Source organism: Selenomonas sp. ND2010, from assembly GCF_000702005.1.
Classification (GTDB): Bacteria; Bacillota; Negativicutes; order Selenomonadales; family Selenomonadaceae; genus Selenomonas_A.
Map to the genome: position 1 here is coordinate 1 of NZ_JNKI01000013.1, position 57,671 is coordinate 57,671.

At 49.9% G+C, this 57,671-nt stretch carries 45 protein-coding genes, 5 tRNA genes and 3 pseudogenes (1 of these 53 running past the window's edge); 7 read left to right on the top strand and 46 right to left on the bottom strand.

The genetic code is table 11. The features are described 5' to 3' along the window. Window positions 1–233 precede the first annotated feature (233 nt). From T504_RS0106165 to T504_RS0106185, 5 genes are all read right to left on the bottom strand, one after another. Window positions 234–665, bottom strand: coding sequence for a hypothetical protein (locus tag T504_RS0106165; RefSeq protein WP_033170199.1), 432 nt, complete (start codon window positions 663–665; stop codon window positions 234–236). A gap of 86 nt (window positions 666–751) precedes the next feature. Then, window positions 752–1,417, bottom strand: a complete 666-nt coding sequence (narI, locus tag T504_RS0106170; protein ID WP_033170200.1) for a respiratory nitrate reductase subunit gamma — start codon at window positions 1,415–1,417, stop codon at window positions 752–754. After that, window positions 1,414–1,944, bottom strand: a complete 531-nt coding sequence (narJ, locus tag T504_RS0106175) for a nitrate reductase molybdenum cofactor assembly chaperone (protein WP_033170201.1) — start codon at window positions 1,942–1,944, stop codon at window positions 1,414–1,416. The genes narI and narJ overlap by 4 nt, the downstream gene beginning before the upstream one ends. Window positions 1,945–1,946: 2 nt before the next feature. Further along, the gene (narH, locus tag T504_RS0106180; protein ID WP_033170202.1) at window positions 1,947–3,365 is read right to left on the bottom strand and encodes a nitrate reductase subunit beta; all 1,419 of its coding nucleotides are present in this window, start codon (window positions 3,363–3,365) and stop codon (window positions 1,947–1,949) included. Continuing rightward, the gene (locus tag T504_RS0106185; protein WP_033170203.1) at window positions 3,355–7,038 is read right to left on the bottom strand and encodes a nitrate reductase subunit alpha; all 3,684 of its coding nucleotides are present in this window, start codon (window positions 7,036–7,038) and stop codon (window positions 3,355–3,357) included. Before T504_RS0106185 ends, narH begins: the two co-directional genes overlap by 11 nt. A gap of 216 nt (window positions 7,039–7,254) precedes the next feature. Here T504_RS0106185 and T504_RS0106190 point away from each other — a divergent pair, with 216 nt between their 5' ends. The 3 genes from T504_RS0106190 to T504_RS0106200 all read left to right on the top strand — a co-directional run bounded on the left by T504_RS0106190 (window position 7,255) and on the right by T504_RS0106200 (window position 9,923). Beyond that, window positions 7,255–8,241, top strand: a complete 987-nt coding sequence (locus tag T504_RS0106190; RefSeq protein WP_033170204.1) for a GGDEF domain-containing protein — start codon at window positions 7,255–7,257, stop codon at window positions 8,239–8,241. Then, entirely contained in the window at window positions 8,226–8,528 is a 303-nt protein-coding gene (locus tag T504_RS0106195) for a hypothetical protein (RefSeq protein WP_033170205.1), read from the top strand. Before T504_RS0106190 ends, T504_RS0106195 begins: the two co-directional genes overlap by 16 nt. A 117-nt stretch (window positions 8,529–8,645) precedes the next feature. Then, window positions 8,646–9,923: an L-cysteine desulfidase family protein gene (locus tag T504_RS0106200; protein ID WP_033170261.1), complete on the top strand. Its 1,278-nt coding sequence runs from the start codon at window positions 8,646–8,648 to the stop codon at window positions 9,921–9,923. A 57-nt stretch (window positions 9,924–9,980) separates the two neighbouring features. Here T504_RS0106200 and T504_RS0106205 read toward each other — a convergent pair whose 3' ends face one another. From T504_RS0106205 to T504_RS0106225, 5 genes are all read right to left on the bottom strand, one after another. Beyond that, entirely contained in the window at window positions 9,981–10,856 is an 876-nt protein-coding gene (locus T504_RS0106205) for a serine hydrolase (RefSeq protein WP_072022712.1), read from the bottom strand. Window positions 10,857–10,871: 15 nt separating this feature from the next. After that, complete coding sequence (locus T504_RS0106210) at window positions 10,872–11,207, bottom strand: hypothetical protein (protein ID WP_033170206.1); 336 nt, start codon at window positions 11,205–11,207, stop codon at window positions 10,872–10,874. Window positions 11,208–11,363: 156 nt separating this feature from the next. Next, window positions 11,364–12,383, bottom strand: a complete 1,020-nt coding sequence (locus tag T504_RS0106215; RefSeq protein WP_033170207.1) for a substrate-binding domain-containing protein — start codon at window positions 12,381–12,383, stop codon at window positions 11,364–11,366. Between the two features lie 12 nt (window positions 12,384–12,395). Continuing rightward, window positions 12,396–14,093, bottom strand: a complete 1,698-nt coding sequence (locus tag T504_RS0106220) for a methyl-accepting chemotaxis protein (protein ID WP_051635234.1) — start codon at window positions 14,091–14,093, stop codon at window positions 12,396–12,398. A 307-nt stretch (window positions 14,094–14,400) separates the two neighbouring features. Then, window positions 14,401–15,075, bottom strand: coding sequence for a Crp/Fnr family transcriptional regulator (locus tag T504_RS0106225; protein ID WP_033170264.1), 675 nt, complete (start codon window positions 15,073–15,075; stop codon window positions 14,401–14,403). Window positions 15,076–15,270: 195 nt separating this feature from the next. On the opposite strand from T504_RS0106225, the gene T504_RS0106230 reads away from it, so the two are divergent. Together T504_RS0106230 and moaC are read left to right on the top strand one after the other, a co-directional pair. Further along, entirely contained in the window at window positions 15,271–16,614 is a 1,344-nt protein-coding gene (locus T504_RS0106230; protein WP_033170208.1) for an MFS transporter, read from the top strand. A gap of 92 nt (window positions 16,615–16,706) precedes the next feature. Next, the gene (moaC, locus tag T504_RS0106235; protein WP_033170209.1) at window positions 16,707–17,189 is read left to right on the top strand and encodes a cyclic pyranopterin monophosphate synthase MoaC; all 483 of its coding nucleotides are present in this window, start codon (window positions 16,707–16,709) and stop codon (window positions 17,187–17,189) included. A gap of 52 nt (window positions 17,190–17,241) precedes the next feature. On the opposite strand, the gene deoC is transcribed toward moaC, so the two are convergent. The 29 genes and pseudogenes from deoC to T504_RS0106370 form a co-directional block, all read right to left on the bottom strand. After that, window positions 17,242–17,895: a deoxyribose-phosphate aldolase gene (deoC, locus tag T504_RS0106240; RefSeq protein WP_033170210.1), complete on the bottom strand. Its 654-nt coding sequence runs from the start codon at window positions 17,893–17,895 to the stop codon at window positions 17,242–17,244. 90 nt (window positions 17,896–17,985) lie between these two features. Further along, on the bottom strand, window positions 17,986–18,918 hold the full coding sequence (locus T504_RS0106245; protein WP_033170211.1) for a sugar-binding transcriptional regulator: 933 nt from the start codon (window positions 18,916–18,918) through the stop codon (window positions 17,986–17,988). Window positions 18,919–18,962: 44 nt separating this feature from the next. Further along, window positions 18,963–19,673, bottom strand: a complete 711-nt coding sequence (locus tag T504_RS0106250; RefSeq protein WP_033170212.1) for an NlpC/P60 family protein — start codon at window positions 19,671–19,673, stop codon at window positions 18,963–18,965. A 212-nt stretch (window positions 19,674–19,885) separates the two neighbouring features. Beyond that, window positions 19,886–21,175, bottom strand: a complete 1,290-nt coding sequence (locus tag T504_RS0106255; protein WP_033170213.1) for an ammonia-forming cytochrome c nitrite reductase subunit c552 — start codon at window positions 21,173–21,175, stop codon at window positions 19,886–19,888. Beyond that, the gene (locus T504_RS0106260) at window positions 21,168–21,656 is read right to left on the bottom strand and encodes a cytochrome c3 family protein (RefSeq protein ID WP_033170214.1); all 489 of its coding nucleotides are present in this window, start codon (window positions 21,654–21,656) and stop codon (window positions 21,168–21,170) included. The genes T504_RS0106255 and T504_RS0106260 overlap by 8 nt, the downstream gene beginning before the upstream one ends. A gap of 146 nt (window positions 21,657–21,802) precedes the next feature. Beyond that, window positions 21,803–22,111 (bottom strand): annotated as a pseudogene (locus T504_RS14920) (flagellin); the annotation flags it as partial. A 2,289-nt stretch (window positions 22,112–24,400) separates the two neighbouring features. Then, window positions 24,401–24,811: pseudogene (locus T504_RS14925) on the bottom strand (flagellin); the annotation flags it as partial. A 562-nt stretch (window positions 24,812–25,373) separates the two neighbouring features. Then, window positions 25,374–25,721 (bottom strand): ATP-binding protein, encoded by a 348-nt coding sequence (locus tag T504_RS13840; RefSeq protein WP_051635235.1) that lies wholly within the window; start codon window positions 25,719–25,721, stop codon window positions 25,374–25,376. Window positions 25,722–25,739: 18 nt separating this feature from the next. Next, window positions 25,740–26,000, bottom strand: coding sequence for a hypothetical protein (locus T504_RS13845; protein ID WP_051635236.1), 261 nt, complete (start codon window positions 25,998–26,000; stop codon window positions 25,740–25,742). 224 nt (window positions 26,001–26,224) lie between these two features. Continuing rightward, window positions 26,225–28,324, bottom strand: a complete 2,100-nt coding sequence (gene ccsA, locus T504_RS0106280; protein WP_033170217.1) for a cytochrome c biogenesis protein CcsA — start codon at window positions 28,322–28,324, stop codon at window positions 26,225–26,227. A 17-nt stretch (window positions 28,325–28,341) separates the two neighbouring features. Further along, window positions 28,342–28,707, bottom strand: a complete 366-nt coding sequence (locus T504_RS0106285; protein WP_033170218.1) for a cytochrome c maturation protein CcmE domain-containing protein — start codon at window positions 28,705–28,707, stop codon at window positions 28,342–28,344. Next, entirely contained in the window at window positions 28,704–29,339 is a 636-nt protein-coding gene (locus T504_RS0106290) for a cytochrome c biogenesis protein (protein WP_033170265.1), read from the bottom strand. The genes T504_RS0106285 and T504_RS0106290 overlap by 4 nt, the downstream gene beginning before the upstream one ends. A 47-nt stretch (window positions 29,340–29,386) precedes the next feature. Beyond that, entirely contained in the window at window positions 29,387–30,058 is a 672-nt protein-coding gene (locus tag T504_RS0106295) for a heme exporter protein CcmB (protein ID WP_033170219.1), read from the bottom strand. Then, a complete protein-coding gene (locus T504_RS0106300; protein ID WP_033170220.1) occupies window positions 30,030–30,659 on the bottom strand; it encodes an ABC transporter ATP-binding protein in 630 nt (209 codons plus the stop codon). Before T504_RS0106300 ends, T504_RS0106295 begins: the two co-directional genes overlap by 29 nt. 3 nt (window positions 30,660–30,662) lie before the next feature. Beyond that, a complete protein-coding gene (locus T504_RS0106305; RefSeq protein ID WP_033170221.1) occupies window positions 30,663–31,343 on the bottom strand; it encodes a Crp/Fnr family transcriptional regulator in 681 nt (226 codons plus the stop codon). A 286-nt stretch (window positions 31,344–31,629) separates the two neighbouring features. Next, window positions 31,630–33,264: a hydroxylamine reductase gene (gene hcp, locus T504_RS0106310; RefSeq protein WP_033170222.1), complete on the bottom strand. Its 1,635-nt coding sequence runs from the start codon at window positions 33,262–33,264 to the stop codon at window positions 31,630–31,632. 185 nt (window positions 33,265–33,449) lie between these two features. Beyond that, window positions 33,450–33,971, bottom strand: a complete 522-nt coding sequence (locus T504_RS0106315) for a hypothetical protein (RefSeq protein WP_033170223.1) — start codon at window positions 33,969–33,971, stop codon at window positions 33,450–33,452. Window positions 33,972–34,165: 194 nt separating this feature from the next. After that, the gene (locus T504_RS0106320) at window positions 34,166–35,875 is read right to left on the bottom strand and encodes a methyl-accepting chemotaxis protein (RefSeq protein ID WP_033170224.1); all 1,710 of its coding nucleotides are present in this window, start codon (window positions 35,873–35,875) and stop codon (window positions 34,166–34,168) included. Window positions 35,876–36,134: 259 nt separating this feature from the next. Continuing rightward, the gene (locus tag T504_RS0106325; RefSeq protein WP_033170225.1) at window positions 36,135–37,844 is read right to left on the bottom strand and encodes a methyl-accepting chemotaxis protein; all 1,710 of its coding nucleotides are present in this window, start codon (window positions 37,842–37,844) and stop codon (window positions 36,135–36,137) included. A 284-nt stretch (window positions 37,845–38,128) separates the two neighbouring features. Then, the gene (locus T504_RS0106330) at window positions 38,129–41,521 is read right to left on the bottom strand and encodes an ATP-binding protein (RefSeq protein WP_033170226.1); all 3,393 of its coding nucleotides are present in this window, start codon (window positions 41,519–41,521) and stop codon (window positions 38,129–38,131) included. After that, complete coding sequence (locus T504_RS0106335) at window positions 41,496–42,164, bottom strand: DUF4194 domain-containing protein (RefSeq protein ID WP_051635238.1); 669 nt, start codon at window positions 42,162–42,164, stop codon at window positions 41,496–41,498. The genes T504_RS0106330 and T504_RS0106335 overlap by 26 nt, the downstream gene beginning before the upstream one ends. A 5-nt stretch (window positions 42,165–42,169) precedes the next feature. Continuing rightward, entirely contained in the window at window positions 42,170–43,609 is a 1,440-nt protein-coding gene (locus tag T504_RS0106340; RefSeq protein ID WP_033170267.1) for a DUF3375 domain-containing protein, read from the bottom strand. Window positions 43,610–43,642: 33 nt separating this feature from the next. Then, the gene (locus T504_RS0106345; protein ID WP_033170227.1) at window positions 43,643–44,407 is read right to left on the bottom strand and encodes a TSUP family transporter; all 765 of its coding nucleotides are present in this window, start codon (window positions 44,405–44,407) and stop codon (window positions 43,643–43,645) included. A 107-nt stretch (window positions 44,408–44,514) separates the two neighbouring features. After that, window positions 44,515–46,005, bottom strand: coding sequence for a flagellin (locus T504_RS0106350; protein WP_369793621.1), 1,491 nt, complete (start codon window positions 46,003–46,005; stop codon window positions 44,515–44,517). Between the two features lie 33 nt (window positions 46,006–46,038). Beyond that, window positions 46,039–46,476, bottom strand: a pseudogene (locus T504_RS15100) (flagellin); the annotation flags it as partial. A gap of 141 nt (window positions 46,477–46,617) precedes the next feature. Further along, window positions 46,618–47,436 (bottom strand): MetQ/NlpA family ABC transporter substrate-binding protein, encoded by an 819-nt coding sequence (locus T504_RS0106355; RefSeq protein WP_033170229.1) that lies wholly within the window; start codon window positions 47,434–47,436, stop codon window positions 46,618–46,620. Between the two features lie 28 nt (window positions 47,437–47,464). After that, entirely contained in the window at window positions 47,465–48,124 is a 660-nt protein-coding gene (locus T504_RS0106360) for a methionine ABC transporter permease (RefSeq protein ID WP_033170230.1), read from the bottom strand. Further along, window positions 48,121–49,143: a methionine ABC transporter ATP-binding protein gene (locus T504_RS0106365; RefSeq protein ID WP_033170231.1), complete on the bottom strand. Its 1,023-nt coding sequence runs from the start codon at window positions 49,141–49,143 to the stop codon at window positions 48,121–48,123. The genes T504_RS0106360 and T504_RS0106365 overlap by 4 nt, the downstream gene beginning before the upstream one ends. Beyond that, the gene (locus T504_RS0106370; RefSeq protein WP_033170232.1) at window positions 49,136–50,293 is read right to left on the bottom strand and encodes an amidohydrolase; all 1,158 of its coding nucleotides are present in this window, start codon (window positions 50,291–50,293) and stop codon (window positions 49,136–49,138) included. Before T504_RS0106370 ends, T504_RS0106365 begins: the two co-directional genes overlap by 8 nt. A 235-nt stretch (window positions 50,294–50,528) precedes the next feature. On the opposite strand from T504_RS0106370, the gene T504_RS0106375 reads away from it, so the two are divergent. Then, window positions 50,529–51,497 carry a bile acid:sodium symporter family protein gene (locus T504_RS0106375; RefSeq protein ID WP_033170233.1) on the top strand — a complete coding sequence of 323 codons (969 nt, stop codon included), beginning with the start codon at window positions 50,529–50,531 and terminating at the stop codon, window positions 51,495–51,497. An 80-nt stretch (window positions 51,498–51,577) separates the two neighbouring features. Here the strand turns inward: T504_RS0106375 and T504_RS0106380 are convergent, their stop codons facing one another. Beyond that, a complete protein-coding gene (locus T504_RS0106380) occupies window positions 51,578–53,077 on the bottom strand; it encodes an oligopeptide:H+ symporter (protein ID WP_033170234.1) in 1,500 nt (499 codons plus the stop codon). A gap of 438 nt (window positions 53,078–53,515) precedes the next feature. Here T504_RS0106380 and T504_RS0106385 point away from each other — a divergent pair, with 438 nt between their 5' ends. Further along, complete coding sequence (locus T504_RS0106385; RefSeq protein WP_033170235.1) at window positions 53,516–53,905, top strand: hypothetical protein; 390 nt, start codon at window positions 53,516–53,518, stop codon at window positions 53,903–53,905. A gap of 115 nt (window positions 53,906–54,020) precedes the next feature. Here T504_RS0106385 and T504_RS0106390 read toward each other — a convergent pair. From T504_RS0106390 to T504_RS0106415, 6 genes are all read right to left on the bottom strand, one after another. After that, window positions 54,021–54,106, bottom strand: a tRNA-Tyr gene (locus T504_RS0106390). A 4-nt stretch (window positions 54,107–54,110) separates the two neighbouring features. Next, window positions 54,111–54,188: transfer RNA gene (locus tag T504_RS0106395), tRNA-Arg, on the bottom strand. A 32-nt stretch (window positions 54,189–54,220) separates the two neighbouring features. Continuing rightward, window positions 54,221–54,297, bottom strand: a tRNA-Ile gene (locus tag T504_RS0106400). A gap of 37 nt (window positions 54,298–54,334) precedes the next feature. Continuing rightward, a tRNA-Gly gene (locus T504_RS0106405) sits at window positions 54,335–54,409 on the bottom strand. Between the two features lie 4 nt (window positions 54,410–54,413). Beyond that, a tRNA-Gly gene (locus tag T504_RS0106410) sits at window positions 54,414–54,488 on the bottom strand. A gap of 112 nt (window positions 54,489–54,600) precedes the next feature. Continuing rightward, a protein-coding gene (locus tag T504_RS0106415; protein ID WP_156033483.1) for an AAA domain-containing protein crosses the window boundary here: on the bottom strand, window positions 54,601–57,671 show its 3' portion. It continues 1,429 nt past the right edge of the window; the window shows 3,071 of its 4,500 coding nt (coding positions 1,430–4,500); its start codon lies beyond the right edge, outside the window; the stop codon is at window positions 54,601–54,603.

Genomic DNA, 57,671 nt, shown 5'->3' on the forward strand with positions numbered 1-57,671 from the left:
AGCCTTGACGTTCCGCGTGAAGCAAGAAATTTTTGCCTGCGTTCTCGTTGGAAAAGCAGTTTCGTCCAAGCGAAGCGCGTTTAACTGTTTTCCAACTCTTAATTAAAAGGCAAAAATTTCTTGTAGCGGGTTGTCACCGGTGGAGCGTTGGTACTGGGGCCCCCGCCGCCGGCGATTTGTCTCGAACACGAACTGGGTACTACTCCCCTGCAAACTGTAATTTCACAGTCCCTTTATTTGGCGGCTTTTTCCGCCGCCTTTAGACTCTTTTCCATATTGCTCAGAACTTCCGGCGTGACATTTCCCTGGCCCGCACGCTTTAGGATTTGGGCGTGGTGCATAATATCTTCAATGTTTTCGATATAATCCCGTTCCGCAGCGTAGAGCGTAGCAAAAATAGGCTCCTTTCCCTTTCCCAAGACTTTTTCAGCCAATTTCTTGAGCTCCTTCAACGTCTTTCGTTGCGTCAGGATAAATCCAACATTTTCACGCTCTACTCGAGCCAGGGTTCCATCAATCTTATCATGAAGCTGCTGGATTTCCCGCATATTGTCCTGCAGCATGCTGAGCTGCTCCTTCTTGCGTCTGAGTCCAGCCAGCTCTCCTGGGGTATGCTGATGCGCATGATCATGATGATGCCCGCAGGAACAATGTTCTTCACCCATTCTATCTCTCCTCAAAACTTCTCTGTTGTCATTCACTGCTACCTATTATACAAGAATACCACAAAAAAGTCTTGCGACCTTGCCGATCATTTGCGGCGATAGATGATATCCCGACGGAAAAGATATTCAACCGGAACGCTTAAGCAATGCACCAAGCGCGTAAAAGGAAACAGCATCGCCAACAGCATCCAGGATACCATGTGCAGCTGAAACACAGCTGGTACCCCCTCCATCAGCGAAATATCCGGCTGCAGCATCAATACGGAACGGAACCACGGCGAAATCGTCTCCCGATAGTCAAAGGTTCCAGGGATATTCGACAGCGTTGCCAACATGCCAGACATCAGCGCCAGGAGCAGCACGAGATAAAGCCACCGATCCATAACACTTGTATTGACCTTCAGGCGGGCACTGCCAGCAAAACGCCGTTTAAGCAGCAGCAAGAAGCCCCCCAAGAACAATATCCCTGCGGGGATGCCACCAGCCAGCGACATCAGATGATACGTATGCTCATCGGTCCCCCCCATTTCCGTCACGAATTTCGGCACGAGGACACCGACGAAGTGACCGCCGAACGCCATGAAAAGCCCCAAATGAAATAGTGGATTCCCCCATTGACTGTCACGCTTGGACAAAAACTCGCTGGACTTGGTCGTCCAATTCCGTTCGAAATAAACATAGCGGACAATCGTACCGCCAATAAATATCGTCAAAGCGATATAAGGCAGCACGCCATATAAAAACGCCTTCATGCAGTTTCACTCTCCAATTCCTCTGCCGTCATCAAAATGACATCCAGCAAAAACGTATGCGCTAGTTTGGCTTCGGTAAAACGACTGCGAAGCAGCTCCACTTTCGGAGCGGCCACCGCTAGAACGCTATGCGCCCGCTTCTGAGAAAGAGCCGCCGCAAGTTCTAGAATTGCCGGCAGATAATCCGGCAATTCCTTATCCGTATCGAAACCATTATCCAAAAACAGCCGTTTAAAGGTAAGCATTTCGCCTGACTGCTTGCCAAAATCCGTGCGATCATGCATCGTTAAATAAAGATTCGTATTGGACGAAAACTCGAAGATGCGGACATAGAATTCTTCGTATTCTTTCTGCCCCATATCCTCGATGTAATCAATAACCTCCAGCAGTTCTTCACGCTTCTGTTTAACCGTAATCTCAGCAGCAATACGGCGCACCTCGGTAAGGTGACTCCACCATTCTTCATCTGGATAGCCAAAAAGATACGCCACCAGTGATAAAGTATCTTTATATTCCTGCGCTGCCATTATCAGCACCCCCCCGGGCAGTTATACCCGCAGCTTCCCTGCAGCTCACGGAGTTTCTCGGCAGACTGTTCCTGCATGCCAGCTGGGATTTTAAAACGGTCTTTATATTTGGCAATCGCCAGCAAGCGATACATCTTTTGATAGGTGTCTTTTTCCGCCACCAGCCGCTCCGGAATTGCTTCACCTGTCTCCAAGCATCGCATCAAAAGACGCATGTCCAAGAGTTTCTGCAGGGACGCTTCCACAATCTGCGTATTACCAGCACCGAAAAGCTCTGCCAAATAAGCGATTGGGATGCGCATATCACTTACCTCCGGCAAATACACATCAGCTTCGACACGGCGCGTGATTGGCGAAAGAGGTGGTACATACCAAACCATCGGCAAGGTGCGATATTCCGCGTGAAGCGGCAGAGCGATTTGCCATTCTTTGACCAGCTGATAAACCGGCGAATCCTGGGCTGCCTTGATCCAGTTCTCCGGTATTCCTTCCTTGCGAGCGGCTTCCATGACCGCGGGGTCGTGCGGATCCAGCAGAATATCGAGAACGCTTTGATAAATGTCGCCTGTCTCTGGGGCAGAGGCTGCCTCTTTGACCTTATCCATATCGTAGAGCAGGACTCCCATATAACGAAGGCGGCCAACACAGCTATCCGCACAGACCGTTGGCAGTCCATTTTCCAGCCGGGGGAAACAGAATACACATTTTTCGGCCTTATTGGTCTTCCAGTTAAAGTAGACCTTCTTATAGGGGCAGGCCGGAATGCAGTGACGCCAGCCGCGGCAGCCATCCTGCGAAACAAGCACGACGCCATCCTCCTCGCGCTTGTAAATTGCCCCGGAAGGGCAGGCTGCTACGCAGGCCGGATTCAGGCAATGGTTGCAGACCCGCGGCAGATATTTCATGAACAAATCATGAAATTCCATGGTGATTTCGCCTGCCATATTTTTGAGATTGATATCCTGACGAACCGACTCGCCATCGGCCAAATCATCTTCCCAGTTCGGGCCCCATTTGATTTCCATGCGCTTTTGCGTTATCAGCGAACGCGGACGTGCCACCGGCTGATGTTTCTTGCGCTTTGACGTAATCAAGGATTCGTAGTCATAGGTCCACGGCTCATAGTAGTCATCCATTTCCGGTTGATCCGGATGATAAAAGAGCTTTAAGAGCCTCTCCGGTTTGGATCCCGAGCGAAGCTGCAGCTTGCCATTTTTAAGCTCCCAGCCACCTTTCCACTTCTGTTGATCCTCCCAATGCTTGGGATACCCAATTCCAGGTTTTGTCTCAACATTATTGAAATACATATATTCCGCCCCCTGGCGGTTGGTCCAGACATTCTTGCAGGTGATGGAGCACGTATGGCAGCCAATACACTTATCAAGATTCATGACCATGGAAATCTGCGCTTTAATCTTCAAGCCAATCTACCTCCCCCTGCATTTTGCGGGCTACCACATACATATCGCGCTGGTTGCCGGTCGGACCATAATAATTGAATCCATAGCTAAGCTGACCATAACCGCCAATCATATGCGTCGGCTTCATGTGCAGCCGCGTCGGCGTATTATGCGTTCCTCCACGCGTACCAGAAATCTTTGAGCCTGGGACATTGATGTGATTATCCTGGGCATGATGCATGTAGACTACGCCCTGCGGCAGCCGCGGTGTTACGACAGCTCTTGATACTACCACGCCATTATGGTTATAGAGCTCCACCCAATCGTTATCCTTGACGCCCAACTCTTTGGCATCCTTCTCGTTAAACCAAACCGACTGTCCCCCACGGAACAAGGTTAAGAGCTGCTGGCTATCAAAATACATCGAGTGCGTGCTCCATTTATTGTGCGGTGTCAGATATTTGAGCGTTAATTCCTTGCAGCCGCCAAGTTTCTGCTTGATAGGCGCATAGTCAAGGATTGGCCGATAGGTCGCCATGGCTTCGCCGGCTTCACGCATCAGTTCATGATCGAGATAGAAATGCTGACGGCCCGTATTCGTGCGGAAGGGCAGCAGCTCTTCAATGTTGGTCGTAAAGGGCGTATACCGGCGATTCTGATTGGACCCCGTAAAAGTCGGCGACGTAATGGACTCCTTCGGCTGTACCGTCAGTTGTTCAAAGGTAAAGCGCTCACTTTCACGGTCTTTGGCCAGCCGCGTGAGATTGCTAAGGCCGGATTCCTTTTCGCAGGCTTCCCATGCCTTAACGGCCACCTTGCCATTGGTCGTCGAGGAAAGTCCCAAGACCGCATCAGCGGCCTGCTTGGCCGAATAGATGGACGGACAGCCATAGGAAATGTATGCTTTGTTATCTACGAGACCGTTGCGCTTGCCGATTTCCTGATACTCATCCGCTGAGCTCCAGGTCATAGCCTCCGCGCCCATCGTCTCGGCCACTCCTGGTCCCAGGGCAATCCATTTTTCATAGAGCTTCGTATAATCAAGTTCCGTCTCAATGAGATTGGGCATCGTCTTCCCGGGAATCGGTTCACACTCGCCTTTGCTCCAGTCGCGAATTTTGCCATAAGGCTGAGCAATCTCGCCTTTAGTATCATGCTGGATGGGCATCGCCACCACATCTTTGAGCGGTTTGAGATCAGCTTCTTTGGCTACCTCTGAAACCTTCTTGGCCAGCGTGCGGAAGATATCCCAGTCCGTACGCGACTCCCACATCGGGTCAATTGCCGCCTGGAACGGATGCACAAACGGATGCATATCGGTAGAGGAAAGATCATCCTTCTCATACCAAGTAGCCGTCGGCAAAACCACATCAGCGTACAAAGCCGACGATGCCATGCGAAAATCGATGTCCACCAAAAGATCCAATTTCCCGTCGGCTGCGCCACCGGATTGTTCGAGCTCGGCCGCCTCGCGCCATTTGATTTCTGTAGGACGGGTGGCACACTCTTCCTCCGCAAACAGACTATTTTTCGTCCCCAACAGGTATTTGAGATAGAACTCATGCCCCTTAGAGGAGGAACCAATGAGATTGTTGCGCCACATAAAGAGATTGCGCGGGAAATTCTCCGGCGCATCCGGATCTTCGATGGCAAACTGCAGGCTCTTATCTTTGAGACTGTCGACGATATACTGCTTGACATTCTTGCCAGCGGCAGCTGCTTCCTCATGGAGCTGCTGGCCGCTCTTGTTAAACGTCGGATAGGACGGCAGCCAACCGAGCCTTGCCGCCATGACATTATAGTCCCCGGCATGGCGGTAACGCGGTGTTTCCGTCGGTGCGGTGATGTCTGCGACATCTATCTCATCGCTTCGCCATTGGTCCGTGGCAAAATAATAGAACGACGTCGAGTTCTGAAGTCTTGGTGGTTTTTTCCAATCGAGGCCCGTCATGATGCGCTGCCAGCCCTCGGCGGGGCGGAGTTTTTCCTGCCCGACATAATGGGCCCAACCGCCGCCATTGCGGCCCTCAGCCGCCACGAATAACAGGTTGTTAAGAATCGCACGATAGACGATATCCGCATGGAACCAATGGTTGATACCACCACCCATGATGACCATCGTGCGGCCCTTGGTCTTGATGGAATTATCCGCAAACTCGCGCGCCGTATGAATAACCGTATCCATCGAAACACCCGTATATTTTTCCTGCCATTTCGGCGTATAGGGAATATCTTCCTCATAGGAAGCAGCAGCATCGCCGCCCAACCCACGGTCAATGGAATAGTTGGCCAAAGTCAAGTCATAAACCGTGGTTACGAGTATTTCTCCGTCCTTCGTCTTGACCCGCTTGACCGGAACAGCCCGGGTAAGCGTACGCGATTCCCGCTCATTGCCAAAATAGGGCAGTTCCAACTCAGCCACCTCATCCATGCAACCGAGTATCGAAAGCTGTGGCAGAATCTTCTCGCCTGTATCGGCATTTTCCTCACGGAGGTTCCACTTCTCCTGACGATCCCAACGATCCCCAATCGTGCCATTCGGTATGACCAGCTTGCCGGTTTTCTCATCAATGACATAATACTTAAATTCCGAATTCGCATCTTCACGCCCCAAATCAGCGGCGACCAGATAGCGATCGGTATGAAATTTGCCATTTTCTTTTTTTACCAAACGCACGAGGAACGGGAAATCCGTATACTTGCGCGTGTAATCCAAAAAGAACTTGCAAGGTTCCCCCCAATAATACTCGTTTAGGATGACATGCCCCATCGCCATAGCAAAGGCCGAGTCACTCCCCACCTTGAGCGGGATCCAGGTATCCGCCACCGCCGTCGACTCCGCATAGTCCGGCGATACCGAGACCACCTTCGTCCCCTTATAACGCGCTTCCGTCAAAAAATGCGCATCCGGCGTGCGAGTCTGCGGTACATTCGAGCCCCAGGTCATAATATAACCGGCATTATACCAATCCGAGGATTCCGGTACATCCGTCTGATCCCCCCAAACCTGCGGACTAGCTGGTGGCAAATCGGCATACCAATCATAAAACGAAAGGCCGGCACCTCCCAGCATCTGAACGAAGCGAATCCCAGCAGCATAGGACAGCATGGACTTCGCTGGAATAACCGAAAAACCAAAGATGCGGTCTGGACCGTACTTCATCGCCGTATACAGCACCGATGCAGCCACGATTTCCGCCGCTTCCTCCCAGTTCGAGCGCACAAAACCACCCATACCACGCGCTTCTTTATACCGCTTCATCTTGGCTGGGTCGCTGGCGATACTCTTCCAAGCATCAAAAGCCGTCTTATGCGTCTTTTTCGCCGCACGCCAAAGTTCCGCCAGCTCACTGCGCAGATACGGATATTTAATGCGATGCGGGCTGTAAAGATACCACGAAAACGACGCCCCGCGCGGACAACCGCGCGGCTCAAATTCCGGCATATCCGGCCCGGTCTCCGGGTAATCGTGAATTTGGTTCTCCCAGGCCACCAAGCCATTTTTGACATAGATATTCCAACTGCAGGACCCCGTACAATTGACGCCATGCGTAGAATGTACACACTTGTCAAAAGACCAGCGGTCACGATACAGGTTTTCCCAATCACGCCCGCCTTCATGGAGCTCTTGATGACCACTTTCCGATTGCTCTTTCGGAACAAGGTACTTGAACTTCTTAAAGATATTGCTCACGTTAATCTCCTTCCCAAAACATAACATCATTTTTTTCTTATTTTATTCGACTTCGTTGATTTTTCATGTGACAAACATCACTCGCTATTGATAAAGCTGCCAAAATAACGGACTGCCTTTGTAACAAAAAGCATCGACAGTTTCAACGCCGATTATTACACTACGATAGAGCATATCCCATGAATTGATTTTGTATGCATTTTAGGAGGAACTACCATGGCACTGGATAAGGAACTAGCAAATTATCTAAACAAGGAAGGTATCTTCCAGCAGATGTTTGATGTTATTCGTCTGGTCGAGCAGGACGGTCATTATATTTGCAAGTGCAATCACGACGGTTCCTGCACCATCACCAACGAAACGTGTTTTTCCGTCTGGGGAAAACCCCATCGCTGCAGCAATTGTGTCTCGCGGCAAGCCTATAACGAGGAGCGCCAACACGTAAAATTCGAATACGCCCATAACCGGTACTACTTTGTCATAGCCCGCCCCATCTGGCTCCAAGGGAAAAAATATGCCTTGGAATTTGTGATGGATGTTACCAACCAGTTCACCCAAAACAGTCCCACCGAGGGGAATTTTGTCATGAATCTAATCCATGAACTCGAACGGGTCTCTTCCCGAGACCCATTTACCGGCTTATTCAACAAAAACTATCTGCAAAAGGAATTGACACAAGCCTTGCAGCAGCGTCATACGCAATCTCAGTCAGAAGCCCCACTATACCTTGCCATCTGGGATATCGACAATTTCAAACAAGTCAACGATACCTACGGCCACGATATGGGCGACAAAATCCTGCTAAGTGTTGCTCAGGCATTGCAGCATGGCATCACCGCCGAAGATGGCATCACTGCCCGCTTTGGCGGCGATGAATTCATGATCCTATTCCGCCGGACCGACCGAGCCTATTGCGAGAAATTGCTACGAGCCATCAAAAATGACATCGACCACCAGACGCACAGCAGCCTGCTCTGCAACGAATCGACCTGTTTTCGCGTTTCGATAAGCTACGGATTAGCTGACGTTCACGCCTATGAAACCGCCGCCGCAGCCCTCCACGCCGCCGACCAGCAGCTTTATGACCGCAAGCGAAAAATACATAAAAAGGATGCGATCCAGAAGAAGGATTTTCTCCTTTCATCACGAAATAATAAAATACCTAAAATGCTGAAGGAGGGATTCCTATGGAAAAGCAAATAGCCGTCTGGCTTTTACAGCGCGGCTATGCCGATGACCTTGAGCAGGGCATCCGCTTTGCCCAAGCCTTGGCCAATAAAGAATGCACCGAGGAAATGTTGGACGCCCTCGGTCATAATATCGATGTATTTATGTCTGTGGGCGGACCGGTAACCGCGGACAATCTTCTGCCCTTTTTGCTCGACAAATACAATATGGCCCAAAAACTCATTCATTTTTGGAATGAAAATCCCAAAGACACCAATGCGATTTTCTTTTTCAACGAATGCCGCAAACTGGGCATCAGTTAAGAATCGGCAACGAAGCCTTCCCACGTTTGGGAGGGCTTTTTTTCTTTGGCAAAACTCGAACAACCGCGTTATAATAAACTTATTCGCTGTATATATGGAAAAGAATGGAGCGTCCACGTGAAAAAAACGTCGAAAATCTATCAAGACTATGTAGAAATCCTCCGGCGGGAACTCGTACCAGCCATGGGCTGCACCGAACCGATTGCCATCGCTTACTGTGCCTCTAAAGCCCGCGAAGCTCTAGGCGAACTGCCCGACCAATTGGAAATTACCGCCAGCGGCAACATCATCAAAAACGTAAAAAGCGTCATCGTACCGAACACCAATGGGCGCAAAGGCATTGAAGCTGCCGCCGCCATCGGCGTCGTAGCGGGTGATGAAACAGCCGAACTTGAAGTCATCGCCCATGCCCAGGAAAAAGACAAAGCAAAGCTTGCCGACTATATGGAAAATACCACCATCACCGTCGTATCGGCTGACTCCGATCACGTCCTCGACATCCTCGTGACTGCCAGCAAAGGCAGTAATACGGCCTGCGTCCATATCGTCAACGAACACACCAACATCGTGGAAATCACCCGCAATGGAAAAATCCTCTTCCAAAAAGAAATCATCGATACCCCCGAAACGAACAAACCCGATTATGAGAGCATGACCATCGAGGATATTTACGACTTTGCCACGACCTGCGACTTGGATGATGTCCGCAATATCCTCACGCGTCAAATCCAATACAACACCGCCATTTCCGACGAAGGCCTCAAAAACAATTATGGTGCTAACATCGGCTCGACTCTGCTCAAGGCCTATGGGAATGACATACGCATCCGCGCCCGGGCAAAAGCGGCTGCCGGCAGCGACGCCCGCATGAACGGCTGCGAACTACCGGTCATCATCAATTCCGGCAGTGGCAATCAGGGCATGACCGTCTCACTGCCTGTCATCGAATACGCCAAGGAACTCGGTGCCAGCGAAGAACGACTGCTGCGCGCCCTGCTTCTTTCCAACCTCGTTACCCTTCACGAAAAAGAAGGCATCGGCCGGCTTTCCGCCTACTGCGGTGCGGTCAGTGCCGGAGCCGGTGCCGGCGCTGGTATCGCCTGGCTCTGTGGTGGCGACTATAAAGCCGTCATCCACACCATCGTCAATGCCCTGGCCATCACCTCCGGCATTGTCTGCGACGGCGCCAAAGCCTCCTGCGCCGCCAAAATATCCGCAGCTGTCGACGCCGGCATCCTCGGCTTTGAGATGTATCGCAACGGCCAACAGTTCTACGGTGGTGACGGACTCGTATTAAAAGGCGTGGAAAACACCATCCGCAACATCAGCCGTTTAGGACGCATCGGCATGAAAGAAACCGATAAAGAAATCATCAACATGATGATCGGCAAATAAAAAGTGGATTGACTTGTCCTTTTCGTTTGACATGTCAATCCACTTTTCTTTTGGAACTCAATGGTTAGCGGCCGCTATTGCCATTTGACGAAGAATGGCTATCGCCCGCCCACGGCTGGAATAATTCTCTGTCATCCCTACGATAATAAAATGCCTGCCAGGCTGATAAACGATGCCACCATCATCATAAAGGCCATAAAGCTCCCCCGTCTTATGACAAATCATAACGCCGGGAAGTGCCGCTGGAAAACATTCGGTGTCGGTCTGCCCTTCCAAATAGCCGAGCATCACATCATCCAGCTCAGGACTTACGCAATTCCTATGATACAGCTTCACGAAAAAATCGCCCAAATCATTTACAGAGGTATAATTCTCGCGTCCCGCTGCCACCGCCTGACTATCCATCATCTTGCGTTGCAATATGGTATCCTTATACCCCTGCCGCTTGATATAAGCATTTATCTCATCCATCCCCAGCAAATCAATCATCATATTCGTGGCCGTATTATCGCTCTCGGTAATCATCAGCCGCATAATCGTATCCAACGTAAACTCTGTGCCGCTGGCATAACCAGCCAATACGCCGGCCCCTCCCACTTTATCGTAACTATGCAATATCAGATTTTGATAAAGGGATAGCTTGCCATCGCGAATCTTCTCCATCGCTGTACCTAGAATAAACACCTTGATCATGCTTGCCGACCGCATCTGCGTGGAATGGTAGCTGTACACCGCGCGATTTTCTCCCGGATAGGCCACAAACAATGCATATTGCGTACTATCCGAATTCGACAGGGCCTCCACCGCCTGTGCCAACGACTCATTACCGCTGCCTGGCACCACCTTCGCAGCTGCCCAAGCACTGCGCAAAGGCAATAGCATCGCCAGCATCAGCCCAATTAAACAACACCCGAATACTATTAAACGCCGCATCTGCCAGCCCCCACATCAGTAATTATTGACCACAAAACGATAAATATTTGCCGCTACCGGGGAAGCACCACCAAATACATAGCCATGATAACCTTCGGAATTGCGATAATACGGACTGCCATTCGACGGATAGAAGGAATAATAGAGGTAATTGCCCGCATTTTTCACCGTACACTGGAATGTGTACGGGCTACGGCTGGAAATACTAACCGACTGCGTAATAAGATACGCATGCGTTCCATCGCTATACGTTCCCATGTAATAATCGCTGGCCTCAGCGGGAACTGCCGGTGCTGCCATAAAAAGCAGTGCTGCCATTAACACAACCGAAGAAAATAAACGTTTCATCATAATACATACCTCCTTATCATCTACCAACATTACTTTATTCTTTACTTCGTCACCAGCATTACATTTCCTGCTCTAACCTTCCATGAATCCCCAACAAAATAGAGCCCGTACATCTCCTAGACGTACAGGCTCTATCCCCAACCATAATTCTTACTATTATTTTACTTCACTAAGATTATCTTTATCAATAATCAAGGGCGTGCAAAGATAAGCGGGAACAACGATTACCCCATTATTATACGACTTGACGTCGTTAATATCCGGCTGAGTGCCTTCGACCACCGCCTTAATCATGCGGACGGTTTTGGCCACCAGCAGCGATGGAGATTTGTAAATCGTAATGGCCTGCTTGCCATTCCGAATCGCATCGAGAGCCTGGCTCTCGGCATCCTGACCAGTTAATAGCGGCATTTCACTATAACCGCCTTTCGACAGCGCCTCGCGAATACCACCAGCCAAACCATCATTAGGAGAAAGGATCACATCAAGCTTAACGCCTGCATCCGGTCCCTGCAAAAGCTTTGTCATGCGTTCCGTTGCCCCTTCTGCCTTCCAGCCCTTGACGGCTACCTGGTCAAAGCTCGTTTCCTTTGAGGGAATTACGAGCTGCCCTTTATCGATGTACGGCTTTAACACTTCCATAGCGCCGTCATAAAATACATGCGCATTATTATCGGCAGGGTCCCCAGCAAATACTTCCATATTGAATGGACCGGCACCAGTCTTGAGCTGAAGTTTGGCCTCGATGTATTCGCCCATAGCCTGCCCTACGGCCAGGTTGTCAAAGGATGCATAATACGATACCGCATCGGTATTCATAATCAGACGGTCATAGGCAATAACAGCCACTTTTTTCTCTTTGGCTTCGGTCAACACGTCTTTTAATGCGGTACTGTCCACCGCCCCGATAACCAGGCATTTCGGACTATCCGCCAACTGTTTCTTGATTTGCTCAATCTGCTGCTCGGGCGTATCGGCAAACTGCAGGTCTACCGTATAGCCCTCTTTTTCGAGCTTTTCCTTGATGGTCTGACCATTCGTCTGCCAACTGCTCGAAGAATTGGCAAAGGCTACTGCTACTTTTTTGCTATTGTTATCACTGCCGCCACAGCCTCCGAGCACCAAAGTGCTGACAGCTAGCAACGCTAGGCAGAGAATTGTAATATATTTCTTCATGGAAAGGCCTCCTTAAATCTTGAACTTCGCCGCATGTTCGGAAAGCTCTTCGGCCAGGCTGGCGAGATTGCGGCTGGCATTCGCTACTTCATCCATAGCTGCAGACTGTTCTTCCGTTGCCGCCGACACCGACTGTGTTTCCGAAGCTACATCGAGACCGGATTTATTAATCCCTTCCATCACATCGACAAGCTCTTCTGCCTTAGCCGTAGATTTACGTGCTTCCATCAGGATGTCATCCGCATGCTTGGTAAGATTAGAAACCGCTGCTGAAATCGTCTCAAAGGCACTGCCGGCTTTTGAAACGACTTCACGGCCGCTCTTGACATCTTCAGTCCCCTTCTGCATGCGCATAACCGCCTGCTCCGTATCCCTCTGGATTGTCGTGATGAGTTCCGAAATTTTCTGGGCAGCCGTATTGGATTCCTCGGCCAGCTTACGAACCTCATCGGCAACAACCGCAAACCCTCGACCGGCATCGCCAGCCCGAGCCGCCTCGATAGCGGCATTGAGCGACAACAGATTGGTCTGTTCCGCGATTCCCGAAATCGTAACCGAAATCTGCCCAATCTCTTCGGAGCGTTCTGCCAATTTCTTGATAACCTCTGCGGAATCGGTTACCGAATCGGCAATTTCAGCCATCTGATCTACCGCACCAGCAATGGCATTCTTACCATCGGCGGCAATCCCTTCCACATTGCGGGCCGCATCGGCCGAGGATGACGCTTTATCCTGAAAACCATGGAGGCTCTCCGACATTTCCTGAATATCTTCTAGCGACTTGCTGACAGACTCTCCCTGAACGCTGGTATTGCCAGCTACATTCGTGATGGATACTGCCACCTGCTGGGTAGCCTGAGCCGATTGGCTGGCGTTTTCCGTCAGCTGCGTAGCAAACGTCGATACTTCATCTGCCGTCTGCTGAATATTTTTAATCAGCGCCCGCAAATTCTTAATCGTATCCCCATAAGCAGTCGTAAGCTGTCCTAACTCATCCTGCGTCTTGGCCACCGCCTCAACCGTAAGATTACCGGCTGCCACTTCCTTGGAAACCACCATGAGATACTGAATCGATTTCATAATGGAAGCACTCAGATAAAATGCCATAAAGCCAGCGAGCAGAACGACGAACAAAATGCAGACAATCAGCGTCCACTTGGTATGCTCATATTGTTCCGAGGCTTCCGCACTCTCTTTGTGGATGAAATCCTTGCTGCTATCGACTACACGATTTAGCTTACTAGTCATATCCGCATATTGGCCGTTTGACTTATCCAGCAGTTTGATAGCCTCTTCCTTCTTGCCATCCTTCGACAGCTTGATGATTTCCTTGGTATTTTGTTTATATTTTTCCCAAGTCCCACGCATATCGTTGAAATCATCGCGCGCATCTGGTGCTACTGCCGGTTCGATGGTATCAAAGGCAATATCCAGCTGATCAGCTTTCTTCATCGTCTCCTGAGCTGCATGAATGCGATTCGGAAGCGTTGTTGCCGTCACCACCGCATATTCTCCCTGACGATAATCTGCCAATGTACGGCTACTTTCCACACCAGCCAGCACACTAGAAAGATGTTCCGTTGCAATGCGCAACGCACCACTATTAATGCTGTTCAAACTATACCCCGTATAAAGCCCATTGGCCAAAAAGATTGCAATGAGCACACCAAAAACCAAAAACAATTTCTGGCGAATCGTCAACTTATCCACATTACCCACTCCTTACTTGTTGATAATCTCTTCTAATTATATCATAATTAATGCACATTTTCCTTAAAATCAATAAAAAATCTCCGAGATATTGGAAGTATTTTCACATTTTTATTCTTCTTTTTTATATCTCTATTCTTTTTATCTCTCACTTCCTATTTTTTATTCTGCTCAATCCGTTAAGCGTTTTTCCGCACAATATAAAAAAGCTATAAGCTAACGATACCTGATTGCCTTATCACAATCAATCCCCTTGCCTATAGCTTGTAACGCAATTTCGTTTCTCTCAACGTTTTCGTTCAAATGCTCATTCGATATTGCAGACTTCCCGGCCACAATTCTCACATTGGATTGCCTCTTTCAAATACTCCAAATCCTTGATAAAAATCAAATGACCACGGTATTCAATAATTCCTGCTTTGCGCAATTCACTGAGCATACGGTTGAGACTCTCGCGAGCAGTTCCCGAGTAATTGGCCAATTCTTGATTCGTCAGCGGCACAGAGATCAGAATTCCTCCATCCACCGCTTTGCCGTAGCTGTTTGACAGGCGAATCAAAGTCGAATACAAGGCACCTTTCTTCCCATACAAAACCAGATCCCGGAATTTTGAATGCTGTTTCCGCATATGCGCGCTGATAAGTTTTAGCAAATTCACTGCCAGCTGCGGCTTTTTCTCCAGATACGCCTGCAATACAGGAAACTCAATGGCATAGACCTCGGCTGCACTCTGCGCCACCGCATTGAAGATGTAAACGGGGCTGCTCTCGTACAGTGGCAATTCACCAATTATACTGCTGCGCGTTGCCAACCGCAAGCTGAGTACCCGTCCCGACGATGCGTATTTCGTGATAAAAATCTGTCCCGTCCGCACAATATAAAAATACTTGGCAGGATTCCCTTCATGAAACAGGTACTCTCCATCATGAAGCATGACAACCTTGCCGGGGATTTCATAAAGCTGACGAACTAACGATTCCATAGATTCCATGGCAATTACCTCATTTCCTATTTCTAAGAATAGTTTACTAGAAAAATGCATTTTCACCTGTAACATTTATCACAGCACTCGTGAGATTTGTTACTTACAGCTTGATGTTTTTTAATTATACTTGATGTAAATCATAAACTGATTTACACGTATTCATTATTCTTTTCATCGAATAGGAGTATTACTATGGCAGAAAACAATGTATTGCAACTGCTTGGCGATAGACCAAGCCGCAAGGAAATCCTGGCCCACTGGGAACCAGAAAACGAAGCCTTCTGGAACGCCTTTGGCAAAAAGATTGCCAACCAGAATCTCTATACCTCCACCTGGGCTCTGACCTTGTCCTTTGTCGTCTGGACGCTCTGGGCAACGATTGCCGCCAAGCTGAATAGTGTCGGCTTTCACTTTACCGACGAGCAGATTTTCACCCTGGCCGCCCTGCCCGGACTCGTTGGTGCTACAGGCAGACTCCTCTATACTTATCTACCCGGACTTATCGGCGGCAGAAATTCCACCTTTATCACCACAGCCCTGCTCTTGCTGCCCATCATCGGCCTGGGCAACGCCCTGCAGGATACTGCCACCTCTTACGATACCTTTGTATTGCTTGTTTCCTTCATCGGGATCGCCGGAGCAAACTTCTCGGCCTCGATGGCTAACATCGGCTTCTTCTTCCCCAAGGCCCATAAAGGTCTTGCCCTCGGCATCAATGCTGGTGTCGGCAATCTTGGCGTCTCACTCATCTACCTGACGGCCCCACTTCTTTTGGGCTGGAATCTTTCCTCATTTTTCGGCCCTGGTCTCATAACCAATAGTGGCACAACGATTTTCCTGCAGAATGTCTGCTATTTCTGGGCCATTCCCACGATTATTACCCTGGTACTGATTTGGCTGTTCATGGATAACCTGCCGCTGCCCAAGCAAAGTCCCAAATCCATCCTTTCGATTTTCGGCAACAAACACACCTGGCTCATGTGCTGGATTTACACCTGCGGCTTTGGTTCCTTCATCGGCTTTTCTGCGGCGTTGGGACTTCTCGTCACCAAAGAATTTCCGGAAGTCTCCTTCTCCATGGCCGCCTTCCTCGGCCCTTTTATCGGTGCCAGTGTCCGCCCCCTTGGGGGCTGGCTGGCCGATAAAATCAACAGCGGCTCCCGCGTTACCCTGCTGTCCCTTTTCGTCATGCTGGCAGCCAGCCTGGTTGTACTCGCGGGAATCCAGGCCCATAATTTCGCCATGTTCTTCGCAGCCTTCCTGCTGCTGTTTTTGACTACTGGTTTTGTCAACGGCGCCTCCTTCCGCATGATTCCCTATATCTTCAACAATCCCTTTCATTCCTCGCTGGTCACCGGTTTCACCGCAGCCATTGCTGCCTATGGTGCTTTCCTGATTCCGAAGATTTTCGGTTGGTCCTACGCCAATTTCCAAAGCGTAACCCCAGCCTTTTACCTGCTCATCGCCTTCACGGCCAGCACCATCCTGATTACCTGGTGGTTCTACGACCGCAAAGGCTCCGGAATGAACTGCTAAAACAAAAGCCTTCCCGAATACGGAGAAGGCTTTTGTTTCGCGATAAATCCTGTTACAATATTGCTAGCTACAAAAAAAGGAGACGATATTGTATGGACCCACGCACAGGTCTCACTCATTTTGACGAAGAAGGCCAGGCCATCATGGTCGACGTCAGCGGAAAACAAGAAACGAGCCGCACGGCCATCGCTACCGGCCGCATAAAAGTCAATCAAGCGGTCTACGATGCCATAGAGCAGGGAACCGCAAAAAAAGGTGACGTTCTCGGCGTCGCGCGCGTTGCCGGCATTATGGCCGCTAAGTCCACCAGCTCGGTCATCCCCCTCTGCCATCCGCTGCCCATTGCCAAATGCAGCGTCGATTTCACGATGCTGCCCACGGAATGCGCCGTTGAAGCCAAAGCTACTGTCAAGGTAACCGGCCAGACCGGGGTCGAAATGGAAGCACTTCATTCCGTCAGCGTTGCTCTGCTGACGATTTACGATATGTGCAAGGCTATCGACAAACGCATGGAAATCCAATATATCCACCTCGATAAAAAGACCGGGGGGAAAAGCGGCGAATTCATCCGCTGATAAAAAAATTCCGTTGACTCTCCTTAGAGAGACCAACGGAATTTTTTATTTCTTACAGTTCGTCTTTCAGAACTTTAACCGCTGCGCTTGCGCCCAGACGGCAGCAGCCAGCATTGATATAAGCTTCCATCTCTTCACGCGTATGGATGCCGCCAGCAGCCTTCATGCCAACATTTTCGTTGATATGCTTCTTGAAGAGGGCGATATCCTCCAACGTTGCACCAGCCGTGCCGAAGCCCGTGGACGTCTTGATGATGTCAGCACCGCTCTCATTGACACATTTGCAAGCAGCGATTTTCTCTTCTTCCGTGAGGAAGCAAGTCTCAACGATGACCTTGAGCACGCGGTCACCGCAAACGCGTTTCAGAGCACGGATCTCTTCCGTAACATAGTCCGTCTCACCAGCTTTGAGCATGCCGATGTTGATGACCATATCGATTTCTACCGCACCATCGGCCAAAGCCTGTGCCGTTTCAGCAATCTTGGCAGCCGTATTGCAGTTACCATTCGGGAACCCCACAACCGTTGCAATCTTCAGGGCATCACCATATTTTTCTTTGATGCGCGGAATAAAGCAGGACGGAATCATAACAGTAGCTGCCTGATATTTTACCGCCTCATCACAGATAGCCTGGATATCCTCCCAGGTAGCCGTCTGTTTCAGCAACGTGTGGTCAACACGAGACATAATTTCCTTTGCGTTCATTTAAAAATCCCCTTTCTCGGTAGTGCATTCTTTACGGTTCTTATTATAATCCTGTTGTGAAATTTTGTAAATATATTTTTGAACTTTTTTTCAAACCAAAGATTTTGCCGTATATTGATCCGTGATAAAGGCCGTGGCGAAACCACCTTTAAGTGCTGCCCGGATTGCTGGCAGACGGTGTTTCCCCCCAGCCAGCATAAGCCGCTGCGGCTTAGCCTTCAAATCCTCCAGGGAAATTCCCACCGTACGCTCATCAACATGCGGCGCACAAATTTCCCCCTGCTCATTATAAAAACGTGAGCATACGTCCCCTACCGCATGTTTCTGAATGAATTTGCATTCTTCATCGTTGATATAATACCCCAGGTGGAATATCGTTGACTCTTTGCTGGCTGACCCCACCGTAAACACCGCAATATTGGCATCACGCCCCAACTGCAGGATATTCCGAATGAATTTATCCTGCGACACGATATTCTTCACCTCAACCGTATCAAACATCACTGGCAAAGGCAGATAATACCCCTGCGCCGAATATGCCTGGGTGAACAAATCAAGAATTTCCTGCGCATAGGTTCGATTGTTGTTGAGACTGATACCGCCTTTGAGCTCAACAATCTTCGCATGCGGCATATTCTTGTGCGGCAGTCGTTTGGCCATCTCATAGAGAACTTCTCCCCAGCCTACGCCCACAATGTCATCCTCCTTGATGACATCGCTGAGATATTCGGCCGCCATCGCACCAATCGCCTTTTTTTGCTCGCTTTCCGTCTCCATGGGCGCTGCTGCAATTTTGACATAGTCCAGTCGATATTTTTCCCGCAACCGGTCTTCCAAAGCAGTCATGCTTTCCGTCGGGTCGATAATCTTGATTTCCACATACCCCTGTTCCTTGGCATAGCGAAGCAGGCGGGAAACCGTCGGCCGTGATAACTGCATGGTTTCGGCAATCTTCTGCTGGCTCATATCGGATTCATAGTATAACTTGGCTACTGCAATACTCTGTCCGTCTTTACTCTCCATCCGTTACTCCTCTCAAGCTATACTAGTTTCCTGTTCCTGTAGATTTATTTTCCCGTATAACGGTACACTTCGGTCCAATTGCGACCATAGGCGCTGTAATAATCGATTTCTCCCCCCTGGTCACCAGTGCGCCAGCTGCCTCCCCGTGGATTATTCACCCCACGAGCTTCCACGGTCTTGCCGTTCCCGATATAGATAGCCACATGCGCATCCGGTTTGCAAAGGATATCTCCTCGTTTGAGATTGTCTTTTACTGACGCCCACGAATAGCGCGTAAAGCCGCCAATTCGCTGCATGTCCGGCCAAATCGTATCGGCATCACCGGTTTCCTGTTTGCCGTTATACAAACGGTAAAAATCCGGATTCTGCTGCCAAGCAGCAATAATGGGGAAGCCCGCATGATCCAGCGCATGATAAACCAGCGATGAGCAATCATAATCCGGACCCTCCCGCGACCCCGTATAGGGGCAGCTTGCCGTAGCATTTTCTGCCCCTTGCGAGTATCCATGACGCGGATCATCGGCAATCGCCATTGCCCATTGGACCGCTGTTTCCATATCCGGCTGCTGGCTGGCTGCCTCCGCTTTCGGAGCCTTTATCATATTCTTGCCAGCTTCTGCTTCCGCCTGCATAATCTTGACGCTTTCCTGCACTACCTGATTAGCCGTCTGCTCCTGTGCAGCAAAACTTCCCGTTGCCAGGATGCCCACTGCACCTAAAACCAACGCGCCCAGTCCATACCATCTCTTTTTCATATCTATCCCTCGCTTTCAGCTGAAATCGTTATATTCATTCTTATATTATATCATATTTTTCTGAAACCTTGTCCAAAACAAAAGCTGCGAAGCATTAGTTTTCATGCCTCACAGCTTTCGTCTCATCGTATTATAACGCCGTTATTCTGTTTTTTCCACAGGCAAAACTTCCGCTTGGCGTTTCACCAAGGTGGGAGACACCTTCTTCCGCGTTATAAACTTCCCTTTACTACTGCATTTACCTGCGCAATGGCGGTATGTGCCTTATCAATCGAAAGGCCTAGGACACGCAGCTGTTTGTCTGGGTTGTGGAATCCCATACTGCTCTCGGCAGCTACAAAATCCCAATACCACTGAGCTTCACGCAACGTCTGACGTGCTGCAGCGAGCTGTTCATCGGTCGCCCCAGCATCCATAGCAGCTTTGATTGTCTGATGAGCTTTTGCTACGGTCTGTCCAGCAATCCGCTGCAGTCTGAAGGTATTATCCCCAATTGTCTTGACGCGCTTCGTCAGCGTTTCCGCACTTTCCTGATGGCATTTCTGGCAAGACTCCTGTGCCGTCAGCAGCGGATTCGTCATCCAATGGGACGTGTATTTCTGCCCATCTTTGCGCATATACGGCATATGGCAGTCAACACAAGTAACCCCATTCATCGCGTGAATGGAATCCTGCCAAGTTTCATAATCCGGATGCTGAGCCTTGAGCATCGGCGTCTTGGAATCGGCATGAATCCAGTCCTGCGTGAAACCACCCGCATGTCCATCCTGATAATACTGATAGATCTGCTCGGCATCGAAGCCATTATCCCATGGCTCAACTACCCGGCCATCTTCCTTGGAGAAATAATACTCGTTATGGCACTGGCCACAAACATAGGCACGCATCTCATTATGGGATGCCTGGCTGATATCAACGCCACGGCGAGCCATAGCCTCGACAAAGCCCTGCTGATAAACGCGCAGTTCCATCGTCTCAGGATCATGGCAGCTTGAGCAGCCAAACCACTCATCGTCTTTTATTGGCGCAGCAATTTCATCAAATGGCTTTGTAGCAAAGTCCCAGCCACTCTCTTTGAAGTAAACATCATACATATAAGAACCCTTGCAGACGATACACGATCCCTTTTGCCCCGGACGGCGTTTCGACTCCAGGATATCGATTCCAGCATAAGTATGCCCTCGGTCATCATCATATTGAATGGCAAACTTATAGCCCTTAAAGTTCTGAACCGCCTCCGGCTGCTCCTTCAGATGATCCACCTTATCCGAACCACCATACCCCGTTGGCGATGGATGCATCTCATTGTTCTTCATAAAAGACTCGTACTCCAGCGGGTAAGCATCCTTATACCCATCCTTTGTCAATTGCTGATCCTTAGGAATCTTAGCCAGTTTTACGCTGTCATCATTGGGCGCCGCACCAATGCGAACCACCACAAAGCCAAAGAATACAAGGCAGACAGCTGCGATTCCCGCTAATATTTTCTGTAGCTTACTCAACTTTTATCCCCCCTTCGAGATGGTTCGCGCCATGAGCGATACTGCTATGGCATTTCAGGCAGTCAGCACCAGTGTCGAGGTCAACACCAACCTGAGCATGAACATTCTTCATGGTATTCTCGTGACAGCGCAAGCAATTCGCATTGACCGTCTTCTTAGCATCGGCCGACAACTTGATGTGAGCCGGATAATCCCGCATTACCTCATGATAGGTATCCACCATGCCGGTTCTTCCCTTTTCCATTAGGTAGATCGCCATGTTATCATGGGGCAGATGACAATCCGTACATTCCAGTTTACTGTGGGTTGACTCAGCAAACGTCCACGCTTCCGTTTTCATTGCATGACAAGTACCGCAAAATTCCGGGCTGCCCGAAAACGACATCATTGCCGCGCTAAATCCGCAAACTGCAATACCAAGGACGAATCCCCCCGCCAGACATGCTAATGTATGCTTCTGAATAAGCTGTTTGAAATCCACTTCCGCTCCCCTCCTCTCACTTCTACGCCCATTATAGCATTTGTCAAAACGATGTGATGTTGCTCACGCAACCATTTTCAGAATTTTTTACACAAAAAAAAACCACGTTCATCTGCTGTTCTCCAGCGATAAACGTGGTTTTCTCCTTATTGCAGCAAAGATAGAACGCTGCTGCTATTTTGGTTTGCCTGCGCCAGCATGGACTGAGCAGACTGGGTAAGGACATTATACTTCGTGTATTCTGTCATTTCCTTGGCCATATTCGCATCCCTTATGGTAGATTCCGAAGCGGTTGTCCCCTCCTGCTGCGCGATGATGTTATCATACGTCATTCCCAGACGGCTGGTCTGTGCCCCCACCAGCGTGCTGGCATCCAGCAAATACTCGATTGCCCGGTCCAAAAGCCCCGGCTCATCGTTCTTCACCATACGCGTCCCATCCAGTGACATCCGCCCGCCTTGATTGCCTAAAAGCTTCTCCCGGCTGGCCTGCGTTAAGACGTTATAGTCTTTGTAGGATGCTACCCCAGGTATATAGTTGAAAAGATGATCCATTGAGGTCTGCGGAATCTGAACATGAATGTTCATACTGGCTTTATCGGTATGATGGATAACCAAATCCCGGACATAGATTCCCCGCGTAGCCTTCTGCACATCATCTAAAACACCATCCGCCAGCTTAGCTCCTTTCTCTTGCAAATATGGATACTGGCTGGAATAATTCCGCAAATCAAATTTGCGGTCATCATAAACGGTTAAAGTTCCCGCCTCAGGATCCGCCGCAAAATGCAGCATATGCGAGTGCCCATTTATGATGTGTTCCATAGCATTGCCACCCTGATCATAAAGAGCCTGTACCAGAGATTTTACATCCGTTACCCCAGAAATATCTATGATGGTAGTCTTGATATCCGCTCCAGATTGTCCACTGGCCGGCCGATCTGCATCCGAGGGATCATCCTTTGACTTGAACTGGAAATTAAACCACTGATCTGCGCAGGTAGCACAGTATACCCGAAAGCCCTTACCATCCAAATCATCCGGCAATGACAAACTGTTGCTCGAGGCATATGCCTTGAAGTCTATCGTATAAGCGCTCATATTGCCCTGCGACAAACTGATGACCTGGCTGTTACCAGCAGATTCTCTAGCATACGCAGTTACTTTCAATCCTTTAGTTCCTGCCACTGCATCGCTGCCATCACTAAGATACGCGCTCTGTGCTGACATAAGCGAAATAAATGCATCAGCCACGGTCTTCGTATTGTCATTCGCCATATATGACCTGAGGGAATTCAAATCGAAAGTTATCCCGCTCGGCAAGTGCTTCAAAGCTTCAAAAGATGTTGGCACCTTGCTGTCAATGAATTCAATCGTTCCTACACCGCTAGTACTCAGAGCCTTGCCTTGAAGTGCCTCAATAAACGCTTCTAGCTTATCACTGTCCGTGGTATCATAAGCCGTGAGGTCCATCGTGTAGCTCGCACGCGGCCCCTCATGGTAAGCACCTCTATCAACACCACCATTAGCTACCGTCACATTACCATTATAAGCCGTTACCGTTTCAAAATTCACAGTCGTCGTTGTCGGCGCTATCGCATCAGCCCCGGCCACTGACGAAAAACCATCCGTAGTTGTTATTGTAGCACCCGAATAAACAGACGTAAGTGTCATCTGACCATTAGCCATAGACAGTCTGACATAACTATCCACGGCATTGTCTGGCTTATAGGTATCCCAAGTACATAATTTGTAATCGGAAAGATTGGCATCCCTGCCTACCTCATAAACGCCCGTAGAATCACGCGTTATCGAACCGCCATCCACAATACGTACATAAGCGGTCCCGCTTGTTCCAGAACAATTAATCGCTATTCCAGAACCTGTAGGCGCTCCACCCACATTCAACGCCAGGCTAGCCGGGCTGCCACCGCTGCCGCCTACGTAATGAGCTGGTACATCCACTACCTGCGTGGTAATATCGGTAGCAGGATCATGATACTCCTTATAAGTTGCTGGTACATAGGTGCCCGCCGAAGCCGGCACACCCTTAGCACTTTTATTCCCTAAACCTGTAGACGTAGCACTGCTGCGCCCATACTTCTTGCTCTCACCGCCACCTATAGTTTTCTCAGCTGAACCTGCGGATTGGCTCCATCCCTTCACCGTGGCATTATTAGCTGCTGAACCAGAATAAGCTGTAGTGACACTGACAACATTGCCACTACTAGTCGCACTGCCTACTACACCTTTACCGCTGATAGCTGATGCCACCGCACTCGCTATACCAGCAGAATCCAAACCGTTGATATTTATCTCCACTACATTTTCACTGGAACCTGCACCATGGCGATAATTCTTGCCCGTAGGATTATTCGTCAGTACATAATAAGTAGCACTTGAACCTGAACTATTGCTGGCCGTATAAAAGCCCACGCCTTCCGCATTCGACGAATCATAACCAGAAAAATCAACAGTAAAGGAAGCTGGGGACGCTGTCGTAGGTGGATCATAGTAGCCATCCGCACCACCTTCAAGATTCTTACTGGTCAGATTCCCTAACAGCGGCTCTATCGTTACCGCTGTCGTACTATAAAACGGCAATACCGCAAACGGCCCTGTCTGACCATCCAGCGTATCATACTGATCAGCAATCAGATTCAAGGTACCGCTTTCCGGCACCGGCTCTGGCTTGTCCAGGATTCGCCAGGTGTAGATTTCATCCACCTTTTTGTCGCCCACCAAGAGCAGCTTACCGTTGTAGTTCGTTTCGTACGCAATATCATGTACCTGATCAAACCCCTGCGAAATCTCCTTTTGTATCGTAAGCCGATCCAAGTCCGTATTCGTATCATTATTCGCATCAAGAACTTTGGCCTTGATTGTCCTCATAATCTCCAGCTGTTCCTGAATGGCTCCTGCCGCCACATTCAACATAGTCTTGCCATTCTGCACATTCGTAGCATCCTGCTCAAGTGCTCTTAGCCGTACCCGCATACGCTCAGAAATCGAATACTCTGATGCACCATCACCTGCGCCAGTTATTTTGGTTCCCGTCGCCACTTTCTTGAGCTTCTTTCCCAAAGAGGAAACATTCTTGTTCAACTCTCCCAATGAAAGCATAGCCGATGGGTTATTCATTACCGTCATAGTCATAGCCAATCCCTCACGTCCCTATGAAATAGAATTCTATCCTTATCCTCAAAGACAAAACCTGCTATTTATTATATCGTTCTTACGCATTTTTTCTTAAATCAAATTGTAACTGTCGATGACAGTATTTAAAATCATGCTTGCAGCAAAGACAAAACGCTACTGTTATTTTGGTTTGCCTGTGCCAGCATAGACTGCGCAGACTGGGTAGCGTGCTGGCATCCAGCAAATACTCGATTGCCCGGTCCAAAAGCCCCGGCTCATCGTTCTTCACCATACGCGTCCCATCCAGTGACATCCGCCCGCCTTGATTGCCTAAAAGCTTCTCCCGGCTGGCCTGCGTTAAGACGTTATAGTCTTTGTAGGATGCTATCCCAGGTATATAGTTGAAAAGATGATCCATTGAGGTCTGCGGAATCTGGACATGAATGTTCATACTGGCTTTGTCGGTATGATGGATAACCAAATCCCGGACATAGAATCACGCGTTATCGAACTGCCATCCACGATGCGTACATAGGCAGTCCCGCTTGACCCGGAAAAATCAATAGTTCATCTCTATTTCTTACCATTCTAGGCTATTAGCATTCTGTAGAAAATCAAAGAGCCCCATGGTCAATATGCCGTCCTCATCCTGGAACGGCTTGATTACCTCCTTTACGATGATAATCTTTTTAAAGGAATCTCTCATCGCCAATAAGGAAGCCTTTTCCTGCTTGACCTTCTCCGCATCCGGCAATTGAAATGCAGATTGGATATAGTAGCGCTTACTGCCCAGATTGGCTACAAAGTCAATTTCCAAATGCCTGGTCAGTTTGCTCCCTGTATTTTTATCAATATAACGCTGGTTTACGGTGCCCACATCGACATTATAACCGCGCATCCGAAGCTCGTTGTAAAGGATATTTTCCATCAGATGGGTTTCCTCAACCTAGCGAAAATCCAAGCGGGCATTGCACAAACCAACATCCTCAAAATAATATTTCAAGGGACTGCCGATATACTTGCTGATAGTATTGTTGCTTATCGATGAGTACAGCCGGCTCTTGAAAGTAGCTTCTATCTTCGTAGGATTAGTCAGTGCCCCAATAGATGATGCCAGGACATTCAGCAAATCCTCCAACTCCTGCTGTTTTTCGATATTATTCCTCTCGACGATATCTTTGATGTACGTTTCCCGGAACAAGCGCATAAGATACTGAACCTTCTATGACCTTATTTAAATAAGTATTACGCTTTACCTCCATCGGCTCCTCCATTTCAATTAAGTTGTCCATGGACATGTTTATATAAGCATTATGCTACAGGAGCTATTGGAACGCATTAAAATAATAGAAAAGTTGTCCATGAACTGATGATGAAAAAAGCTATGACATTCCCGCGCCTACATTGTACGCATAATGCCATAGCCCTTTTTTACTTTCTTAGTGCCACTAAAGTACCCACACAAACCAGCACACTGCCAAGCCACAGTACCCATATATACGGCTTGGTGCTGACACTTGTTGTAATTGCCTGTTGTGTTTCCGTTTCGATTGATGGCAGGATTTCCAGGCGCACTTGTTTCTGGTCAGCTGATACGCCAGTCAGGCGCACGCGTTTCTCGCCACCAAATACATCGACAGGCTTTGAAGTGCCGCCCTCAAGGGTTGCCTGTATCGTCGGTTCGACACGTTCGATCGTATCGCCATCAGTCACGGCGATAACCGCTTTGACAAGCATCTTGCCACCGCCCTGTTCCTCGAGCGTCACACCTTCAAACCGATAGGCAAAGAGATCATCCATATCCATACGGCCATATTTCAAGATAAGTTCCTGCCTGCCACTATCCTTCGGTGGCGTCGGCGCGATGTAGATATCGCCGCCAATCGTCTTGTCGATGGCTGGCTCGCGGGCCGCATCTTCGCCGTTGGCATGAAGTTTCGTCAAAGCGCGCACCTCACGGCCATCAACGGTATAGATGTAGTATTTCGCCCGCATATCACCAGCAAACTCTTGCCCCTTGAAGACAATTTCATGACCATAAAGGGTAACTGGCTCACCAACTGCCAGCTCTTGCGAAGTCGTCTTACTGCCGCTGCCAGACAAGACAATGGCCAGCAGCGCCAGCCCCAAGCCAGCATGCGCAATCATGCCGCCCAAACCGATTGCCTGCTTGCGCCAGCTCCAAACGGATGCAGCAACGCCCATAAGGGCTGCGCCGGCCAGCAAAAGCGGCATAATCTGCTGGATTCCCATCAGCCAGGCCAGTGCAGCGCCCAAAAGGAAAAATACGCCCAACGGTTTCAGCGGTGCCGCTTTTTGACCGACTCCATAGCGCTGCAGGCTTGCACCAGCGAGGCAAAGCATCAGGACAATCGCCAGCGGCAGCGTCGTGCGCACGTAAAAATCCGTATCCACAGCAGCCGGCTTGCCCCAAAGCTGTGTAAGAAGTGGCATCGACATGCCAAGAAAGATGACGGCCGCGATAAAGACCAGCAGCAAGGCCCCCAGCAGCACCAGAAATTCACGGCTGTCATAGGCAGGATACATCTCCCCCTGTGGCAGTTTGCCTGCCCGGACGGTCAACAGCAGCAAACCGCCGACAAGGACCAGCGCATTGACGACCGCAATCGTCATGCCGATGCTCGTGCCGCTGAATGAATGTACCGAAAAATCCCCTAGAATGCCGCTGCGCGTCAAAAACGTGCCATAAAGAACCAGCGAAAAGGCAAAAATCGCCGCCAGATGCACCATCGACAGTGCCGCAGCCCGCACGCGGGCCACGCGCAGCACATGGATGAAGATACCAGCCACCAGCCAGGGAACGAGCGACGAATTCTCAACGGGATCCCAGCCCCAAAAGCCGCCCCATCCCAGGACCTTATAGGCCCAATAACCGCCAATGAAGATCCCGGCACCGAGGAAAGCCCATGCTGCCAGCGCCCATCGGCGCGCCGTCTCCAGCCATGCTTTTGCCGGCTGCCCTTCGATAAGAGCCGCTGCCGAGCAGGCAAATGGCACCGCCAAAAGCGCGTAGCCAAGGAAGATAATCGGCGGATGGATAGCCATCCATGGGTCCTGCAGCAGCGGATTCAGTCCGACGCCATTTTCGACCGCAACCTCCTGCAGCAAAAACGGACTCTTGGCCAGCACGAGAATAGTCAAAAGCGTCTGCAAGATCATATACACGCACATGCCGACAGCGGACAAACGCCGACGATGACTCAGGACAACACCAGCCGCCGCATGGAACAGCAGCCAGAGCAAAAACGAGCCCTGCTGACCAGCCCAAAAGGCCGAGAACTTATACATCACCGGCAATTCCACCGACGAATAGCTTGCCACATAGGCGATTTCAAAGTGATTGCCAAAAATCAAAACCAGCAAATAAATACTGGCGCAAAGCGTACCGGCAAACGACAAAATCGTTAGCCAGCGGCCATAATGCTCCATGTGCTCCGTACGCACTGCATAACAAAGAAGGGCACATAAGGCCAACGCCAGCGTAATCGCTAAAAATATCGTACCAACCAAAAGAAGAAGCCTCCTTTTTATTTCTGCTGCTCGTATTTCGACGGGCACTTGATGAGCAGTTTATCGGACTGGAACGCACCATCCCGATACTTGCCCACGGCGACAATATGATGGGCTTCATCAAATTGATCCGGCTTTGTCCCATGATAACGCACGAGCATATTTTCCCCCGTGTCCTCATCGAGCAACGTGAACACAAAGTATTCGCCTTCCATATGCGGAGCCTCAGCTTTTTTGTCCAACAGCCCCTTGACCTGGACACTGCTCGTTGCCGTCCGCGCCTCAGCAATGCCGACATACGGCGTGACCGAATCGACGAAGCTATACCCCGCATAGCCGATAAACGCCAGAATCAGTATTCCCAGCAATATTTTCCGGTTCATGATAACGCCTCCTTATCCCCACGGCCAACGCTCCGCCATACCAGCCAAACATAGAGCAGTGTTGCATCGATAAGCCCTGCCAGCAGCGTCCCCAGCATTACCGGGTCCATATCGAGCGAACCACTGCCGTTGATGACTGGCGATGGATGCAGCGAAAAATACAGCCGTGGAATGATGAACACCAGGAATGGTACCGTCAGAAACGAAAACAACGCATAAACTGCTGTCACCCGCGCCCGCCGCCGTGGCTCAGGCATTGCAGCCCGCAGCGTCAAGTAGGCCCCGTAAATCAGCAGCAATACGAAAATTGTCGTCTGCCGTGGATCCCAGTTCCAATAAGCGCCCCATGTCAGCTTGGAAAAGATAGCACCACTGAGCGTTGCCAGCACGACAAATACCAAGCCCAGCTTGGCTGACGCCGCACTCAGACGATCCGCTTCCATCTCCTGCCGCCGTAGATACCTTGCGCCCCACCAGGCACTCATAAGGAATGCCAGCACCGATACCCACGCCATGGGAATGTGGAAAAATGCGATGCGCACATAGTCTCCCAGCCCCTGCGCCGGTGGTACCACAAAGAAAACCAGATATATCAGCACTGCCGTAAGCACGCCAATCAGCCACGGCAGGATTCTAGCCTGTATCACTTTTATCCTCCCCATATCATACAATCCGCTAGTTAATCCTCATACCAAAGATAATCAAATAAAATCGACGCCCCGACGAGCAGAATAAAATCGTAAAGTGCCATGCCACCAAGATACGAAACCGTAACTGCACCCCCACCGAAGGCCCCTGCCGTAAGCGATATCGCCGGCAAAAACACGGGCAGGATAATTGGCAGCATCAATATCGAAAACAAGCCGCTATGGACACTAGCCCCGGTAGTCAGCGCCGCAATCAGCGTTCCCGCCGCCGCTATGCCAAAACAGCCCAGCAGCACAGTTCCCAGCAATACCAGCGGTGCGGCCACCGCCACATCCATCAATACCAGGAACAACGGGGTTATAAACAAAGCCAGCAGTACTAGCAGGAATAAGGTATAGAGCATCTTTCCCAAGAGCACCGCCTGCGCAGGGCCAAAAATATGTAAAGTAAGCAACGTTCCTGCGGTATCCTCATCGGCAAACACGCGATCAGCGCCAGCCATCGCTGCAAAAAACAAGCTGACCCACAAAAGGGCCGCCAGCAGGCGCGGCTCTACCGCGCCCCCCTGCATCGCCATGCTGACACAGGCCAGCGTCGTGAGCGCGAACATGAACATCGCCGCCCATGCCGCTTTGAACCGCATTCCTATGGTAAGTTCCTTGCAGAATACGAGCTTAATGCCCCGCCAGATGGATTGCTGCATCGGCTGCCGCCTCCTCTCGTTCGTCATTGGTCGCCCATAGCACCAGACGTCCCTCGTCGGCCGCCTGCCGAGCCTCACGCAGCACCAATTCTCGGCCAGCTGCATCAAGATTCGCCCCGGGTTCATCGAGCAGCCAGATATCCGCCTCTGCGGCCAAAAGTGCCGCCAACTTCAGACGCTGGCGCATGCCGGTCGAAAACTCTCCCGTAACGGTTGTCGCCACGGCCTGATCCCGCAAACCTACGCGTGCCAGCAACGCCTGAAACTTTGTCTCCGTCAGCTCTATGCCCCGAAGCCCCAGCAGGAAAGCGAGATTCTCCCGCGCCGTCAGTCGTGGATAGAATCTTAGCTCGGGCGTTACCATCGCCAGACGGTTGCGCAGCTCTTCCCGCCGCAGCTCCCGCGCATCCTCCACAACGCTTACGCGGCCAGCCGCTGGCAGCATAAAATGCGCCGCCAGCTTCAGCAGCGTTGACTTGCCGCTGCCATTCTGGCCGGTCACAGCCGTAATCGTCCCGCTTCGCAGCTTGGCGTTGATGTCCTGAAAGATTGTTCGGCCGTAAAACGACTGGGTAACCGCTTCAAACTTTATCGTTATCATGATTCAACACCCAATCTTATCTTTATTGAGCTGCAACCAGTCCTCACCGACCGTCAGCATGCCCTCAGTCTTCATCGCCGCAATCTCGCGCGTCAAGGCACTGCGGTTGCACTCTATTTCCTTGGCCAATTGTACGCGCCCCGGCACTTTGACCTGTTCACTCTGATAGCGCCCCTCACGCTGCAAGAGATAGAGAATCAGTCGTTCACGCAAGGTTTTCTGCGATAAGAGTTCAATTTTTTCCATCATCATGACATTCTTGCGGCAAAACGCTTCTAATAGATTACGCATGACCATGCCGTGCGTATGTCCCAGCTTAGGGCCTGCTACCAAAAGCGACCGATACGACACCCAAAGCACGAGCACATCAGTCAACGCCTCAATCGACGTATTGTTATTGGACTGGAATCGCGGCAGAATTGCTGACGCACTGCCCATCATCGCACCACGTTCCAATATGTGGCCAATCGATTCATTGCCAAAGCGATCCTCAGCAATAACCTGAGCCTTTCCCTCAACCATAACCCCTATATTGGCATTGGGCTCATAGGCTTTAAGAATCCGCGTTCCTTTTTCATAACGCTTGACCGCCGCCCCCGTACTCATAATAAAGCGATCTACTTCCTCAGCGGAAACATCTCGAAACAAGGGCAGTTCCTGTAAATCCAAATGATAGATCTGCATCCAATCCCCTCCAGAAAATCTTCCATTTTTAACTGGCTTCATTATATCATCGAAAGTCACATACATACGTTGCACAAGCAACCTATGTCAGGAATATTCGCTTCCCTCCCCCCAACCTCCTGCATATATATTCATCAATAGCGCCAGTTGCTACAAACATTTTTTCATCCCCTCCCCATGAGGCTCATCCATTCAGGCAAAAAAAAGCTCATCGGCACTTTCCTTTTAGCCAATGAGCTTTCTCTTTATTTTTTTATCGCGAATTTATCGCTAATGAAGCTGGGAATCAGCCAATCATTTTCTTGATGTCTTCTTCTACCGTCGTGATACCACCAATACCGAAGTTCTCAATCAGGACTTTCGCTACATTCGGGGACAGGAAGGCCGGCAGCGTTGGGCCGAGGTGGATGTTCTTGACGCCAAGGTGCAAGAGTGCCAACAGGACGATTACAGCTTTCTGCTCATACCAAGCAATGTTGTAGGCAATCGGCAGTTCGTTGACATCATCAAGGCCGAATACTTCCTTGAGCTTGAGCGCGATGAGGGCCAGGCTATAGGAATCGTTGCACTGTCCAGCATCGAGAACACGCGGGATACCACCGATATCGCCGAGATTCATCTTGATGTATTTATACTTCGCACAACCAGCCGTCAGGATAACCGTATCCTGCGGCAGCGCTTTGGCAAACTCCGCATAATAGTCGCGGGACTTCATGCGGCCATCGCAGCCAGCCATGACGACAAATTTCTTGATGGCACCGGACTTAACAGCCTCGACGACTTTATCAGCTACGGCAAACACCTGCTCATGCGCAAAACCGCCAACAATCTGCCCCTGCTCGAGTTCCGTCGGCGCCTCGCATTTCTTCGCAAGCTCAATGATCGGCGAAAAGTCCTTCGTGCCATCTTCCTTCATGGCAATATGCGAACAGCCCGGTACCCCCGTAGCCCCCGTCGTGAACAGACGATCCTGATACGAAGCCTTCGGCGGTACGACACAGTTCGTCGTCATGAGGATAGGGCCATGGAATGCCTCAAACTCCTCTTTCTGTTTCCACCAGGCATTGCCGTAGTTGCCAGCAAAATTCTCGTACTTTTTGAATTTTGGATAGTAATGAGCCGGCAGCATCTCGCCATGCGTGTAAACATCAACGCCTGTCCCCTGCGTCTGCTCCAAGAGCATCTCGAGATCCTTGAGATCATGGCCCGAAATCAGGATACCTGGGTTCTTACGTACGCCAAGGTCTACTTTCGTAAGTTCCGGATTGCCATAAGTTTCCGTATTCGCTTTGTCGAGAAGCGCCATACCGTCAACGCCCCACTTGCCGGTTTCCAGCGTAAGCGCCGTAAGGTCATCGCCCGTCAGGCTGTCATCGAGGAGCTTGGCCAATGCCGACTGCGCGAATGCGTCGATTGCCTCATTCTCGTAGCCCAGTACATTCGCATGTTTCTGATATGCTGCCAAGCCCTTGAGACCATAAGTGATGAGCTCGCGCAGGCTGCGGATATCCTCATTTTCCGTTGCCAGGATTCCGACTTTAGCAGCTTTTGCATCGAACCCATCTTCCGTATCATTCCAAAGAGCCGCATCCGGCAAATTTTCACGATTCGTAAGGCCCGCTAACAGTTCTGTTTTCACTTCTAAAGTATTTTTGATGCGTTCTACAATTGCTTCACGGTCAAAATTCGCATTGGTGATCGTCACGAACAGGTTAAGCGTAATCTGATGATTGACCTCTGCCGCTACTTTCTTGCCCTCGGCACGCAAGCGCGTCGTCACAGCCGAAAGTCCCTTCGTCACATAAATCAAAAGGTCCTGCATCGCTGCCACTTCCGGCTTCTTGCCACAGACACCAACCTGCGTGCAGCCCTTGCAGCCTGCCGTCTCCTGGCACTGATAGCAAAACATCTTGTTCTCCATAAAATATCTCTCCTTTTCCTCCGTTTACCTTCGGAACCATAATACCCAAACGAAGCTTGTCTCTTCTTGACAAATTTCATTATAGCGGAGCTATTCTCTCCAAGCTGTAACATTCGCTACACAGCCTTTTTTCCCAGTACAAAAAAAGACCCTCTCCCGAAGAAGAAGGTCTTAACTATTTTGTTTTACGCACCAATGTCGACTCTGCTGCCAGCTTGTTTCTGGAAATCCGCAAACTGCGTATAGGCTTTTTGGCGGGCCTGCATGATTTGCGCATTTACCTGCTGGAAGCCACTCTTGCCAAGTTTCGTCTCCGTACCAAAATTTGATACACGCGTGATGTCTGCTGTCGCTTTCATTCCCTTGGACAGGTTTTGAGCACCTTGTTCCGCATCGGCTTTGATTTGCTGCTGGAATTTACTGGAACCGAGCTTAGTTTCGTTGCCAAAATTCGAAACTTCGTAATATGACTTGCTCCGATCCATGAGCATTGATGTTTTTTGCTCGCCAATATTAACGATCGTCCGATTCGCCTGCTGAAAAGCACTGCTGCCAATTTTCGTCTCATTTCCAAAATTAGAAACCTTCGTATACGAAGCCGCAGCCTCACTGTGCTCCTTCGCTACCTGTTGTCCCCTCGCGGTTACCTCGCGATTCATTTGAGGGAAACTGGTCAGCGTCGTGATGCTAACCGCCGATATACCCATGATTATCCCTCTCTTTCCTTGTACATTTCCTTAATCCATTATTCAATAGGTATATTTTTCAATTTATATTATAATATTACTTTCATCGTTTTTCAATAGGATTATCCGATATTTAAAATTGTTTTAATTTGTTTACATTTTAAAAAAAAGGGCTTTCTCCTGGCATTGCCAGGAAGAAAGCCCTGAGTAATCGATTAGAATTTGAATTTTGCCAGAGCTTCCTGCTGTTTCTGGGCAAGAACGGCTAACGAATCACTAGCCGAAGCGATTTCCTGCGCCGAAGCCGACTGTTCCTCCGTTGCCGCCGACACCGCCTGCATCTCCGATGCAACCTGATTGCTGTATTCACTGATGTTAGACACCTCAGTCGTGATAGCTGCCGACTCTGCAGCCATTGCCTCAACGGCTTCATCAACGGTCTGAATCTGCTGCGATACGCCATTAATCAAACCATTGATTTCTTCAAACATCGAGCGCAGGCCTTCCACCGAACGCGCACCAGCAACAACTGCTTCGCGGCCATTCCGCATCGAATCAACAGCATCCTCCGTATCACGCTGGATGTCCTTGATCAGCCGAGCAATCTTTTCTGCAGACTCCTGCGACTCATGCGCCAATTTGCTGACTTCTTCTGCCACTACCGTAAATCCACGGCCATGCTCACCGGCACGGGCAGCCTCGATAGCGGCATTAAGGGCCAAGAGATTCGTCTGCTCGGCAATACCAGCCATCGTGTCAACGATTTCGCCGATTTCTTTTGAACGCTCACCAAGGCGGTCAACAACTTCTGCTGAACCATTTACCGTTTTTTCTACACTGCGAATCTGTTCCACCGATTCCCCGATAGCTACTGAACCATCCGCAGCCCGACGAGCTGCAGACGCCGAATTATTGGCAACTTTTGCCGACTGGGATTTCACATGACTTACAGCCTGCTGAACACGCTCGACAGACTCGTTGCTCTTAACCACAGCTTTCTGCTGATCCTCAACCGAATTCACGACATCGGAAGCCGACTGAGCCACCTGCGTAGACGCCTGAGCTGCCTGGTTCGAGCTAGCCGTGAGTTCCTCAGACGATGCAGCAAGCTGCTCGGAAGACTCGCTGACATTGCACATAAGCTTCGTGAGTTCCCCACGCATCTGCGCCAGTGCTGTAAGCATCTGTCCCAATTCATCGCCACGATCTACAATGCTCTGGCCAGCCGTACGGAAGTCCCCATCACGCATCTTATTGCAGGCAGCTACTGCTCTTCCCAAGGATTCCGTAATATCACGGATGATGATAACCGAGAGGCCGCCCAAAATGGCAAACGCCACCAATACGAGAATCGTAGAGAATGCAATCTGCTGACTGTTTCTAGCCTTGATATCATTGTTCAGGTTCTCTGCGTTTTCATCGGCCACCTGGCGCAAGCCCTGCAAGCTCTTGAGCAGATCTTTTACCGTCGTATCCTCAATCTTTTTGTACGCTTTCCAAGCCTCATCCTGCTTGCCTTCAGCCACCAGATTTTTGACGTTCTGGACTTCCTTCATATACTTCGCCCACAAAGCCTCGGTATTGGGGATTTCCGCAGCTGCACGCTCAGACTGCATACCGATGACTTTATACTTGGCCCAGTTCTCTTCGTATTTGTTGATACGCTCTGCCAAGGCATCTTCAATAGCCTTATCTTTCGGATCCAGGATATGTTTGACGACGTTCATCTGAACACCACGCATCAAGCTCATCTCCGAACCCATCCAACGCGTAGCTTTCAATTTGTTGCTATACATATCTTCAATATCATCGCTGGCCTTGCTCATTCCCCTATAGCTCGAAATGCCCAAAGCAGCCATGCCGATAATTCCTACCAGTACCAAGACGAGAATCTTGTACCCCATCTTAATGTCTTTCAATCTCATTTTCTCACACGCCTTTCTGCAGTAGTCCGTACATCCCAACTCGTCCTCTGCCCCCTGTTAGTCCTGTTTTTTCCCAAAACAGTTGTATTGCCAATTTTAAGGGAAAACAAAAACTATTACAAGCGTAAACCTGTACAAAAGTCCTATTTTACCTATACGAAAAAGTTATGCTAATTATTACATATTACTCTAACGATAAAAAGCTGCCGTCTCATAAACGCATGAGACGACAGCTTTTCTACTATCGTATATCGTATTTTTAGAATTTGAAGTGAGACAGCGTTTCCTGCTGTTTCTGAGCCAGCACTGCCAGTGAATCACTAGCCGAGGCAATTTCCTCAGCCGAAGCGGACTGCTCTTCCGTTGCCGCCGATACAGCCTGCATCTCCGAAGATACCTTATTGCTGTAACCGCTGATGTTATTTACCTCACCCATGATGGAGTTGGCTTCCTGCGTCATTGCATCGACCGCTTCATCAACCGTCTGGATCTGATTCGATACGCCCTGGACAAGGTTGCTGATCTCATCGAACATCGACCGCAGTTCCTCAACGGAACGAGCTCCTGATACTACCGCTTCACGGCCATTCTGCATTGATTTGACCGCCGCATCGGTATCCTGCTGAATTCCCTTGATGAGCTGAGCAATCTTTTCTGCCGATTCCTGCGATTCATGAGCGAGTTTGCCCACTTCCTCCGCTACTACCGTAAAGCCACGGCCGTGCTCGCCGGCACGAGCAGCCTCGATAGCGGCATTGAGTGCCAAAAGATTCGTCTGCTCAGCGATACCTGCCATCGTATCAACGATTTCACCGATTTCTCGCGAACGCTCACCCAAACGATCGACTACCTCAGCCGAATCTTTTACCGTCGACTCTGCACTTTTAATCTGCTCAACCGAATTGTCAATCGACACCGAACCAGCAGCAGCCTGCTCAGCAGCTGAAGCAGAATTGCCTGCTACCATGCGCGACTGTTCCTTGACATGAGCCACTGCACTCTGAACTCGTGCCACCGACTCATTACTATTGGCTACGGCCTTTTGCTGATTCTCGATCGTATTGACAACATCGCCCGCCGACTGAGCCACCTGAGTCGATGCCTGAGCGGCCTGATTCGAGCTGGCCGTAAGCTCCTCCGACGACGCAGCAAGCTGTTCGGACGACTCGCTGACACTGCGCATGAGATCATTGAGTTCCTTGCGCATAGCAAAGAGTGCATTAGCCATTGCCCCGAGCTCATCGCCACGGTCAACACGATTTACCCCATCAGTGCGGAAATCACCTTTTTTCATCGCTTCACAAATGGCAACGCCACGATGAAGCGAGCTCGTGATATCGCGGATAATAACGACGGACAAACCAGCGAGCAATGCCAGCGCTACCAAGTTTACCATGAACGAGAACTCGATATGATTGGTATTGCTTTCCTTGATTTCCTGGTTGAGAATATCTGCATTATCATCGGCTACCTTGCGCAGAGCCTGCTGACTCTTGAGCAAATCTTCTGCCGTCGTCAGTTCAACCTTGCGAAAATGCTTCCAGGCCTCCTCTTTCTTGCCTTCCTTCACCAGGCGACGTGCTTCCTGCACCCCCTGCTTAAATTCATTCCACTTGGCTTCCGTATTCGGGATCTCCGCGGCAGCTTTGTCCGCCCGCATGCCCAGTGGCCGATATTCACTCCAGTAGCTTTCGTACTTCTGGATGTTTACATCAATCGATTCCTCTACCTTGGCATCATTCGGTTCTAAAATATATTCAACAGTGCTTACCTTGACGGCACGCATGAGACTGATTTCCGTTCCGAGCAAACGAGTGGCCTGCAATTTGCGACTATACATATTGTCGAGATCATCACTTGCCTTGCTCATTCCCTGGTAACTCGATAAACCGAGGGATACCATACCAATGACGCCGATAATAACCAGCACCATAATCTTGTAACCAATACGAACGTCTTTTAATCGCATTCCTTCACTCTACCTTTCTCTTTACTGACAATTCTCGTCCCCAGCCCCTTTTTCCTACACTCAACTGTTTTCGCATTCGAAAAACAATACTTGCTCATTATACTCTGCACCAGCACCTACCACAATAGTACAATTCTACAAGTTTTAGGACTTTTGTCGATAGGAATCTACATTACGCTATTCTGAAAACTATCACTTTTCTTGTTGATGTTATTTATAGTTGATGTTATTTATACTAAAAAAGGCATCCCATAAATGAGATGCCTTAAACGCCTTGATTTTCTTCACTTTTGGCTGGCATGAACCAGTTTTTCTGCTTGCAATTGTTCTATCGTTAAATTTCGCAAGTAAGACTTATGCTCCTCATCTTTTTGATAGACAAAACCGACATGGCGCACAAAAGGTTCAATCGTCGCAATCTTTAAGAGCGGTGTTACTACCAACAACTGCAAATCCATTTTACGGAACAATTCAAGACCAAAGCGTGCTGACTCATCCGAACTCTTGAGGAAGGCTTCATCGATCACCACGAATCGGAACGATTGCTCGCTTGCCCGCTTCCCTTCAAGGCCAAAATTGTATACGATACTTGCCGCCAGTATTGTATAGGCAAGTTTTTCCTTCTGACCGCCTGACTTACCGCCCGAATCGGTATAATGCTCGTATTCGGCATCCTCTCCAGGTGCTGGGTCACGCCAGCGCTCCGATGCCGCGAAGGTATACCAATTGCGCACGTCGATGACTTCGCGCCGCCAGCGGGCATCTAATTCCGTATTTCCCGGCCGCCCCTGCAAGCGTTCTAATATCTTTGCCACCTGCTGGAATTTCTGCTCACTGTAGCTGTCATCCACCGCCCCCGTCAATGCATCATCGGTACAAGCCCGCAAGTCCCGACGGAACTGCTGTATCGTATCACTTACTGCATGACTGCATTCAATCTGGATATAACGACCCTCATTGTAGTCAATCTCCGCCAGCGAGCGATTGATTCGCGCAATACGGTCTTCAATTTCCTGGCAGGTATTTTCCAAATGAGTCTGGAAAAGCGCAATCTGGTTAATGGTGTTTTCCCGCAAGAGTTCGCGGAACCGCCCTTCAAACTTCGGCAGGTCATCGGTGCGCAGACGATTGAGCACGGCGATATAATCCGCTGCTGCCTCTGGGGAACAGAGAAGGTCTGCACTCACCTCCGGCCACTGCTGTCGGAACCCCGTCATCAGCCGGGTAAGCTCCTCGCCATGATGGCGAAGAAGATTTTCCTGCTGATGGCCTTCCTCTTGCAGCCAAGCACCAAAGCGGGCCTGCAATTTCTGCCGGCTGGACAGTTCAAAAGTCTGGTTGGGCAAAGCCTCCGCCATATAGCGTTCCAGCAGCGGATATACCGTGGACTGCACCTCAGCAGGCGTCTCATTCATCAGCTCAGCTTCTACTATCATCTGTTCCCGGGTACCACGGCAGCGCTCCTGAATCCGGCTAGCTTCATCCCGCTTGGAATTTACATCCTGCTGACAACGTGCCACCTGACGAACCAGCCCCTGCTCTTCCTCCTGGAGTTTGCGGTAAACATCGTTCTTTTGCCGCAGTTCTTCCACCCGCTGCTTAAGTTTTGCCAGCTGCTGAATCAGCGGCGCAATGTCAAGCTCCTGAAAGTTCTGGACCTGACCGGCCAGCATGATAGCATCTTTTTCTCCCTGCAGTTTTTTCTGCGCCATCTTGTTCTTACGCAACTTCTGCTGAAAGAACTTCTGCTCCTCACGGATGTTCTCGCGCTCCTCCTGCAAGGATTGAATTTTGCGCAGATTAGAAAAGCCCAGCACATAATCACGGCGGTTATCGAGATCCCGACGGTCATCCTTTTCATGACGGCGGCCGTTAATCTTGACCTGTCCCTTGCGGGTCAGGGCGAACTTCGCCTGACGAAATTCCTGCATCGTCTCACAGCAAGTATGACGGAATCGGGTATAAAGCTCACTGCTTAACCAATCGCAATAGGCCGACTCTTCTTTTAGCTGCAATTTACGGCAAGCGGCATCCTCAGGCAGAGTATCCATATCCACCGATTCTACATAGTCCGAAACGCGGAAATACACCAATTTCACATGAAGATTGTGTTGCTCCATCCAGCCAGCGACCTCACCGTAATGAGCATCGGAAACCAGCAAAGAAATGCCAAAGCCATGAAGCAGCCGCTCCAAAGCACCTTCCCATTCGGCTTCCGTTTCCTTGACCGCCATAAGCTCTCCAGCAAAGGGCATCTCATCTTCCGCTAATCCCAAATCCTTACAAAGCTGTTCGCGAATCTTGACATATTTATTCGGGATATTCGATTTGCGCTTTGCCAGCGATTCGATTTCCTCTGTCAACTGCGTTTCCAGTACCATAGCCTCTTTGCGATTGGCCTCGATAGCGCCACTGTCGGCCATCAGGTCTTCCAGCTCCTGCTCGATAGACTGCTGACGTTCCTTCATGGCCTGCTGATTCGCGCGGAAATCCTCCGCCGAGGATGGCATCGCCAGCGCAATCAAATCAAGCTGCTGCTGATATTTTTCCCGCACCAGTTCGCACTGACCCTTTTGCTGCTGACAAAGTTCCAGCTGGTGACGCACCTCGTCCAACTGCTGGCCGCCGTTGCGGGCCATTTCCCGGCGGACGCCATCCAGCTGCTGTTGCAGGCCATCACAGTTGTCCTTGGCATCCTGCCAGGCTTTCTGCAGTTCGGCCAATGATGCCTCAGACTGCTGCAGCATGCTCTCCTGAACCTTATAAGCCTTACCGGCAAACCAGCTGGCCAAATGCTGCTGCATGACCGTATTCTCTCGTTGCTTTTGACCAACAGCTGCATATTCCTGACCGAGTGTTTCAATCGGCTGCAGGTATTTTTGCTGCTCGCGGGCCCGTTCCACTGCCTGATGCGCTGCCTCAAGGTCATGGTACTGGCGCAGCATGACCTCGACCTCCTGTTCCGCATCCGGCACTTCGAGCATATTCTGACGAACGAATCCCGTGAGACTGTCGACTTTCTTCATGGAAATTGTCTGCTGGAACAAATCCATCGCCTGAACCTGACGAATGCCAAAAATCTTACGGAATTCATGACCATACTGCGGATAATCATCGAACGTCTTGATAAACGAATCGCGTTCGAGCTGCTTGCGGAAGGCGCGCATATCCCCGCCGATAGCGGAAAACCGCTCCGTTATTGAAAGCGTCTTCTGGGCGAGCACATAGAAACGCTTAGGCGAAGCGGCCGCCTCATCCGGAAACCAAAAAACCTGCGCCAGCGTCACCGTACGGCCAAAATTCCGGTCCGAAAACACCCCGAGCACGACGCTATACTGATCTTTGCCACGCAGAGCCTCGGGGCGACCACCGCCATCTTCCGTGCGCTTTTGACCATAGTAACCGCGCACATACGAAGCCAGACTGCGTTCCTTTGCACTTGCATCAGCCGCCTTGTTATACGTCACCTTGCGCGGCGGCACCAAAAGCGTGATGATGGCATCGACAAGTGTCGATTTACCGGAACCAACATCACCGGTCAAAAGCGACGTATCCCCCGACAGGTCCAGCGTCCAGACTTTCCCATCAAAGGTGCCCCAGTTATAGACCTCAAGACGCTGCAGGCGGAAACCGAGTGGGATGTCTTTAAATTCAGTCGTCGTCTCGAATAAGTTCATCCATCATCTCTCCTTCCTCCCTTTCGCCCTCCACAGTCTCGTCATGACGGGCTTGTCCATACTTTTCATAGGCTTCTAGTTTCTGCGCAAAATCATCCAGCCACTGCGCATCGACAAAGTTGCGCAAAATTGGGCGCACTTCATAATCGGTATCCTGCCCTTTGATTTTCAGCAAAAATCCCATGCGCACAGCCGCCCGCACGAGATGCTCCACCGATTGACGATATTTCATCTCATTGATCTGAATTGGCAAAAACGGCTCCATACGGCGTAAAATATCCTCAAAACTGATGACTACGCGGTCACCACCAGCCGCCCGATCGTACTCCGCGAGCACCTTGCGCAGTTGCACCAAAAGCATCGATAAATTATAACTCAGCGGATAGCGCGGCACGATATGCGGCAGACCACTGCCTTCTTCCTGCCGCAAATAGGCGTATTCATCCAGCTCATTGATAATAAGCGTCAGGCCAATGCGGCGGAAATAATCACGCAGTTCCGTCTGTCTGCCTATAATATCCTGCCAAAGGATCTCGTCCCGACCTCGACTTACAATTCCCTTTAAAAGCATAACAGCCGCCCGCGAAAAAGCCTGTTCCTGAGGATTCTCCCCACTCGCGACTGCCGTATTGTCCAAATCCATATCCTTTATTTCCTCCGAAATACGACTCGATTACAAATGGCCATAAGCTTTTGCCCATCGCGCTCAAATAAGATGCGCTCCAAAGCACAGTTGTCAAAAGCCTCAGCCTCCTCATGACTGGCCAGTACCAGATATCCCAAAAGCTCCGACAGCCCTTGCTGCAGCGGATGTACCGCCAGCACCTCAGAAAGCGTGACTTCGGGGCGTTCCGCCAAAAGATCACGGACATTTGCCTGCAACTGTTCCCGATCGACAATAACCTGATTGAAAATAGCCGAAAGCTCTCCATCCTCTCCACTACCCGCCTGCAATACCGGACTTACGAGTTTTGTTGCCTGTGGCGGAGCAAATAACCGCCGCTCCATCGGCAGCTGCACCGCCGGTGAAATCTCCCGAATTTCCGTAAACTCTCCGTGAGGCAGCTGCCCACGCTGATCCACCGCCATCGTTTCAATTCGCTGAATCAACTGATAAATGGTCCGTTCCTCCTGCAGATACGCCTCATCGACATAACGGCGCAACTGAGCCGACAGCTGGCCAAGCGTCTGCTGCACCGAACCTGCCGCCCGCACCCAATCCCGATTGATCGACATAAGCGGATGCTTAGGAAGCATTTCCCGAATGGACTCCGTTTGGCTCAGCTGTGCCATCGTCGCACGAAAATCTTCCTGCTGTTGCGAAAGCATTAAATACCGCCAAAACGCCATAAAGCTCCGCCCCTGCTCCGATTTACGGATGATATCACTCTCGGTGAATATCTTTTCCAGCAGCTCCCCCTTGCCCCGCGTCCACTTGACGACATCATCCTGGACCTTACGCGTTAGCTCACGGAAATTCTCCTCAACTTCGCGAAAATCGGCCAAGATTGCCTGCGCCGTACTCTCAGCCTGCAGGAATCGTTCCTTTATCTGTACATCATCCAGCTGCGGCTTTACTACACCACTTGCCTCGATTTCCGCCAGTTCCGCTGCGATCTTTTCCTGCTGCTCCTGCAGATACGCCTTGCGATGCTCGACATCGGTATCCGTCTCGCGGGCAATTTCGTGCAGCAGATTAAATACCGTGCGCAGCCGTGACTCCGTACCGACAAAATCCTGCTTATGCAAGCTGACCAGCCACTCAACCGCCTTCTGCGCTGGAGCAGTGAGGTCAAAATACCAATCATCGTGGTACTCATATTTCCGCAGCCAGCCATGCTCGGTGTCTGACCATATTTCCAAATAATCCTGAGGAGAACGCCCAAACGCCTCGCCTGCCGTCTGCTGCTGCGCATCGTAAAGGAACATGTCCAGATGTTCCAAAAGTTCCTGGGCTTCAATGCCACGACGCTTGCCGGCAATAAACTCCCGGTAAAAAAAAGCCGCAATAAAGGCAGCCTGGTCGGCTGTAAGTAACCGCCAGGCTGCATTATTCAAGCGCAAGTTGCGCAAATAATCATATGTCATATAATCCGGTATCCCGGCCAAAACCATCGCCCCTTATTTGAACAAATCCAACAACTGCTTACCAATCAAGATTGTCGTCATAAGGATAAACAGCGGCCGCACATATCCCGTACCCTTAGAAAGCGCCATCCGCGCTCCACACCAAGCGCCGACAATCATCGAAAGCCCCATCGGAATCGCATAAGAAAAATCCACCAGTCCAAAATACGTAAAAAGCACCGCTGCTGAAATATTGCTGGCAAAATTCAGTGCGCGCGCATTGGCCGCCGCACCGATGAAATCAAATCCGACCAGTAAAAAAGCAAACAGCAAAAACGATCCCGTTCCCGGACCGAAAAATCCATCGTAAAAACCGAATAAAAACGCCACGAGACACGAAAGCATCAAGAGTCGTGCCGACATACCCGCATAGCGATTTTCTCTTCCCCAGTCCCGTTTGGCGATACTGTAGATAAGCACGGCCACCAACATGACCACCACCAACGGACGCAGGATATCCGATGGAATCATGCGCACGGCCAACACACCGATTCCCGACCCGATAAGCGAAATCGGAAACAGCCGCTTGATCAGCCACATATCCACCTTGCCCGACTTCACAAAAGTCACAAAACTCGTAAGCGCCCCCATGACAGCCGCCGCCTTATTGGTTCCCAGCACGGTCACTGGTGGCAGCCCGGTCCACATCAGTGCCGGAATCGAAATAAGTCCGCCACCGCCGACTACCGAATCGATAAACGAAGCCATAAAACCAAAAAACACCAGAAATCCCAGCGTCTGTATATCCAAAAACTCCATCCCCGCACCTCAATCCGTATCAATTCATTCCAGCCCCTATTATAGCAGAAACCCTTCCATACGAAAAGAAACCGCGCGGCGAAGCCGCTGGTGCTCAACTCAATTACCTATCCCTGCAACAAACTCAATACACTACTGCTATTTTGGTTAGCTTGTGCCAGCATTGCCTGTGCCGACTGAGTCAAGACATTATTCTTAGTATATGCTGTTATCTCCTTCGCCATATTGGCATCGCGGATTACCGACTCGGACGCCTGCGTACTCTCACTGGCCACCGTCAAGTTGTCGATAACAAAAGACAATCTGGTCTGATAAGCACCCATCCGCGTATTTTCATTTAGTGAATATTCCAGGGCATCATCCAGTTTTGACAATGCCTCCAGCGCTCTCTCCAAGGGATCCATCTGGATATCCGAAATCCCCATAGTATCTGTATCCATACTGTTGATGAAGATACGAAGATTTTCATTGGCCTTAGTCCCTGTATGAATAATCAAACCAGGATATTCTTCATCTCCAGCCTCACCAAGATAAACTCCATTTTCATCTACGGTTCCGTCATCATATTCGTAAACGTATCGATTCGTATACGACGAATAACTCCTGCCATCAAGATTAAACGCTTCTCCATTAACGGTAGCGCCGCCATCTGTCCATATAGTTGCCCCCGAACAATTTCCTGCGGAAAAGCTCCCCTTCGATGCCGTTGCCTCTTTTGTCGCCAAAAAAATATAATTTGCTGTTATCGCAACAGTTCCCGAACTCGCCCCATCCAAAGTAGAGTGCCCAATTGATACCCCCCGTCCATTGCTGTCGGTTGTTATTTTGCCATATATCTTATGAGCAGAAATCGCGATATTCCCGCACGATGCCCCCCAGCCAGCTCCCACACCAGCTCCATGACAAGTGCCCACTCGTATCTCATCTACATTTTTTATCGTTATATTACCAAAACTGCTGCCAGCCCCAGCACCAATTGCCGCCCCCCATTCGGACCACGCCTCCAAATAAGACAAGCCAGAAATCTCTAGATTTGCATTCGACTTCTCGCTGGCATCTGTACCAATAGCAGCCGCCCGTGTATTTCTTCCGCTTCCACCATCCATCATTATTGCCGAAAGTTTGCTATCTTCATCTGCACCATGAATTGCCAATCCGCCACCCGCATGTATAATCGCCACATAATCACGAATCGAGTAATTTTCATCACCATTATCGCCCCCAAGTAAAATTACTTCGTTGCGAATGCTTAGATGATTCCCTGTTCCCGTGAATTTCACGATGTTGTTGTTCTTTTGCCCAGTGACATCATAAAGGCCATGTGCTTCACTTAAATCCGTCGTTCCTCCTGCGTTTGTTATCTTTACATCATCAAGCCACAGATTTGCTCCCGGCTGCGTACATTCGATAGCCACACCATAATGAATATCCGTAGAATTTTCTTGGACAATTTTCACATTGGCAGCATTAATCGTGATTCGCCCTTTATAATTTTGCGGCATCATATAAACGCCATCTTGCGAAATCGTATAATCACCGGTGGTCATCATCACTGTCACGCCGGTTGGTTCGGTTATACCACCGACTTCATTTTCCATCGCCTCCGCCGGTTGGCGCAAGCTACCATTCAGCAACAACCGGCCATTATAGTTGGTCGTAGCTGCGATTTCATTGATGACCGCCAACCGTGAATCTTGCTCCTTTTGGATAATCTGCCGATCAACATCCGAATTGTGGTCATTGGCAGCATTAATTGCTAAAGCCTTCATTTCCCGCAAATTATCAATGATTTCCTGAATTCCACCTTCTGCTGTGCGAACTAAATTAGCCCCTGTCTGTGAATTGACAATATCCTGATTTAAGCCACGAAGCCGAACACGCATCTTTTCCGATATCGAATACTCCGACGCACCATCCTGTGCACTAGTATATCGCATCCCCGATGATACTTTTGCCAAGCTCTTCGACAAATCCTTATTATTCTTATTGAGCTCCCCCAACACCAATTGAGCTGCCATATTGTTCTTTATAACCATTGACATAATATGACCCCCATAAAAACGACACATATCTACAATCTTATTATCGTATTATTTCCTCTTTTTCTTAACAATAAAATAAATAAAGATACAAAACAATAAAAGCCTGCCTTCCTCAACTAAAAAAGTTGGCTATTGCACACATCCATGCAATAGCCAACTTTTGACGAATTATTTTTCCTCCGGCACATACCAAAGCCCATTGTTGTTTTTCTTTAAATACTCTTTGAACTCTGCCGAATGGTAGGCATCGATGATGTCCTTGACCCATTTGGCGTCTTTATCCTGCTCGCGCACGACGAGCTGGAGCAGCAGATGTGGCAGGATGTCCTCGGTCAGCAGGGCGGTCTGCGGGTCGATTTTGGCATTGTAGACAATCGAACCGGTAATAACGATAAAGTCAAAATCCGTACGCACAGCTGGAATGTTGAGGGACTTCATCTCCGTGAACTGCAGATTATAAGGATTTTCGATGATGTCTGCCTGGGTCACCGTCGACAAGTCTTTCTGCGGGTCGAGTTTTATCCAGCCAGCCTTTTGTAATAGCGCATACGCTCGAGCCGTATTGGCCGCATCATTAGGCACGGCGATACGGTCACCGGCGGCAATTTCCTTCAGATTCGATTTTTTGCCAGGGTAAATTCCTGCCGGTACCGTAGGAATCGGCGTGACGGCCGCCAATTTTCCGCCCTGCTTCTGATTAAAATTCTCCATATAGGCCGTGTGCTGCTCGACATTAAAGTCCACTTCGCCATCGTTTAGCACCACATCCGCCTGCAGCAAATCCGACATATCCTTACCGACCAGCTTATAGCCTTTCGCTTCCAAAATCGGCTTGACTCCCTGTTCAAACAATTCCGAGTACGGGCCCTGGGATTTGCTGTATACCAGTTCTTTCTTATCCGCACCATTATCATTCTGCGAGCCGCAGCCTGCTGCCAATAAAGTCGTAATCGCCAAAGCTGCTGCTATCCATTTTCTAAGTTTCATGATATATCATCCTTTCCCAATCATAACATCAATGACCACGAGCTTTTGCCGCAAAAAAGTTTCCCGCTGACTGAATCAGCTGTACGAACACCACCAAAACAATAACGGTAAATAGCATCAGGGGAAAATTCATGCGCTCATACCCATAGGTCAGCGCCAAATCGCCTACGCCGCCGGCACCAATTGCCCCGGCCATCGCGGTAGCTCCCAGCAGGCCAATCGTTCCGGTCGTGACCGATAAAATCAGCGAAGCCTTTGCCTCCGGCAGCAGGAAATACCAGATAGTCTCCCAGTACGATGCCCCCATCGATTTTGCCGTTTCAAATATCCCCGGGTTGACCTCCAAAAAGGAATTTTCGAAGAGCCGGGCCAGATACGGCGTGATGAAAACCACCAATGGCACCAAGGCCGCCGTAGTACCGATACGTGTTCCCACAATCAACTTCGTCAGTGGCAAAATAAAGACCAGCAAAATGATAAATGGCACACTGCGGATGGTATTCACCAACGAATTCAAGAGCACATAAATGCGCCGGTTCGGGATAAGTCCCTGCTGGCGGCTTACCACCAGCGTCACCGCAATCAGCAGGGCCAATACTGTGCCAATGGCCAGTGCCACAAAAACCATATATAATGTCTGTTCTGCCGATAATACGAGCTGTTCCGGCGATACACCCCAATTTATCATACGGCCACCTCCTGCCAGACTACATTATGACGATCCAAATATTCCGTTGTGGCGGCCAGAGATTTTGCCGGCCCAATAAATTTCACGATAAATATTCCCAGAATCACCTGTTGCAATTCCGTTACCGCAGCAAATAAAACACTGCTTTCCACTGGAATCCGGCGGTTTATGTTATAGAGAATATTTTCCTTTGCCACCTCGCCTTGGAACCGCAGTTTGAGCAATTTGTATTCCCGCTTTTCCTGTTGCAAATCTGCCACCAAACTCTCTGGCAATTCGTCGGGAATAACTGTCCGTACAAATCGCTGGGTAATCGGCTGCTGCGGATTGCCAAACACATCGAGCACCGATCCCTGTTCTACGATTTGGCCGTTTTCCATCACCGCCACGCGATTGCAGATGCGCTGCACGACCTGAATCTGATGCGTAACCAGAATAATGGTAATTCCCAGCTTTTGGTTAATCTGTGCCAACAGTTGCAAAATGGATTCCGTAGTATCCGGGTCCAACGCACTAGTTGCCTCATCGCACAGCAGGATTTCCGGATTGGTAGCCAGGGCACGGGCAATCCCCACGCGCTGTTTCTGGCCGCCGGACAGCTGCCAGGGGTAAGCATCTTTCCTGCCCTCCAGTTCCACAAACGCCAGCAGCTCCTCGACCCGCGCGGCTATCTGCTCTGCCGGTGTGTGATTGAGCCGTAACGGAATGGCAATGTTTTCGTAAACGGTACGGGATTCCAGCAGGTTAAACTGCTGAAATATCATGCCAATCCGCTTACGCACGCTGCGAAGTTCCTTCTCGGGATAATCTGCCAGCTTGCGCCCATCTAACTCGACAAAACCTTGGTCTGGCACTTCCAGCGCATTGACCATGCGCAGCAACGTGGACTTTCCCGCGCCGCTAAAACCGATAATCCCCCAAATCTGTCCTTTCTCTATCGTGAGCGAAACATCACGCAACGCCTTAACCTTCTGCGCATCACTCACAAAACTTTTGCTGACATGCGAAATCTTAATCATGTTTCCACACCTCCTGCCTGAGTGCCCCTTGGGCTAACCGGGCCATATAATCCGCAGCAGGATAAAGTGCCTGCGGGTCTGCCGTAAACTTCGGGTTATGATTGACAGGACCAATACCTGTACCGATAAGGGAAAACATCCCCGGAATCTTTTCCAGATAATACGCAAAATCCTCACCGCCTAATGATGCAGGCGCCTGCCGCTCAATCAGACTGGTATTTTGCGCCGTTTGACGGGCAAATTCATAGAGATGCGCATCGTTATAGGTTACTGGCGGACCAGCCACATAATTGACCACTGCCGTCCCGCCAAAGGATGCGGCCACACCTTGTGCGATTTCCTGCAGCCGCCGCTTGATAAACGCCCGCGCTTCAGGCGTCTGAGTCCGTACGGTTCCCTCGAGCTGTACTTTCCCCGGAATAACATTCCAGGTGTTGCCACCATGAAACTGGGTAACCGTAACCACCGCCGCCTCCAAAGGGCTTACATTGCGGCTGACAATGCTTTGCAAGCTCGTAACAAAGGATGCTCCCATAAGTATCGTATCGTTTCCCCGTTCCGGATGCGCCGCATGAGCTCCTTTGCCTTGAAATTCCACGTTGAACCGGTCCACGGTGGCCATAACCGGACCTGCCATAAGCCCTACTTCACCAACAGCAAACAGTGGCGACGTGTGCAAGCCAAAAATCGCCCGCACGCCATCAAGCACTCCCGTTTCCAAAATCTTTTTGGCACCGCCTGGTGCTTCTTCTGCTGGCTGAAAGATAAGAAGCACTTTTCCCGGAAGCTGAGCTTCCTCCCTTTTCAGCAACAGAGCAGCTCCTAAAAGAGCAGCGGCATGAAAATCATGTCCGCAGGCATGCATTTTTCCTGTCTGCTGCGACCGATAGGGTAAATCCGTCTGCTCCGCAATCGGCAATGCATCGATATCCGCCCGCAAGGCTATCAACGGCTCTCCCTGACCGACTTCCGCTACCAGACCGGTTGCCAATGGAAGGTCCAGGATTTTAATAGCTGCTGACACCAGGACATCCCTTAAGCGGCCAGTCGTTTCATATTCCTCATACGACAGTTCCGGGTGCTGGTGAAGCCAATAAAACGTTTCTGTGATTTTCTGCTTGATTTCTTCTCGATATCCATCGTCCAGCATAACTTGCCCCTCCATTCATACTTGTCATATATGTTATATCAATATAATAACATCTTATCCGCTTTTGTCAACACTTTTGTAATAAATAAAGCTCTTTTCTTAAAATAATGTAAACAAAAAGCTATCATATCCGCTCACTCTGTATTTTTACCGGATAAATACTACCTGTTTTATATTGACTTTTATGAAATATAGCTGTAACATTGTAAACAATCTATGAAAGGAAGTCATTTATATGAAATCATTAGAAAAACTTAGCGCATTTATCTCCAAGTACATGGCTGTTTTCGTCATTCTCGTGGCAGCCATCGCCCTCATCCAGCCCTGGACCTTTAAATGGGCTGCTCCCAAGATTACCATTCTGCTCGGCATCGTCATGTTCGGCATGGGCATGACCCTTCGCCTGCGCGACTTCCAACTTGTTTTCCAACGCCCCAAAGACGTCTTTATTGGCGCGCTGGCACAATTCACCATCATGCCGGCACTGGCCTGGTTGCTCGCCAAAGGTTTCGGCCTGCCGCCAGAACTAGCAGCAGGCGTCATCCTTGTCGGTACCTGCCCGGGTGGTACTTCTTCCAACGTCATGACCTACCTTGCCCGTGGCGACGTCGCTCTTTCCGTATCCATGACAATGACCACCACTGTCCTTGCACCGATCGTCACGCCGCTCCTCACTTGGGGACTGGCCGGCGAATGGGTCGATATTTCCCTTTCCGCCATGATGATATCCATCGTGCAAGTCGTCATCCTGCCGATTGTCCTCGGCATTGTCATCAACAGTTTCTTTGAAAAAACCGTACAGAAAATCGTCAAACTGCTGCCGCTCATTTCTGTTATCGCCATCGTACTGATTGTCGGCGGTGTCGTCTCCGTAAGCTCACAGCGCATTCTCGAAACGGGGCTCCTAATTATGCTCGTCGTCATGCTCCACAACCTGCTCGGTTACAGCATCGGATTCCTTATCGCCAAGGCCCTTCACATGAACGTTGCCAAAGCCAAGGCCATTTCCATCGAAGTCGGCATGCAGAACTCCGGACTTGCTACGTCCCTTGCCATGCTGCACTTTGGTGCTGCCGCTGCTATCCCAGGTGCCATCTTCAGCGTATGGCATAACATCTCCGGTTCGCTGGCTGCCAACTACCTTTCCAGCCGCATGAATAAGGAACAAGAACCGACGGCTTATCAGCCAGCCGACGCCGAATAATTGCTGTCCCATAAAGCAAAATGCGATGAAGTCACTACCATCGGTAGAAACTTCATCGCATTTTTCATGTTTTCAAAAGCTTATTTGTCAGCGACCGCCGCCTCCGGTTCACCCTCAAACGCTTCCTCATCCGTCTTGTTGATGAGGCGGTTGAGCATGGGAACCGTCAGTGCCATGATAATCGTTACGCCAAGGGTAACAAGACCAATCTGCGTAAACACCTCGCTGTATACCGGCAAAGTCTGCAACGGATCCACAACATCTTTCGATACCGTCGTAAGCGTTGCCACCCAGCCACCGAGGATTGCCGCAATCGACGTAGTCAGGAACCATGCTCCCATGAGGAAACCGATGAGTTTCTGCGGAACCAGTTTCGATATCATAGAAAGTCCCAGACCACTGATGAGCAGCTCGCCAATGGAAGACAAGAAATAAGAACCAATCAGCCACCAAGCCGATACGATACCAGCTTCATTGGCAAAGTTAGCCGAGAAACCGACAACGAGGAACGATGCGGCCGTCAATAACATGCCCAGCGCGAATTTCGCCGGCATCGAAAGGTCTTTGCCTTCACTGCCGAAGTGCGAATAAGCCCAAGCCAGCACCGGACTTGCCAGCATAATCCAAAACGGGTTAAGCGTCTGGAATACTTCCGCATTTGGAATCGCAATGCCGAGAACCGAGTGCTCCACATTCTTAATGGCAAAGAAATTGAGGGAGGTCGGCATCTGCTGATACAACGTAAAGAAGATGATCGCCTCGACAATCAAAATCATCGCTGCTGCCATGTGGCTGCGCTCAGCACCTTTGGCCTGGATAATCATCTTAAAGAATACACCATAGACCAAAACGCCAATGACAAACAACAGCCAGTGAGCCACCGAGAGGTGCGAAAGCAGCCAGCTGGAGAAAACCGTCATCACGACAACACCGATCAGCGTCAGAACGATTTTCTTCATCGTCAGCGGTTCAGCACCTGCCGGCGAATCGATACCGCGAACCAAATAGCGGAAGCCCAAAAAGCCGCCAATCGCCAAGATCAGGCCCATCGCGCAAATCATGAAGCCCAGCGATAAACCATACTGTGCACCAATGATAGGAACCAGCAGCATCGAGAGGAAAGAACCAATGTTGACCGCCATATAATACATCGTAAAGGCACTGTCTAAGTCCTTTTCATCCCCCTCATAGAGCTTCGAAAGCAGCGAAGAAGGATTGGCCTTAAAGATACCATTACCGCAGGCAATAGCACCCAATGCCAGAAATACCATCGTCTTATCGGCACCAGCCAAAGCCATCATGGCATAGCCAATCATCAATACGACAGCGCCCAGCGTAATCGTGCGCTGGGTTCCCAGAATCTTATCGCCCAGGAAGCCGCCCAACGATACATAACCATATACCATCGCACTAAACGCGCCAAAGACAACAAAGGATTCTGCGTCTTCCATACCGAGGGACTTTACAAAGAACCCCGCCAACACGGCCTGAAGACCATAATAACCAAAGCGTTCCCAGAACTCAATGAAGAATAGCATATTGAATGCTTTCTTACGGTTTACTGGATGTGATTCAACCATAATTAATCTCCTAACTTTTTCCCCAATGGATTATCTTCTCCATCGATCTCGTTTATTGTGTTTTACCAGGAGACATTATAGCACAAATAGAAGCATTCGCAAAGCTGGCCAAAGTGTAAAAACTGTTACTCGGCACCTTGCTTCTTCCATATTTCTTTAATTTAAGTACACTTATACCAGTATATCAGTACGAAAGGACATAAGTCCCTTTATTATTCCATTTTCCCCATTTGCTGTTAGTGAAAAATAAAACAAAAATTATCATCCATCCGTAATGTTGTAATCTTTTTCATACATATCTGCAAAATGTCCATATATTGAATACATCAAAAAACATCCGGCTGTTTCAATGTCAAATTAGCAAAAATTGACAAGTAGCGGGATTTTGTTACAATTATCCTTGTATGTTTTCACGTCAAAATAGAAAGGAACTACGCCATGCTTTATATCATCACGAAACTTGTCACCGAAGGGAACAAACAAGCTTTCTCTGTCATCGGCGCCGTCGATGACAAAAAAAAAGCTGCCGCCATTGCTGCCGAAGTCTACAAAAACTATAACAAAGTCGCTTCATTTCAGAATATCGAGATGATTACCGAATGGCTGGCTACCCGCCTCTCCTATTCTTTCCGTCTCGATAAAGAACACCGCTTGCAACTGGCCATCACCGAACTTGAGGGAGAAACCCTGCCAGAAGATAAACAGGTAGTCTTCAATGCCGCTGCCGAAGAGGACGAACTCATGCGGCGCGTAAGCCAGGCACTGTTCGAAGGCAAGCACACCGCAGAACGCGGCGGGCAAGCACCATCCTGCCCCATCGATCAGTAAACGGCCAATAACAGACCAATAACTACAGGCCCCCACGGACTTACTCCATGGGGGCCTATCCTTTTGCCGTTTAGACAACAAAAAAGCGCCGCTTAAGCGACGCTGTCTTTCAAGGTGGTGGGCAGGGATGGATTCGAACCATCGTAATCCGAAGATGACAGATTTACAGTCTGTTCCCTTTAACCACTCGGGCACCTACCCACAATGGTGACCCAGGAGGGACTCGAACCCCCGACCCTTTGATTCGTAGTCAAATACTCTAATCCAGCTGAGCTACTGAGTCATAACATTGGTTAAAAAATATAAAGTTGGAATTGGTGGGCCCACTTGGACTCGAACCAAGGACCGACCGGTTATGAGCCGGTTGCTCTAACCAACTGAGCTATAGGCCCATTGTATATAGAAGCTTTTCAGCTACTAATCAAAAAATGGAGCGGAAAACGAGGCTCGAACTCGCGACCCCCACCTTGGCAAGGTGGTGCTCTACCACTGAGCTATTTCCGCAATATGGAGCGGAAAACGAGGCTCGAACTCGCGACCCCCACCTTGGCAAGGTGGTGCTCTACCACTGAGCTATTTCCGCATTTTGTCACCGCTCAACTCAGAAGTTTCTGTGTCTCGCTGACTGACAAAATATATTATAGCCATTCCTCCATACTTTGTCAAACATTTTTTTACAAAAATCGTAAAAAAAATTATTTTTCTTGTTCCTCGGCCTCCGCACGCCACTGATTCAGGATTTCCGCTGCGCGCTGACGCACTGCTGCCAGTACCGTTTCACGCAGCTGTCCCACAAGCGGACCGTCCGATTCGGCGGCCTCTGGCTCAATCCCCTGAAAAGCCAATTCGGCCATCAAGCGACGGAATGTTTCTTCGGGATCACGGTACCAATGACTTCCGCGAATCCGCAGGAAATTCCATCCCAAACGTTCGAGCACTGCCTGTTGACAACGTTCTTCCGCTGCCTGCTGGACACTGCTCACCCAATGTTCCCCATCACAATCAATAGCCACCTTTTGCCCCTGGCCTAAAACCACCATATCAATCGTATAGGCACCAACGGCAAAGTGCTTCTCTACATGATAGCCATAACGTACCAGTTCGCGATATACTGCCGCAGCTAGTGAGGACTCCTCCTCTTCGCTTCGCACCATATCCCGTACCGGATTATTGGCATACTCAATAAGACCACGGCGAATATCATCGGTTTTCAAATCTTCGACATCCATGGAATGGAAAATCCAAAGCTGGTCACGTGCGCGGCTGGCCGCTACATTATAGCGCTTGCTATTACTGCCATTGTGCCCCTCCGAGAGCAGCCGCAGTGAACGTCCGTCTTCCCCACTATCCACCAAGGAAAGGAATATGATATCCCGCTCGTCTCCCTGGAAACGAGCCGGATTGCCACAGAGGAACTGATAGTCCTCCAACACGGTAATTCCAAGGCGCCGGACCGCCATTTCCCGGATAACTTTCGCTTGTTCATCCCCCAGCATAGAGATCGCCCCAAATGTCTTTCCTTGGTATTCTGGCTGCTCTAAGCAGGCCGCAAATACTGCCACAATTTCCTCCGCTTCCCGATAATTGTGTTTTTGCGTACGCTCGCCTGCAGTCTTTACATCAACCAGCGGCATCAAAGGACTGCTGCCGGATTCGCGCAAGGGACGAATGCGTCCATCATAAACCAACTGATTGCTGTAACCAATAATCTCCGGCACACAGCGAAAATGCTCGGTGAGCATCCGCGCTTCAAAATTCATCTGCGCGATATCGTAAAGCGAAGTATCCATCGTATACAAAGAAGCATGCTTGATAACCCCCTGTATGGAGGCATTCTGCAAACGGGTGATGTCTTCAGCCATCACACCGACAGCCGATGGACTAACCTGTTTATCATCTCCCACGATGATGACTTTTTTTCCGAAATAGAGCAGTGGCAAAGCTGTGATATCAGCCTGGCTGGCTTCATCAATCAAAAGAATGTCAAATTTCTCACTCTCCGGCTTTAAATTCTGCCATACCCGCGAAAGCGGCATAATCCAAGCAGGAACCGCCGCCTGAGCCTCCAACATGCATTGGCGTGCCTCGCGAATATGACGTGCTGCATATTTGCCTTTCCCCCGGCCAATCTTAGCTACCGCTTTGCTCCAGCCAATCAGACTGGACTGAAGATTGCTCCCCGATACATCTTTGAGCAGATGATACCAGGACAATTTTTCCGCCAATTCCGTTGTTGTCTGATGAAGTCGTGCCGTCAAATCATGAATTTGCTGCGAAAGTTCCCGCATATCATCCTGTGGCACATCTTCCAGTTCCTGCTTGAACTGTAAATAAAGCCATGCCAAAGACAGATTATCCGGCGGAACAGCGTCCGCAAAGCCATCAGCCTGCTCACGGATATACTGCGCCCAAAGCGGTGCTGCCGTCGCCAATCGGTCGATAAGCTCCTGACGGCGGAGGTAGCTCTCCTTAAGCCGATCATCCTTTGCCAGCCGCTCATAGGCTTCGGCATATAGTTCTGCATCCCCTTCCAAGAGGGCTTTTGCAAACATTCTGGCCACAATACCATCCGCTGCGACGACTGCCAGTCGGGATTTTTCCAAAGGATCTTCTTCCCGGCTCTCTTCTTCACAAAGAGCCAAGAGTCTCTGCCAACGGGGAAAATCATTCTCCAACCAGGAAAGCTGCTCTTGCAATTTCTGGTGTGGGGTCAGATAACTGCCCCCCTCGTAAACGACATCCGCAATCACCCCTGCACGACGCCAGCGGAGCATCAGTTCATCCCAAACCTTTGGATACCAATCAAGGAGCTCTTGTATTTCTTGCCAGCGAGCACTTACCAAGTCATCAATATCATCTTCGTTCTGGGCTAGTTCCTCATAGGAAATCATGCCATACGGTACGAGCAGTTGCGACCACTCACGGCGCACCGTCTCACGGGCCTGATGCAGCGAAACATACTGCATCGCCAATTGGCAATCCCTGCGGCTCGCCAATGGCTTGCCATCAATGCAGAAACCAAGCTGTACGGCCTTCCATTCCCGATGACGCAACCGGTTCCAAAGGGAAAGATGACCATCCGCATCAAACGCCTCGGCCAGCTCCGAAAGCAACTGAATTAAATCCTTATCCAATGGCCGATCCAATTTATAATCGAACTCGCGCCCGAAAAAACGCGTCATCGACTGTTGCTTGAGCTGCTGAACCCTGCGGATATCCCGGCCGAGCATCTCCCAAACCTCACGATGAGCGCCTCCCTGCTGACCTGCCAAAACAGCCTCGCGGGCCCACTCCTGCTGAAACCTTGAAAAATCGATTGTCTGATATAACGCATTCGTCTCTTGGAGCATATCGGCGGAAAACTCCTCCGTCACCCGGCGCCCCTTCCGCAGGACATGACCTTCACCATCCAGCGACACCTCGGCAAAACCTGCCAACAATTCTTCTTTTTCCTGTTGCCGGGAAATCGCCTGCCCTAAAGCCGCCGCTGCCTCTGCTGGTAGCAACAGTTCCGATCGGTCCGGCAATTTCTCGCCAAGTTCCGCCAACAATTGCGCATCAAATGCGGCATTTGACGCATAGAGCTCCAAAAACTCCGCCTCAGAAAGTGGCAGCGATGCCCCCTCCTCAATCTCTCCGGGGATCACCCCTGCCAGTTCCTCATGCTCATGCAAAAATGCTGCCATCCGCGAAAGCGACCAGGCCTTTCCATCCAACAGGAAATAATCGCGCCGAGCCTCCATACGCTGGATATTTTCCAGTCGCG

Coding starts and splice junctions, on each gene's coding strand:
- T504_RS0106335 (WP_051635238.1), bottom strand. CDS start 42,164: ATGGATTTGGACAATACGGCAGTCGCGAGTGGGGAGAATCCTCAGGAA.
- T504_RS0106245 (WP_033170211.1), bottom strand. CDS start 18,918: ATGGAGAGTAAAGACGGACAGAGTATTGCAGTAGCCAAGTTATACTAT.
- T504_RS0106300 (WP_033170220.1), bottom strand. CDS start 30,659: ATGATAACGATAAAGTTTGAAGCGGTTACCCAGTCGTTTTACGGCCGA.
- T504_RS0106295 (WP_033170219.1), bottom strand. CDS start 30,058: ATGCAGCAATCCATCTGGCGGGGCATTAAGCTCGTATTCTGCAAGGAA.
- T504_RS0106165 (WP_033170199.1), bottom strand. CDS start 665: ATGGGTGAAGAACATTGTTCCTGCGGGCATCATCATGATCATGCGCAT.
- T504_RS0106330 (WP_033170226.1), bottom strand. CDS start 41,521: ATGAACTTATTCGAGACGACGACTGAATTTAAAGACATCCCACTCGGT.
- T504_RS0106325 (WP_033170225.1), bottom strand. CDS start 37,844: ATGCGATTAAAAGACGTTCGTATTGGTTACAAGATTATGGTGCTGGTT.
- T504_RS0106340 (WP_033170267.1), bottom strand. CDS start 43,609: ATGACATATGATTATTTGCGCAACTTGCGCTTGAATAATGCAGCCTGG.
- T504_RS0106315 (WP_033170223.1), bottom strand. CDS start 33,971: ATGGGTATATCGGCGGTTAGCATCACGACGCTGACCAGTTTCCCTCAA.
- T504_RS0106320 (WP_033170224.1), bottom strand. CDS start 35,875: ATGAGATTGAAAGACATTAAGATGGGGTACAAGATTCTCGTCTTGGTA.
- narI (WP_033170200.1), bottom strand. CDS start 1,417: ATGAAGGCGTTTTTATATGGCGTGCTGCCTTATATCGCTTTGACGATA.
- T504_RS0106355 (WP_033170229.1), bottom strand. CDS start 47,436: ATGAAACTTAGAAAATGGATAGCAGCAGCTTTGGCGATTACGACTTTA.
- T504_RS0106285 (WP_033170218.1), bottom strand. CDS start 28,707: ATGAACCGGAAAATATTGCTGGGAATACTGATTCTGGCGTTTATCGGC.
- hcp (WP_033170222.1), bottom strand. CDS start 33,264: ATGGAGAACAAGATGTTTTGCTATCAGTGCCAGGAGACGGCAGGCTGC.
- T504_RS0106230 (WP_033170208.1), top strand. CDS start 15,271: ATGGCAGAAAACAATGTATTGCAACTGCTTGGCGATAGACCAAGCCGC.
- narJ (WP_033170201.1), bottom strand. CDS start 1,944: ATGGCAGCGCAGGAATATAAAGATACTTTATCACTGGTGGCGTATCTT.
- T504_RS0106365 (WP_033170231.1), bottom strand. CDS start 49,143: ATGATTAAGATTTCGCATGTCAGCAAAAGTTTTGTGAGTGATGCGCAG.
- T504_RS0106350 (WP_369793621.1), bottom strand. CDS start 46,005: ATGGAAAATGAAGTCGGTGGTATAACCGAACCAACCGGCGTGACAGTG.
- T504_RS0106210 (WP_033170206.1), bottom strand. CDS start 11,207: ATGATGAAACGTTTATTTTCTTCGGTTGTGTTAATGGCAGCACTGCTT.
- T504_RS0106370 (WP_033170232.1), bottom strand. CDS start 50,293: ATGCTGGACGATGGATATCGAGAAGAAATCAAGCAGAAAATCACAGAA.
- T504_RS0106385 (WP_033170235.1), top strand. CDS start 53,516: ATGCTTTATATCATCACGAAACTTGTCACCGAAGGGAACAAACAAGCT.
- T504_RS0106345 (WP_033170227.1), bottom strand. CDS start 44,407: ATGGAGTTTTTGGATATACAGACGCTGGGATTTCTGGTGTTTTTTGGT.
- moaC (WP_033170209.1), top strand. CDS start 16,707: ATGGACCCACGCACAGGTCTCACTCATTTTGACGAAGAAGGCCAGGCC.
- T504_RS0106250 (WP_033170212.1), bottom strand. CDS start 19,673: ATGAAAAAGAGATGGTATGGACTGGGCGCGTTGGTTTTAGGTGCAGTG.
- T504_RS0106305 (WP_033170221.1), bottom strand. CDS start 31,343: ATGCAGATCTATCATTTGGATTTACAGGAACTGCCCTTGTTTCGAGAT.
- T504_RS0106375 (WP_033170233.1), top strand. CDS start 50,529: ATGAAATCATTAGAAAAACTTAGCGCATTTATCTCCAAGTACATGGCT.
- T504_RS13840 (WP_051635235.1), bottom strand. CDS start 25,721: ATGGAAAATATCCTTTACAACGAGCTTCGGATGCGCGGTTATAATGTC.
- T504_RS0106215 (WP_033170207.1), bottom strand. CDS start 12,383: ATGAAGAAATATATTACAATTCTCTGCCTAGCGTTGCTAGCTGTCAGC.
- T504_RS0106225 (WP_033170264.1), bottom strand. CDS start 15,075: ATGGAATCGTTAGTTCGTCAGCTTTATGAAATCCCCGGCAAGGTTGTC.
- T504_RS13845 (WP_051635236.1), bottom strand. CDS start 26,000: ATGCGCTTGTTCCGGGAAACGTACATCAAAGATATCGTCGAGAGGAAT.
- T504_RS0106380 (WP_033170234.1), bottom strand. CDS start 53,077: ATGGTTGAATCACATCCAGTAAACCGTAAGAAAGCATTCAATATGCTA.
- T504_RS0106195 (WP_033170205.1), top strand. CDS start 8,226: ATGGAAAAGCAAATAGCCGTCTGGCTTTTACAGCGCGGCTATGCCGAT.
- deoC (WP_033170210.1), bottom strand. CDS start 17,895: ATGAACGCAAAGGAAATTATGTCTCGTGTTGACCACACGTTGCTGAAA.
- T504_RS0106190 (WP_033170204.1), top strand. CDS start 7,255: ATGGCACTGGATAAGGAACTAGCAAATTATCTAAACAAGGAAGGTATC.
- T504_RS0106205 (WP_072022712.1), bottom strand. CDS start 10,856: ATGCGGCGTTTAATAGTATTCGGGTGTTGTTTAATTGGGCTGATGCTG.
- T504_RS0106360 (WP_033170230.1), bottom strand. CDS start 48,124: ATGATAAATTGGGGTGTATCGCCGGAACAGCTCGTATTATCGGCAGAA.